The sequence below is a fragment of the Pseudonocardia ailaonensis genome (assembly GCF_039531635.1).
GTDB lineage: Bacteria > Actinomycetota > Actinomycetes > Mycobacteriales > Pseudonocardiaceae > Pseudonocardia > Pseudonocardia ailaonensis.
Genome location: NZ_BAAAQK010000027.1, coordinates 56,362 through 112,066 on the forward strand (window position 1 = coordinate 56,362; position 55,705 = coordinate 112,066).

The window sequence follows — 55,705 nt, forward strand, 5'->3', positions numbered from 1 at the left end:
AACTCCACGCTGGTGGCGCAGCGGCAGAACGACGAGATGACCCGGCTGACCGAGGCCGGCTTCGTGCAGAACGAGCAGATGAAGAAGGTGTCGTCCTGGGCGGCGATCGCCTTCGCCCCCACGCTCGTCGCCGGCATCTACGGCATGAACTTCACGCACATGCCCGAGCTGGACTGGGTGGGCGGCTATCCGTTCGCGATCGGCCTGATGCTCGCCGCGGCCCTGCTGCTCTACGTGATCTTCAAACGGCGCGGCTGGCTCTGACCCGGGGTCGTGGCTGGCAGCGCGGGCACCAGTACGAGCTGCGGTTCATGAACGGCGTGCGGGCGATCGGCGTGCCGCAGCGGCGGCAGGGCCGGTCCTGCTGCCCGTAGACGTTCAGCGCGCGGTCGAAGTAGCCCGAGTTGCCGTTGACGTTGACGTAGAGCGCGTCGAAGCTCGTCCCGCCCTGGGCGAGGGCCTCGTTCATCACCTCGGACGCGGCCTCCAGGACCGTGACGCCCTGTTTCCGGGTGAGCGTCTCGGTGGGCCGCAGGCCGTGCAGCCGGGCCCGCCACAGCGCCTCGTCGGCGTAGATGTTGCCGATCCCGGACACGACGGTCTGGTCCAGCAGCGCGCGCTTGAGCTCGGTCCGGCGCTTGCGCAGGCCCGCCACGGCGGCGTCGAGGGAGAACAAGGGGTCCATCGGGTCGCGGCCGATGTGCGCGACCGGCTCCGGCAGGCCGTCCACCAGGGGATGGATCGAGAGCCCGCCGAAGGTCCGCTGGTCGACGAACCGCAGCTCGGGGCCGCTGTCGAAGGTGAAGCGGATGCGCAGGTGCTTCTCGGCGGGCCGCTCCGCGTCCGCCACCAGCATCTGGCCGGACATCCCGAGGTGGGCCATCACGGCTTCGTCGGGGTGGGTGGGCGAGTCGAGCGCCAGCCACAGGTACTTGCCGCGGCGGCAGGCGGCCGCGATCTCCCGGCCGGTCAGCCGGGCCGCGAAGTCCGCCCCGCCGGCCGCGTGCCGGCGCACCGACCGGGGATGGTGCACCTCGACCGCCGTGATCCGGCGGTGCAGCACGTGCTCGGCGAGCCCCCGGCGGACGACCTCGACCTCGGGGAGCTCAGGCACTCGCGGTTTTCCCGCCCGCCGTCTCGTCCGTGATCGCACGCCAGGCCAGCGCGGCGGCCTTCTGCTCGGCTTCCTTCTTGGTGCGCCCGTCGCCGGAGCCCAGCTCCCGGCCGCTCACGACCGCGGTGGCCGTGAAGACCTTGAGATGGTCCGGGCCCTCCTCGGCGATCTTGTACTCGGGCACGCCGAGGCCCTCGGATGCCGTGAGCTCCTGGAGGCTGGTCTTCCAGTCCAGGCCGGCGCCGAGGAGCGGGGCGGTCTCCAGCAGCCCGTCGAACAGGCGATGGACCAGGTCTCGGGAGGTCTCCAGCCCGTGCTCCAGGTACACCGCGCCGATCAGGGCCTCGGTGGCGTCGGCGAGGATGCTCGCCTTCTCCCGGCCGCCGGTGAGCTCCTCACCGCGGCCGAGCGAGATGTACGCACCGAGCCCGAACTCCGAGAGGGCCGACGCGACACCGGCCAGCGCGTGCATGTTGACGACGCTGGCCCGCAGCTTCGCGAGCTGGCCCTCCGGCAGGTCCGGATGGTCCCGGTACAGCCGCTCGGTGACGATCACCCCGAGCACCGAGTCGCCCAGGAACTCGAGGCGCTCGTTCGTCGGTAGACCACCGTGCTCGTACGCGTACGAGCGGTGGGTGAGGGCGAGCGTCAGCAGCTCGGCCTCGATCCCGATTCCGAGTGCCTCGATCAGGGGCGCGCGATCCTCGCGCGGCCCCGTGACGCTCTTCTCCCCCACCCGGTCGCGGATCAGGCGGGACGGACGACCTGACGGCCGTCGTACTGCCCGCAGGTCGGGCAGGCGATGTGCTGCAGCTTGGGCTCGCGGCAGGCGCGGTTGCTGCAGGCGACGAGGGTCGGCGCGGTGGCCTTCCACTGCGCCCGGCGAGAGCGCGTGTTGGACCGCGACATCCGGCGCTTGGGTACGGCCACGGCAGATCTCCTACGGGTTGTGCTCGAGAGGTCTCACGACATCGAAACGCTGTCAGTCAGAAGGGAGGCGCTCACGCAGAGCGGCCCACCGAGGATCCAGTGTCTCATGCCCGTGATCGGGCCCGAGATCGGCCCGGCGCCCGCCGCACTCCTGGCACAGGCCCGGGCAGTCGTCCCTGCACAGGGGGGCCAGCGGCAGCTCGAGGACGATGGCGTCCCGGACCGTGGGCTCGATGTCGAACCGCTCGTCGAGCAGGCGCGGGATCTCGTCCTCGTCGGTCGTCGCCTCGGTGACCGAGTCCGGGTAGGCGAAGAGCTCCTCGACCCGCACCTCGATCTCCTCGTCGAGCTCGTCGAGGCACCGGGAGCACTCGCCGGCCAGGCGGGCGCGGGCGGTGCCGGACACGTACACGCCCTCGGTCACCGACTCCAGGCGCAGGTCCAGCTCGACCGGGCTGTCCGGCGGCACGGCGAGCACCCCGACGAGGCCGATGGCCTTCTCGGGGTCGTCCGCGCCGGGACCGGGGACGGTCCGGGCGACGGTGCGCATGATGCCCGGGCGGCGGGCGAGCTCGCGGGTCGAGAAGACCCACGGGTTGGCGGCGGCGCGGGCGTCGGCGGCGCGGGCCTCGTGACGCGAGGGGCGGGGGGTGCGGTCGGTGCTCATGACGCGGACCAGGGTACGCGCGCCGTCAGCCGCGCACGCGAGCCGGGAACGCCTCGGCCACGCCGGCCGCCAGCTCGAGGAACGCGTCCCGGGTCGCCGGGCGCAGCCGGGCCGGGTCGATCCGGCCCCCGGTCGCGAGGTGCGGATCGTGCGGGATCTCGACGACGGCGCGGCAGCGCCGCGCGAAATGCTCCCGCAGCGCGCCCGAGTCGAGCTCGCGGCTGCCGCGCCCGACCAGCACCACGACGGCCTCCTCGACCAGCCGCTCGTGGCCGTGTGCCACCAGCCAGTCCAGGGTCTTGCTGGCCCGCCCGGCCCCGTCGACGGTCGGCGCGCCCACCACGACCAGCGAGTCCGCGACGTCGAGCGTCCCGGCCATCGCCGAGTGCACCATCCCGGTCCCCGAGTCGGTGAGCATCACGCTGAAGAACCGGGCCAGCGCGCCGTCGATGCGCAGGTACTCGTCGCGGGTGAAGGCCTCGCCCGCGGCGGGATCCTGTTCGGAGGCGAGCACCTGCAGGCGGCCGGCCAGGCTCGTGTAGCGCGAGACCGCCGTCCAGGAGTCGACGGCGGCGAGGTCGTCGAGCAGGTCGCGGACGGTGTGGTCGGCCACGCCGGTCAGCCGGTCCGCGAGCGTGCCGGCGTCCGGGTTGGCGTCGAGCGCGAGGATCCGGTCGCCGCGATGGTCGGCGAGCGCGAGCCCGAGGCAGGCCGTGACCGTCGTCTTGCCGACGCCGCCCTTGAGCGACGTGACGGCCACCCGGTGCGTCCCGGCGAGATGGCTGCGGACCCGCCGCAGCCGGTCCTGCGCCGCGATCTGCGCGGGGCTCGGCCCGGGATCGACGCGCCCCAGGGTCGCGGCGTGCAGGATCCGCCGCCAGCCGGAGTCGGGCACGGGGCCACGGGAGCGGAGCAGGGCGTCGGGATCGAAGGGGCCCGTGGGACCGGGGGCGCGCAGGCCGGGGCGTTCGGGCACGCCGTCCACGGTCGGGATGCCCTTCGGATCGGTGAACCAGGCCCCCGCCTCGGCGCCGCTGCGCTGCGGGTAGTCCGCCCGCGGCGCCCGCAGCGCCTCAGGCTCCACCGTCCGGTCGTGCTCCCCCACCGTCTCCCCCGTCCGCTCGTCCGGGCCGGCCACGGGGGCAGCCGGCTCGCCGTGCAGACGGTGGCCGTAGCGGTCCCACCAGGTCGCCGGATCCGACTCGTCGTGACGGGCCATGCGCGCACAGTAGACCGTCCGCCGCATCGCCCTGGCCCGTTTGACCGAATAGTGATCGAGGTGATCGACAACCCTGCCCATGATCATCGGTTCCGTGCCCGTGCGGCCGGGAGCGCATGCGCCCGAGCACCATTCCGCCGACCACGCTCGGAGGCTCGCCCGCCGGCAGCCGCTGCCCAGGCGATGTGATCGCCGTCCGGGTGCTCCAGGACACCATCGACCTGCCTCACTGCACCGAAGTGGCGATCAACGCCGCGCGGACGGCAGCGACGACGTGCTCCGGCTCGGCCACGACCGCCCGGCCCGGGAAGCGGAGGATGCGCCAGCCCGCCCGCGCCAGCTCCGCCTCGCGCACGAGGTCGGCACGGGCCTGGGCCGGCTCGCGATGGTGGCCGCCGTCGTGCTCCACCCCGAGGAACGCCGACGGATAGGCCAGGTCGAGTCGATGTCCGCCCACCCGGTACTGGATGCACGGCGGCGGCAGGCCCGCGAGGTGCAGCGCCATCCGGATCCGAGACTCCATCGGCGACTCGGAGCGCGGGTCGACCAGCGCCAGGACCTTCGCGAGGTCCGCCGAGCCGTGCGCGCCGAGGTGGGCGAACCATGTCTCGCGGATCCGCGAGACGTCCAGCCGCCAGACGTGGGCGATCGTGTCGACGGCCGCTACCCGCTCGGTCACGCCGTCCGCCCATCGCGCGAGATCGAACGCGGTGCGGAGCGGCGACGTCACCGGCACTCCGCAGCGGTGCACGACGTCGGTGTCGCCGAGCCGGACACGGCGCAGCCGGATCCCCGCCGGTGCCCGGCTCCGCACCGCCCCGATGACGTCGACGGCCGCATCCGGAGGCCCGCACGATGCGTCGAGCAACTCCGCGGCTGCGTATCCGGCGACCACCCCGCGGTCTCCCGCCCACAGACCCGCCGCGAGCGCCTGCGTCGCGAGGTCGAGCTCGGTACCGGCGGCGACGTAGACGTCCGGGAAGACCCGTCGGAACCGCCGCCCGCCGAGCGCACCCCGCCCGACCGCCCCCGACGCCACGGCGGCCGAACCACGGAACGGCAGCGAGAGATCCATGCGTACTCGGACGGCCGCCGCCTCTCCCCGGTTCCACCCTCCGCCGTGATCACCGCTCCGGTGCGTTGACGCAGGCCAGCACTGCACGGCAGCACCCGACCGACGATCACGCGTTGCCGTCGCCACGTGATCGCCGAGTCGGTGCCCCGACGCAGGCCGGCCATGCCTCACCGCACTCAACCGCCGACCACCCGCCGCCGACAGCACACGTCGCTTTCGGTCGCTTTCGCAGGCCAGCCATGCAGGCCAGCACCCGATCGCCGATCACACGGCAGCCCGCGTCACACGATCGCCGCTCGAGTGCACCGGCACAGGCAGACCACGCACGGCCGCACACGACCGACGATCATGCCGCCGCCGTCACAGGATCGCCGATCACGCCGCCGCTCTCACACGACCGCCGATCGTGCCGCCGCCACACGACCGGCTATCACGCCGCCGTCACCCGACCGGCTATCACGCTGCCGTCACACGATCGCCGTTGCAGTGCACCCACGCACACCAGCAATGCGTGTCAGCACGCAGCTGCCGATCACGCTGCCGCCGACGTCACGAGATCGCCATTTCCGTGCGCTCACACAGGTCGAACGTGCACAGCAGCACACAGCCACTGATCACGGGCGTCGACCTCACCAGATCGGCAGTCGAGTGCTCCCCCTGCTCCGCAGGAGGGCAGCGCCGGCACGCCCTCACCGATCGGGCGCACCGCCCTCGCGAGGTCACCGGTGCGCCTACGCAGACCGCAGCTCCGCCGGCACCCGACCGCCGATCCGCGGCTGCCGCCGTCGCGTGATCGCCGTTGCGGTGCGTTCACACAAGGCGGACCTGCGTGGGCTCAGTCGATCAGGTCCATCCCCGTGCCCGTGCGGCCGTTCATCGCCGGGGAGGGTGTGCCGTTGGGCGAGCCGCCCTTCCACAGCTGGCTCCGGCCCCGGTTGACGGTGCGGAGCGCCTTGGTCAGCGTGTCCTCGAACTCCGCGAGCTTGGCGTCCACGTAGCCGTCGCACTCCCGGCGCAGCCGGTCCGCCTCGCCGTCCGCCGAGTCGACGATCCGGGCGGCCTCGGTGTGCGCGGCCCGGACCACCTCGGTGCCGGACACGAGCCGGGACTGCTCGGCCTGCCCGTCGGACACGTAGCGGTCGTGGGCGGCGCGGCCCGAGTCCGCGAGCCGGTCCGCCTCGTGGCGGGCCCGGGCGGTGAGCTCCTCGAACTCCCGGCGGCCCTCGGCGATCATCGTCTCGGACTGGTGTTGCGCCTCCGCGAGCGTGCGCTCGGCCTCCTCGCGGGCCTCCACGACCAGCCGCTCGGCCTCGGCGCGGGCGTCGGCCAGCAGCTCGTCGGACTCGGAGGTCGCGGCCGTGCGCGTCTCCTCGGCCTCCCGCTCGGCCTCGCCGACGATCTCGTCGCGCCGGTCCAGGACGTCCTGCGCGTCGTCGAGCTCGCCGGGGATCGCCTCCCGGACGTCGTCGAGCAGATCGAGCACATCGCCACGCGGCACCACGCAGTTCGACGTCATGGGGACGCCGCGTGCCTCCTCGACGACCGTCACCAGTGCGTCGAGCGACTCGAAGACCCTGTACACGGGGGCGATCCTCTCACCGGGATTGCGCCGTTCGCGGTATTGCGGCACACCCCCGCGTGTCAAGTTCCGACCGGGTGATCCGTGCATGATCCACTCGACGAGTGGGTAGGCGCTACGCCCGCTCCGCGATCCGGTCGAGCAGCTGGCGGTGCACGGAGGACGGCAGCAGGTGCGCGACGTCGCCGCCGTACGTCGCCACCTCCTTCACCAGCGAGCTGGACACGAAGCTGAACTCCGGGCTCGTCGACATGAACAGGGTGTCCACACCGGACAGCCGCTGGTTCATCTGCGCCATCTGCAGCTCGTAGTCGAAGTCCGTGACCGCGCGCAGGCCCTTCACGATCGCCTTGATGTCGTGCTCGCGGGCGTAGTCCACGAGCAGACCGTGGAAGGAGTCCGCGCGGACGTTCGGCAGGTCGGCGGTGGTCTCCTCGATCATCGCCATGCGCTCCTCGACGGAGAACATCCCCTGCTTCTTGTTGTTGAAGGCCACGAGGACGACGACCTCGTCGAACAGGGCCGCGACCCGCGAGATCACGTCGAGATGGCCGAGCGTCACCGGGTCGAAGGAACCGGGGCAGACCGCACGCCTCATCGCGTCTCACCAGGCATGGCCGGACCGTAACAGCCACCGACGTGGATCACCGTGTCCCCGTAACGGCGCTCACGGAGGCCCTCGACCCCCTCCGGCCAGCCGAACGCCCCCGTCGAGCGGGCCCGCTCGACCACCACCACCGCGTCGTCGGAGATCCACCCCGTACGACGGCCGGTGCGCAGCCAGCGCGCGATGGCCTCGTCGGGTTCGGCATACGGCGGATCGACGAGGACGAGATCGTGGGCGCGCCCCGGCGCCGTCTCCAGGACCGTCCCGGCCGGCCCGTACCGGACGTCGCCACCCAGGCCGACGGCCTCCACGTTGCGACGCAGGACGGCCACGGCGCGCCGGTCCATCTCGACGAACGTCGCGTGCGCGGCGCCCCGCGACAGCGCCTCCAGCCCCAGCGCCCCCGATCCCGCGCAGAGATCGAGCACCACGGCGCCCTCGAGCCCGGGATCGTGGGCCAGCGCGGAGAACAGCGCCTCCCGCACCCGGTCCGAGGTCGGCCGCGTCCCCTCCGAGGGCACGGCCAGCCGCCGCCCCCCGGCCTTCCCGGCGATGATCCGCGTCAAGAACCTCTCCCGATGTCGTGAGTGGCAATAGTCGCCAGGGCGACTATTGCCACTCACAGGGGGTCAGCCGAGCTCGATCAGGAGGTCGCCACCCTCGACCTGCTGCACCTTGCCGATGGCGAGACGGGACACCGTGCCGGCGCGCTGGGCCGAGATCGAGGCCTCCATCTTCATGGCCTCGATCGTCGCGACCGTCTGGCCCGCCGAGACCGAGTCGCCCTCGCCGACCTGCAGGGTCACCACGCCGCCGAACGGCGCCGCGACGTGGCGGTCGTTGCCCCGGTCCGCCTTCTCCGCGGCCTTGACCTCCGTCGTCACCGACTCGTCGCGCACCGAGACCGGCCGCAGCTGGCCGTTGAGGGTGGTGAGCACGGTGCGGTAGCCGCGCTCGTCGGGCTCGGAGATCGCCTCCAGCTCGATGAGCAGCGTGACGCCCTGCTCCAGCTCCACGGTGTGCTCGAGATCGGGCTCGAGGCCGTAGAAGAAGTCCTTGGTCGACAGCACGCTGGTGTCGCCGAACGACTCCCGGTGCGTCTCGAACTCCTTGGTCGGGCCCGCGAACAGCAGCCGGTTCAGCGTCCGGCGGCGCTCGTCGCGCAGCCCGCGGCGGTCCTCGATGGTCAGCTCCGGCGTCGCCGCCTCGGGCGAACGGCCCTCCAGGGCGCGCGTGCGGAAGGGCTCCGGCCAGCCGCCGGGCGGGTCGCCCAGCTCGCCGCGCAGGAAGCCGATCACCGAGTCCGGGACGTCGAACTTGCCCGGGTCGGACTCGAAGTCCGCCGCGGACACCCCGGCCCCGACCAGGTGCAGCGCGAGATCCCCCACGACCTTGGACGACGGCGTGACCTTCACCAGCCGGCCCAGCATCCGGTCCGCGGCGGCGTAGCAGTCCTCGATGAGCTCGAACCGGTCCCCCAGCCCGAGCGCGATCGCCTGCTGCCGCAGGTTGGAGAGCTGCCCGCCCGGGATCTCGTGGTGGTAGACGCGCCCGGTCGGCGAGGCGAGCCCGGACTCGAAGGGCGCGTAGACCTTCCGCACGGCCTCCCAGTACGGCTCCAGGTCGCTGACGGCCTGCAGCGACAGGCCGGTCTCCCGGTCCGAATGATCGGTCGCGGCCACCAGCGCCGACAGCGACGGCTGGCTCGTGGTGCCGGCCATGGACGCGACGGCCGCGTCCACCGCGTCCACCCCGGCGTCGATCGCCGCGAGCAGGGTGGCCAGCTGGCCGCCCGCGGTGTCGTGGGTGTGCAGGTGCACGGGCAGGTCGAACCGCTCCCGCAGCGCCGTGACCAGGCGACGCGCGGCGGGCGGGCGCAGCAGCCCCGCCATGTCCTTGATCGCGAGGACGTGCGCGCCCGCGGCGACGATCTGCTCCGCGAGGTGCAGGTAGTAGTCGAGCGTGTAGAGCTTCTCCGCCGGGTCGGACAGGTCGGCGGTGTAGCAGAGCGCGACCTCCGCGACGGCCGTCCCCGTGTTCCGCACGGCCTCGATCGCCGGCCGCATCTGCTCGACGTCGTTGAGCGCGTCGAAGATCCGGAAGATGTCCATCCCGGTCCGGGCCGCCTCGGCGACGAACGCGTCCGTCACCTCGACCGGGTACGGCGTGTAGCCCACGGTGTTGCGCCCGCGCAGCAGCATCTGCGTGCAGATGTTCGGTGCGGCGGCCTTGAGCGCGGCGAGCCGGTCCCAGGGGTCCTCGGCGAGGAAGCGCAGCGCGACGTCGTAGGTCGCGCCGCCCCAGCACTCCAGCGACAGCAGCTCCGGCGCGGTCCGCGCGACGTACGGCGCCACGGCGAGCAGGTCCCGGGTCCGCACCCGGGTGGCCAGCAGCGACTGGTGCGCGTCCCGGAAGGTGGTGTCGGTGACCGCGACGGAGGTCTGCGCGCGCAGCTGCCGCGCGAACTCCTCGGGGCCCAGCTCCTTGAGCCTCTGCGCCGACCCGTCCGGCGCCGCGGCCCCGAGATCCACCGACGGCAGCTTGTCGACGGGCTCGACGACCGCCGGGCGGTCCCCGTTCGGCCTGTTCACGGTGGTGTTGGCGAGGAACTGCAGGATCCGCGAACCGCGGTCCGCCGGCGGCTTGGCCCGGAGCAGCTGCGGGCGCTCCTCGATGAAGCTGGTGGTCACGCCGCCGCGCTGGAAGTCCGGGTCGTCGAGCACCGCGGCCAGGAAGGGCAGGTTGGTCGCCACACCGCGGATCCGGAACTCGGCGATCGCGCGGCGGGCCCGGCGGGCGGCGTTGTGGAAGTCGTGGCCGTTGCAGGTCAGCTTGACCAGCATCGAGTCGAAGTGGGCGCTGACCTCGGCGTTCGTGTGCACGGTGCCGCCGTCGAGCCGCACGCCCGGGCCACCCGGCGTCCGGTAGGCCGAGATGACCCCGGTGTCCGGGCGGAAGCCATTGGCGGGGTCCTCGGTGGTGATCCGGCACTGCAGCGCGGCGCCGGAGAGCACGATGTCCTCCTGCATGAGCCGCAGCTCCGGCAGCGTCATACCGCTCGCGATGCGCAGCTGGGCGATCACCAGGTCGCGGTCCGTGACCTGCTCGGTCACGGTGTGCTCGACCTGGATGCGCGGGTTCATCTCGATGAACACGTGGTTGCCGCGCTCGTCGACCAGGAACTCGACGGTCCCCGCGTTGCGGTAGCCGATCCTGCGCGCGAAGGTCACCGCGTCGGCGCAGATCCGGTCCCGCAGCTCCGGGTCCAGGTTCGGCGCCGGCGCGATCTCGACGACCTTCTGGTGCCGCCGCTGCACCGAGCAGTCCCGCTCGTAGAGGTGCACGACGTTGCCCTCGCCGTCGGCCAGGATCTGCACCTCGATGTGCCGCGGGTTCACCACGGCCTGCTCGAGGAACACGGTCCCGTCGCCGAAGGCGGACTCGGCCTCGCGGGAGGCGGCCTCGATGGCGTCGCGCAGGTCGGCGGGTTCGAGCACGCGACGCATCCCGCGCCCGCCGCCACCGGCCACGGCCTTGACGAAGATCGGGAAGCCGATGCCGTCCGCCGCCGCGACCAGCTCGTCGACGTCGTCGGACGGCTCCGACGACGCGAGCACCGGCACCCCGGCCTCGCGGGCCGCGGCCACGGCGCGGGACTTGTTCCCGGTCAGGTGCAGGACGTCCGACGGCGGTCCGACGAACGTGATGCCGGCCTCCGCGCACGCCGCGGCGAGGTCCGGGTTCTCGGACATGAACCCGTAGCCCGGGTACACGGCGTCCGCACCCGCCTTCGTCGCGGCCTTGATGACCTCGTCGACCGAGAGATAGGCGCGCACGGGGTGGCCGCGCTCGCCGATCAGGTACGACTCGTCGGCCTTCGCCCGGTGCAGCGAGTTGCGGTCCTCGTAGGGGAACACCGCCACCGTCGAGACACCGAGCTCGAACGCGGCCCGGAACGCCCGGATCGCGATCTCGCCACGGTTGGCCACCAGCACTTTCGAGAACATCCGGCTCCCTGTTCGTCGGACGTGGGCATGCCCCCGGTGAGGGACCGGGGCAGCCTAGCCAGCGGAAATGCAGGCGGTCGACCGCTGAGCCATCCTGTGGGACCCGCTGGTGCGCACTCAGCACACCCCCGTCGCCGAGCCGCCCACTGAGACATCGCTGAGGCGGAGTCCGCCGGGCGGTGCGGCCGACCGGGGCAATCCGGGCCCCGGTCGGTGCAGCGGACCACTCTCCTGGGGTACCAAGGAGTCATGACACGGCGTCCGCACCATCCGGGCGGCATCGGACGGGGACCCGGCTTCCGCTGGGAGTCCCCGGGCGAGCGGGCGGCCCGGCACGTGCGCCGGGCCTCGCGCGCGGCCGCCCGCCGGGGGCTCGGTGGCCCGGGCTGGGCGAGCGGATGGGACCGGGTGGGCGGGCTGGGCAGACCCGGCGGGCCGGACTGGACCGTGCACGGTTGGCCCGGCCGTCAGGGACTTCGGAACGAGCACGGCCGACCCGGCCGACGAGGCTCACCGGACGGGCAGGGTCGTGGTGACGGTCGGGACCTCCTGGACGGGTGGGCCCCGATGGGCGGAGTCGGCGGACCGGGCGGGATGGGCGGCATGGGCGGACCTCGAGGCAGGAGCGGCCGCGGCCGCGGTGGATCCGGGCGGGGCGGGCACGGCCGGGGCGGGCCACGGCCGATGGCGATGCCGTCGCCGTGGATCGCGTTGCCGCTGATCCTGGTGGCCGTCGGGGTGCTGGCCAGCGCCGCGGCGGCCGCGGCAGCAGGGGCGGTGTTCGTCAGCCCCGTGTTCCTCATCTTCCTGATCGTGCTGGCCGGGCACCGTGGGCGGCGCCGGATGGTGCCGCCCCCGCAGGCCGCCGCGATGCCCCGCACGCAGGCCGCGCCCGCCGCGCCCCCGTGGAAGCGGGCCCGCGCCCGCTTCGACACGCTCCGCGAGCAGTACACGGCCTACGAGTGCGACCCGATGGAGGTCCTGCGCCTGCCCGCGCTCGCCGACGTCTCGGTCCCCAGCACGGGCCGGTTCGTGGAGGCCTTCGCCGAGGCCCAGGCCCTGGACACCGACGCCCACCCGGCCCGCGAGCACGCCGCCGAGTTCGTCGCGGCGGTCGACCGCGCCGTCCGGGCCTGGGACGCCGCCCGGGACGCCGCCGAGCGGATCCGCCACTCCACCCTGACCAGCGCCGAACGCGCCTCGGTGGAACGCGCGATCAAGCTCCTCACCACGGCCAGGGACTCCGACAACGACGCCGAACGCCTCGCCGCCTACAGCATGGCCCGCTCCGAGCTGGCGAAGCTGGAGAAGGCCGGCGTGGTCCACCTCCCGAAGGCCGCCGTCGCGGCCCTGGAGAACGACGGCCGGGGCCAACTCCCGGCCTGACCCCGCGAGTCGGCACTTTCGGGAGCACGAAACACACCTCTGCGACGAGGTACCTCCGGTGGTCACCGGACCGGCCCCGTCGCGGCCGTGGACGGACGCCGACGGCTCCACGACACCGGCCTGCCCGCGCGTCGTGAACGTGTGTTTCGGCCTACCGACAGTGCCGACTCGCGGGGGTGGGGTCAGACCTTGTCGAGGTAGGCGGCGGCGTCCTCGTCGCCCACCGTCTCCGCGACGAGGGCGCGGAGGCCGGGGTGGTTCGCCAGGCCCGGATCGTCCGCGACGAGTCGGGCCGCTTCGACGCGGGCCGTGGAGATGACCTCCTCGTGGCGCAGCAGCGAGAGGAGGCGCAGGCCGGAGCGGCGGCCGGACTGGCTCGAGCCCAGGACGTCCCCCTCCCGGCGCAGCTCCAGGTCGAGGCGGGCGAGCTCGAAACCGTCCGTGGTGCCCGCGATCGCGTCCAGGCGCTCCCGAGCCGTCGTGCCCGCGGGCATGTCCGTGACCAGCAGGCACACCCCCGGCGCCGATCCCCGGCCGACGCGGCCGCGGAGCTGGTGGAGCTGGGAGAGCCCGAAGCGGTCCGCGTCGAGGATGATCATGCCGGTGGAGTTGGGCACGTCGACGCCGACCTCGATCACCGTCGTGGCGACGAGAACGTCCGTCTCGCCGCGGTCGAAGGCCCGCATCACGGCGTCCTTCTCGTCCGGCGGGAGCTTCCCGTGCAGCACGGCCAGCGACAATCCGGCGAGCGGGCCGGCCTCGAGCTGGGGCGCCACGTCGAGCACCGCGAGCGGCGGCCGGCGCTCCTCCGACGAGTCGTCGTCGAGATCGGGCTCGTCCGCGTCCTCGGGGTCGCTCTTCTTCTTCGAGGTGGCGAACTCCCCGCCCACCCGCGGGCACACGACGTAGCACTGGTGCCCGCCCGCGACCTCCTCGCGGATCCGCGCCCACACCCGCTCCAGCCACGAGGGCTTCTCGCCGGCCGGCACCACGGTCGTCCTGATCGGGGAGCGCCCCTTCGGCATGTCCGTCAGCGACGACACCGACAGGTCCCCGTACACCGTCATCGCGACCGTGCGCGGGATCGGCGTGGCCGTCATGACCAGCAGGTGCGGCGTGCGCTCCCCGCGGCCGCGCAGCGCGTCCCGCTGCTCCACACCGAAGCGGTGCTGCTCGTCGACCACCACGAGCCCGAGATCCGCGAACCCGACCGTGTCCTGGATCAGCGCGTGCGTGCCCACGACGATCCCGGCCGCCCCGGACTGCGCGTCGAGCAGCGCCTGCCGCTTCTCCGCCGTGGACATCGACCCCGTGAGCAGCGTGATCTTGGTGGCCTGGTCGGAGGAACCCAGCTCCCCCGCGTTGCCCAGCGGGCCGAGCATCGCCCGCAGCGACCGGGCGTGCTGCGCCGCGAGCACCTCGGTGGGCGCCAGCATCGCCGCCTGCCGCCCCGAGTCCACGACCTGCAGCATCGCCCGCAGCGCGACGACGGTCTTGCCCGCGCCGACATCGCCCTGCACGAGCCGGTTCATCGGCAGCGGCTTCCCGAGGTCCTCCGCGATCTCGGCGCCCACGGACTTCTGCCCGTCCGTGAGCGGGAACGGGAGGATCGCGTCGAAGGCATCGAGCAGGCCGCCGGACCGGACCGGGCTCGGCGACGCCGGGCGGGCCATGGCGCGCTCCCGCTGCAACGACAGGGCCAGCTGCACCCCGAACGCCTCGTCCCACACCAGCCGCGCCTTGGCCGCGAACTGGTCCGCCTCCGACCGCGGCACGTGGATCTTGCGCAGCGCGGACCCCAGCGAGGCCAGCGTGCGCTCCTCCCGGATCGAGGCGGGCAGCGGATCCGTCGGGTCGTCGAGCACCGCGAGCACCTGCCGCACCGCCCGCGCGATGGCCTGCGACTTCAGCCCCTTGGTCGCCGGGTAGATCGAGATGAACGGCCGGTCGCTGTCCGACTCCTCGATGTCCTCGAACTCGGGATGGGTGAGCTGCAGGGTCGCCCTGCCGCCGGCCCGGAACACCGAGACGGTGCCGGAGAACATCAGCGTGGCGCCCACCACGATGAAGCTCTTGACCTGGTGCGCGTTGAAGAACGTGGCCGCGATCGTGGCGCCCTTGGCGTCCCGGATCGTGGCGTTGAGCAGGGTGCCGCGACGGCTGCGCATCTGCCGGGTGGTGGCGCTCGCCACCGTGCCGATCACCGTGACGTGCTCGCCGACCTCCAGGCCCGCGATGTCCGTGAGCTTGCCGCGCTCGACGTACCGGCGCGGATAGTGCCGCACGAGGTCACCGACGGTCGTCAGGTCCAGCTTGGCGAGCGCCTTGGCCGTCATCGCCCCGACGGCGTCGATCAGGGAGGTGTCCAGATCCACCGCACCCCGCGCCGATGATTCGCTCATTCCACCCCCAGCACCAGCGGGAAGTCGACCTGCCCGCCCCGGTGCACCACCACGTCCGCCTCCGGGTGCGTACGCCGCAGGTCCTCGACCAGCCGCTCCCCCAGGTCGGCAGGCGCGTCGGCCCCCAGCAGCGCGGTGACCAGCTCACCCCCACCCGTCAACATGCGGTGAGCCAACCACAGGGCCCCGACAGAAAGATCGGGGGCGATCAGCACGACCTCGCCCTCGCTCATCCCGAGCACCTCCCCGGGCGCGCAGTGACCCACCCACGTCAGGGCCTCCGCCTCGGCGACCACGAGCCCGCCGGTCCGGGTCCCCGCGGCCGCCTCGGCCATGGCGACGACGTCGTCCGCGGGGTTGCGGGACGGATCATGGACGGCGAGGGCGGACAGCCCCTGCGGCACGGACACCGTGGGCACCACCACGACCTCGCGCCCCGCGTCCCGGGCCTCCGCGGCGACCCGCCCGGCCAGCCCGGCCAGGCTGACGTCGCAGGTCAGCAACGCGACGTGCGCGGCGCCCGTGGCCTCGACCGCGGCGAGGAGCTCGCGGCCGCCGATCGCGTGTCCCGGCCGCGTCTCCAGCACGTCCGCCCCGGCCTCGCGGGCCAGCTGCGCGGCATCCGGACCCGCGATCACCAGCAGCACCGCCCGCGAGCGCAGGAAGCGCGCCCGGTCCGGCTGCCGCTCGTCGAAGCGGAGCACGGAGATCCGGTGCGGCCGGCCGGTCTCGACGCCCGCCTCGATCGCGGCGCCGACGTCCGAGCAGTGCACGTGCACGTTCCAGGTGCCGCTGCCGTCGCCGACCACCACCACCGAGTCCCCGAGCCCGACGAGCGTGCGGCGCAGCTCGTCGACCTTGTCGCCCGTGGTGCCGTCGAGCAGGTACATCACCTCGGAGTCGTACTCCGGCGATCCCGACTCCCGGACGGCGGTGAGCGCCGCCTTCTCCCGCACGACCACCCGGCTGCGGGCCGGGGACTCCCCGGAACAGGCCTCCACCAGCGCGTCGAACACGATCGCGACGCCCAGCCCGCCGGCGTCGACCACCCCGGCCCTCGCCAGCTCGGGCAGCTGCGTGGGGGTGCGGGCGACCGCGGCGTGCGCGGCGTCCGCCACGGCGAGCGGGCCGTCCGGCGCGGCGTGGGCGGCCGCGTCGAGCACCGAGAGCATGGTCCCCTCGAGCGGTTCGGCGACGGCGGCCCGCGCGAGCACGGCGGCCCGGCGCAGGCCCTCCGTCAGCCCCTCGCCGGCGGCGAGCGCCTCGGCCAGGCCGCGGAGCAGCTGCGAGAGGATGGTCCCGGAGTTGCCGCGCGCGCCGCGCAACGCGCCACCGGAGAGCGCGGCGGCCAGCTCGGCGACGGGCACCGCGCCCGCCGGGAGCGCGGCGGGGAGTGCGGCGACGCCGGACTCCAGCGTGAGCAGCATGTTCGAACCGGTGTCGGAGTCCGCGACCGGGAAGACGTTGATCCCGTCGAGCTCCCCGCGGTGGCGGCGCAGGCCCGTCGCGGCGGCCTCGACCCAGCGCCGCAGGAGGTCCTCGTCCAGGGCGTCGCGCACGCCGCCGACCCTACTGGGAGGGTGGTGTGCGGGCCCACGACACGGCCGGTTACCCTGGTCGACACGTGCCCCAGGATTCCTGGGCGCATTTTCTTGTCTGTCTACCCGAGGAGTGTCCGACGTGGCTGCCGTCTGCGACGTCTGCGGCAAGGGTCCGGGCTTCGGCATGTCCGTCTCGCACTCGCACCGCCGTACCCACCGCCGCTGGAACCCGAACATCCAGACCGTGCGCACCCGGAACGAGGGCGGCAACCGCCAGCGCCTCAACGTGTGCACGTCGTGCCTGAAGGCCGGCAAGGTCGCCCGCGCCTGACGCGAGCGTATGAGCAGGGCCGGCCCCGATGGGACCGGCCCTTTCTCATGTCCGCGCACGGGACGCCGCGGTCGCGGCGGACCGCGCCGATCAGGCCCCGAACCAGTCCTTGAGCCCCTTGCGGGCATGCCGGATCGTCAGCGACCCCATGCCCGCGCTCCCGGTGACCACCAGGTGCGGCCCGGACGAGGTCGGGGTGTGCGGGACCTTGGTCGACACCGAGCCCCACGAGGTCTTGACCCCGTCGACGTCCGCCGACCCGCCCGCCGGGAGGACGATCGTGACCGACCCCATGCCGGTGGCCACGTCGACGTCGATCCGCGGCGGTGTGGGCGTGGTGCTGAGGTCCAGGTGGATCGAGCCCATGCTCGTGGTCAGCCGCAGGCGCTCGGGCACCGGCCAGTCCCCGGTCCGCTTGATCGAGCCCATCTCCGTGTTGAGATGCACCTGCTCACGGGGCGGGACGGCGGGTACGCCGCCCGCGAGGGGGACGACGACGCCGGGACCGGGCAGGTCCGCGAGCGGCGGCTCGAGCTCGGCGAAGGTCTTGGCCGCGTACACGGCGTCGAGGCGCTCCTCCAGCTCGGTGAGCGTGATCCGACCCTCCCCCATGGCCGCGTGCAGGCGCTGCGCCGCGGCCTCGCGGTCGGCGTCGGAGATGCGGAGATGACCCCGGTCGCTGTCCACGCCCCGAGTCTAGGGGGTGTCCGGCGGACCCCACCGGGCCGCGACGCTCCCTCGGACACCGCCCCCGGACCGCTCGACCAGGGGCCCCGCGCGGGTTAGCCTCGCCCTCATCGGGTCGACCATGGGAGGCGCGGTGGGGCTGCGACTGTCGCTCGGCGAGCTGACGGTGATCCTCGGACCCGCCGTGGCCCGGCGCCGGCTGATGTCCCTGCTCAACGAGACGCGCACCCGCTGCGCGCAGGAGCACGAGGCCACCACGATCCGGCTCACCGCCCGGGTCGCGGATCCCGTCGACGAGCGGCTCGCCGCCCTCGACGACGCCGCGGACTCGACCGCCGCCCTCGTCCTCGTGGACCGGCTCACCGACGGCCTCGACGCCCGCGAACGCCTGCGCGTCCTGATCGCGGCCCGCCGGCTGGTCCACCCGGAGCGCGCGGTGCTGGTGGAGGACGCCGACCCGGTCGCCGCCCTCGCCCACGCCGACGGGGCCCTGCGGACGGACCGGGACGGCGCCGTCGTCCCCGAGCCGATCGACGACGAGGGCTACCTGGCGTCCTGAGCCCGGGTCAGGGCAGGCGCCAGTCGACCGGCTCGCCGCCGATCTCCTCCAGCATCTCGTTGGCGCGGGAGAACGGCCGCGAGCCGAAGAAGCCCCGGTCGGCCGACATCGGCGAGGGATGGGCGGACTCGATGATCGGGACGTCCACCAGCAGCGGCGCCAGGTTGCGCGCGTCGCGGCCCCAGAGGATCGCCACCATCGGGTCCGCGTCCCGCTCCACGAGCGCGCGGATCGCCTGCTCGGTGACGGCCTCCCAGCCCTTGTCCCGGTGCGACCCCGGCGAGCCCGGCTCCACCGTGAGGCACCGGTTGAGCAGCAGCACCCCCTGCTTCGCCCACGGCGTCAGGTCGCCCGACGAGGGCGCGGGGAAACCGAGGTCCTCGGAGTACTCGCGGTAGATGTTCGACAGCGAGCGCGGGATCGGCCGGGTCTCGGGCGACACCGAGAACGACAGCCCCACGGCGTGCCCCGGTGTCGGATAGGGGTCCTGGCCGACGATCAGCACCCGGACCTCGTCGAACGGCTGCTGGAAGGCGCGCAGCACGTTCGCGCCGGACGGCAGGTAGCGGCGCCCCGCGGCCATCTCGGCCCGCAGGAACTCCCCCATCTCCGCGACGACCGGGGCGACGGGCTCGAGCGCGCGGGCCCAGCCCTCCTCCACGACCTCGGCGAGTGGTTTCGGCATCAGGAGATCCTCCGCAGCTCGGCCCGGAAACGCCTGCCCCGCTCCACGTACGACTCGACCGCGTACGCGAACCGGCCCTCGGGCACCTCGTACCCCTCCCGCAGCCTCGCGGGCACCCCGATCGCCATCCGGCGCTCCGGCACCACGAAGTTCGGGGACACCACCGCGCCCGCGGCGACGACCGCGCCCTCGCCGACCTCGGCCCCGTTGAGCACGACCGACCCGGACGAGACCAGCGCGTGGTCGGCGATCGTGGCCGCCTCGATGTGGACGTTGTGCCCGACGGTCACCTCGTTGCCGATCAGCGTGGGCCGGCGCGCCGTGGTGTGGATGATCGAGCCGTCCTGGATGCTGCTGCGCTCCCCGACCACGATGTAGCCGTCGTCGCCGCGCAACACCGCGGTGGGCCACACCGAGGCGTTCGCCCCGAGCGTCACGTTCCCGATCACGACGGCGTCCGGATGGACGTAGGCCTCGGGATGGATGTCGGGGACCAGATCCCCCAGCGCGTAGACGGCCACGGAGGGTGAGCCTACTTTCGGTCCTCCGGCGTCTCCCCACGCCCCATGCGTTCCGCGAGTTCGTCGACGACGAGTGCGCCGCGGTCCAGCGTCCCGGTCCGGTAGGCCGAGCGGGCCACGATCTGGGAGATCACCGGTGCCGTGACCAGCTGGAAGATGATCACCAGGATGAGCGTGGCGGCGTTCTCGAACTCCAGCCGGACCGCCGTGCCGAGCAGGATCAGCAGCAGGCCGAGGGTCTGCGGCTTGGTCGCCGCCTGCAGCCGGGCGGGCAGGTCCGGCAGGCGCAGCAGCCCGAGGGCGCCGAGCAGGCAGGAGAGGGCCCCCGTGAGCAGGAAGAACGCCGAGACGACGTCCGTGACCGTCACGACGGTGCCCCCGCGACCAGAAGGACGTCGGCGCTCATCGGTGCCGCTCCCATCGCTCCACGAGCCGCGCGGCCGTGGCCGAGCCGACGAACCCGACGAGCGCCACCGCCGCCATGAGCGGGATCGTCGAGCCGTCCCGGTAGATCGCGATGTACACGGCGGACGCGGCCACGATCAGCACCACGAACACGTCCAGCGCGGCGATCCGGTCCAGCGTGCCGGGCCCCTTCAGCAGCCGGGCCACCGTGATCAGCCCCGCGGCACACAACATGCCCAGGACCAGGGCGAACACGATCGTCATGGCTCCCCCGCCCGATCACGCGGGGCCGCGGGCCCGAGCGCCCGCACCACGCGTTCCTGCAGCTTCGTCGACTGCCGGCGCACCCGCTCGGCGTCCCCCGGCGAGCGCATCCCGAGGGCGTAGACGTAGAGCAGCCCGCCGGGCCGGTCGATCTGCAGCACGAAGCTCCCCGGGGTCAGCGCCGCGGCGGCGGCGATCAGCGTGACGACGCGCTCGGACTCCGTGAGCAGCGGGACCGCGACGATCCCGGCCCGGGCCCGCCGGCCGCGCCGCAGCACCTCCCAGCTCACCTGCCCGCCGGACACGACCAGGTCGGCCAGCAGGAACCCGCCCAGGCGCAGCAGCGGCCACGGCCGCAACGGCAGCCGCACCAGCACCGGCATCGGGAACAGCGCCGTGACGATCACCGCCACCAGCACCCCACCGAGCACGATCTTCACGGACACGGTGCCCCACAACAGGACCCACGCGATCGTCAACCACACCAGCTGCGGCCAGCGCCTCCCCAGCCCGCTCATCCGAGCACCGCCTGCACGTACGGGGTGCGTTCCATCAGGTCCGTCCCGGCGCGGCCGGTGACCGCGGACAGCGGGCCCGCCGCGGCGGCGATCGCGACGCTCACGGCGATCAGCGCGATCGTGGCCGCGTACATGGGCCGCGACGTGCGCGCGGTGCCGACGACCAGCTCGTCCGTCGGGTCGTCGTCCGGCAGCGGCTCCTTCTCCGCGCCCCAGAACACCCGGACCCACACCCGCACCACGGCGTAGAGCGTGAGCAGGCTGGCCAGCACCACCACCCCGGCGACGGCGGCGGCGGCCGCTCCCCCGTCCGCACCGGCCTGCAGCAGCGCCAGCTTGGCCACGAAGCCAGAGGTCGGCGGGATGCCGGCGAGCGTGAGCGCGGGGACCGCGAACAGGATCGCCAGCCCCGGCGCGCGCTTGGCGAGCCCGCCCATCGCCTCGATCGACACCGTGCCCGTGCGGCGGGTGATCAGCCCGGAGACCAGGAACAGCGTGGCCTGCACCGTGATGTGGTGGACGATGTAGAGCGCCGTGCCGCCGGCGCCCCGCGCGTCGTCGACCGCCAGCCCGAACAGCATGAAGCCGATGTGGCTGACCAGCAGGAACGACAGCAACCGGTTGAGGTCGTTCTGCGCCAGCGCACCCAGCGCGCCCACGATCATGGTCAGCACGGCGAGCACCAGGAGCACAGCCGAGGGCCCGTTGCCGGGGAACACCAGCGTCTGGGTGCGCAGCAGCGCGTAGATGCCGACCTTGGTGAGCAGGCCCGCGAACAGCGCCGTGACCGGGGCGGGCGCGTTGGGATAGCTGTCCGGCAGCCAGAAGTGCAGCGGCACCATCGCCGCCTTGATGCCGAAGGTGACGATGGTCATCATCGACAGCAGGGTCCGCAGCCCCGGCGGCAGCTCGGCCACCCTCGCCGCGAGATCGGCCAGGTTGACCGTGCCCGTGGACGCGTAGACCAGCGCGATCGTGGTGAGGAACAGCAGCGACGACGCCAGGCTGATGATCACGTACGTCATCCCGGAGCGGATCCGCGCGGCGTTCACCCGTCTCGTGATCAGCACGTAGGACGCGGCCAGCATGATCTCGAACGCCACGAACAGGCTGAACAGGTCCCCGGTGAGGTAGGCGAGCGAGACACCCGTCGACAGCAGCAGGAAGATCGGGTGGAACGTGGTGCTGGCGGTCCCCCGGCCGTAGTCCGTGATGCGCTGGTCGATGGCGTAGACGAGCACGGCCAGCGTGACCACGGTGGAGACGAGCAGCAGCAGCGCCGACAGCCGGTCGGCCACCAGCACGATCCCGACGGGCGCCGGCCAGCCGCCCAGCTCGACCACCACGGGGCCGGCCCGGTCCGCCGCGACGAGCAGGACGGCGGCCACCGCGGACACCGCGGTGAGCACGACGATCCCGATGAGCCGCTGGAGGCGCGCGGAGCGGGAGGCCAGCACGGTGAGCGCGGCGCCGAGGATCGGCAGCAGCACCGGCAGCGTGACGAGAGTGCTCATCGGCCGGCCTCCGCCGGTTCGGCGGGTTCGGCGGGTTCATCCGACGCCGCCGCGGATCCCGGGTCCACGACGTCGTCCGGGCCGGTCGAGTCCTCCTCGAGGGACCCCTCGGGACGCTCGCGGGCCGCGACGCGGCGGTCCTCCACGTCGTCCTGCACCTCGTCCTTCCCGGTGAGCACCCAGCTGCGGTAGCCGAGCGCGAGCAGGTACGTGGTGAGCGCGAAGGTGATCACGATGGCGGTGAGCGCGAGCGCCTGCGGCAGCGGATCGGCGAACGTGCCCGGATCCGCGGTGCCGAGGACCGGGGCCCGCGCGGGCGGCCCGCCGGCGAGCTGCAGCAGCAGGTTGGCGCCGTGCCCGAGCACGACGATCCCGATCAGGATCCGCATGAGCGAGCGCTGCAGCAGCAGGTAGAAGCCCACCGAGTAGAGGACGGCGAGGACCACCGCCATCGCGACGTTGATCGTGATCACGGGCTCCCCTCCTCCCCGTCGCCGGCGGCGTCCCGCTCGATCCCGCTGCCCAGCGAGCGCAGCAGGTCCAGCACCACGCCGATGATCAGCAGGTACACCCCCAGGTCGAGGACCAGGCTCGACACGAGGTCGACGTGGCCGAGCACCGGCACGTCGAACGAGACCTTCGCGCTGGACAGCACCGGGCGCCCGAACGCCACCGGGGCGAGGGCCGTCGCGACCGCGAGCAGCAGCCCGATGCCCATCAGCACCGGCGGGCGCACACGCAGCTTCGACCCGATCTCCGCGCCCTCGGACCCCCCGCCGGCGATGTAGCGCAGCACGAACGCCAGCCCGGCCACGAGCCCGCCGGGGAACCCGCCGCCGGGCGCGTAGTGGCCCACGAACAGCAGGTACACCGAGAACACCAGCACGGTCGGGAACAGGAACCGCGCCGCGCCCTCCAGCAGCAGCGTGCGGTTGGTGCGCACCGGGCAGTCGCCCGAGAGCGTCCACTCGCCCTCCGGGGAGTCCCATTGTTCGAAGGGGACCTGTTCGAAGGGGACCTGCTCGCGCTCGGTCGTCATCCGAGGACCTCCTCCTCATGCTCGGGGGTCCCGGATCCCGAGGCGTCCTTGCGGTCGAACCGGGTGGCGAGCACGAGGCTCGCGGCGCCGGCCGCGGCGATCAGCAGGACGGTGATCTCGCCGACCGTGTCGAGCGCCCGGAAGTCGACGAGGATCGCGGCGATCACGTTGTCCGCGCCGGTCCGCGGGGCCAGCTCGACGTACTGGGCGCTCGCGGCCGGCGGCTGCTGGCGGGCGCCGCTGAGCACCACGCCCGCGACCGCCACGAACACCCCGGCGACGGTGGCCAGCACGGCCTTGCGGACCTGCACCGCGCGCCGCGGCCGGGTCTCCCGTTCCTCGAAGTGGGCGGGCAGCCGGCGCAGCACGAAGACGAAGGCGACCACGGTGAGCGTCTCGACGAGGAACTGCGCCAGCGCGAGGTCCGGCGCCCCGTCGACCACGAACAGCCCGCCGATCGCGTACCCGATGGCCCCGACCAGCATCACCGCGGTGAACCGCCGCCGCACCCGGGTGAGCGCGAGCGCGCACACCACGACCACGAGCCCCAGCGGCAGCTGCAGCAGCGACTGCACCGGCGCCTGGTTCTGCGGCCAGACCCCACCGGTGACCAGCGCGACGCCCGGCACCGCCAGCACCGTGAGCAGCAGGACCGCGAGGTAGACGGGCAGCGAGCCGGCCTGCAGCCGACCGGTGACGAAGGTCGCGGCCCGCTCCAGCCCGCTGACGACCAGCTCGTAGCCGCGCTGCGCGGACAGCGGATGGTGCAGCGCGCCGTGCAGGGCGGTGACGCGGGTGCGCTGGAGGTGCAGCGAGACGCCGACGACCAGGGCGACCAGCGAGAACAGCAGCGGCAGCGACAGCCCGTGCCACAGCGCGAGGTGGTACTCCTCCTCCACCGCGTCCGCCGCCGGGTAGGCGGCGGCGTAGGTGCCCGCGATGCCCCCCACCAGCGGCGGGACGCTGCCGAGTACCAGCCCGGCCGCCGCGGCGAGCCAGGTCGGCACGAGCAGACCGACCGCGGGGGTCCTGCACACCGTGGTCTCGACACCCGGCTTGGTCGCGAACGCCCCCCACAGGAAGCGCGCCGAGTAGGCGACGGTGAGGACCGAGCCCACGAGCAGGCCGATGCCGACGACCCAGTTGCCGTCGTGCACGAAGGCCTCGAACGCGGCCTCCTTGCCGAGGAAGCCGAGCAGGAACGGGATGCCGGCCATGCTCGCCGCGGCCAGCGTCGCGGCGACGGCCAGCCCCGGGAGGGTCCGCCCCAGACCGGACAGCGACCCGACCTCGCGGGTCCCGGTGACCTTGTCGACGATCCCGACGACCATGAACAGCGGCGCCTTGAACAGGCCGTGGGCCAGCAGCATCGTGAGCGCGGCGATCTCGCCGATCCGGTCCCCGGAGCCGAACAGCACCATCAGGAACCCGAGCTGGCTCACCGTGCCGAAGGCCAGCAGCCGCTTCAGGTCGGTCTCGTGCAGCGCGCGCCAGCCGCCGACCAGCATGGTGACCAGGCCGAGCACGGCGATCGGCAGCCACCACTCGACGCGGTCGGCGAACGCCGGCGACAGCCGCCCGACCAGCACGACCCCGGCCTTCACCATCGACGCGGCGTGCAGGTACGCGCTGACGGGCGTGGGCGCGGCCATCGCGGCCGGGAGCCAGGGGTGGAACGGGAACTGCGCGGACTTGGTGAGCGCCCCGACCAGGATCAGGACGATCCCGGTCGCGGCGAGGCCACCCGTGGGCGGGCTCGCGACGAGCTCGGAGATCCGGTAGGTGCCCGCGGACTCCCCGACGAACACGATGCCGAGCAGCATCGACAGCCCGCCGAACACCGTGACCAGCAGCGCCTGGACGGCCGCGCGGCGGTTGGCCCGGTGCAGCCCGCTCTGCCCCACCAGCAGGAACGACGCGATCGACGTCAGCTCCCAGAAGACGTAGAGGGTGAGCAGGTCGTCGGCCAGGACCAGGCCCAGCATCGCCCCGGCGAACGCGAGCAGCAGGGCCGCGTTGCGCGGGGCGTCCCGGCTGTCCTTGCCGAAGTACCAGGCGCTGTAGGCCAGGATCAGCGCGCCGAGCCCGCCGACCAGCACGATCATCACCAGGCCGAGCGCGTCGAGCCGGAAGGCGAACTCGAGGTGCAGCGTGGACGACCACGTGAGCGTCTCGCCCAGGCCCGGGCCCAGCGCCGGCCCCAGGTTCGCCAGCGCCCACACCAGCGTCGCGGCGGGCAGCACCGCGGCCACGCCGAACGCGGCGCGGCGGCTGCGCCGCGACACGAGCGGCAGCAGCGCGGCGACCACCAGGTGGGCGACCACGAGCGCGAGCACGACACCTCCGTCCCGACACCGGGACGGGGCGCACGCGGGGAGGCGGCCCGGCTCACGGTCGGGTCGAGAACTTCGGACAGATCGGATGCCGCGTGGGGACGGCGGCGAGGTCGATACTACCGTCGGGGGCCGACAGAAATCCCTCGCCGCGCGAGGGACCCGGCAACGCACGGTGTCCGCACGCCCCCGCCGGCCCTCGAACCGGGCCCACCGCACATCTCGCGGAGCTGCGATGTCGCCCCGCGACGACGACGGCCCGCCGCTCGAGCGCGATGCCCCACTCCAGCAGCGGGCCGAGGACCGTCGTCACGATCGTCCGCGAGTCGGCCCGCCGGGCCCAGCCCGACGTGCCGACCCGCGAACGGACTACTTCTGCTTGGCCTTCCGCCGCCAGGAGGTCAGGACCCGCTCCGTGTAGCCGTTGGGCTCGGTGCGGCCGGTGAAGACCAGTTCCAGGGCGGCCTGGAAGCTCTCGCTGCCCTCGAGGTCCTTCGCCATCGGCGGGTAGCCGGGCTCGCCCGCGTTCTGCTCGTCGACCAGGACGGCCATGCGGGCGAACGTGTCCCGCACCGTCTGCTCGTCGACCAGGCCGTGGTGCAGCCAGTTCGCGATCAGCTGCGACGAGATCCGCAGCGTCGCGCGGTCCTCCATCAGCCCGACGCCCTCGAGGTCCGGCACCGTGGAGCAGCCGATTCCCAGGCCCACCCAGCGCACGACGTAGCCGAGGATCGACTGCGCGCTCGTCTCGAGCTCGTGGGTCCGCTCCTCGGCGGAGAGCTCCCGGTCGAGCAGCGGCAGCGCGAGCAGCTTCGCGCGGTCCGTCTCGCGGCCGGCGAGCCGGTCCTGGACCGCGTGGACGTCCGTGCGCAGGTAGTGCAGCGCGTGCAGGGTGGCCGCCGTGGGTGAGGGCACCCAGGCGCAGTTCGCCCCCTGCTCGGGCTGGGATCCCTTCTGCGCCAGCATGTCCGCCATCGCGGCGGGCTTGGCCCACATGCCCTTGCCGATCTGGGCGGTGTGCGCGAACCCGGAGGCGAGCGCCACGTCGACGTTGCGGTCCTCGTAGGTGGTGAGCCAGGTCGAGGACTTCATGTCCCCCTTGGGGATCACCGGCCCGGCGGCGAAGCAGGTGTGGATCTCGTCGCCCGTCCGGTCGAGGAAGCCGGTGTTGACGAAGATGACCCGCTCGCCGGCGGCCGCGACGGCGTTGGCGAGGTTGACGCTGGTGCGCTTCTCCTCGTCCATGATGCCGATCTTGAGGGTCTTCGCCGGGAGGCCGAGCTTCTCCTCGACCGCGGCGAACAGCTCGACGGTCAGCGCCACCTCGTCCGGCCCGTGCTGCTTGGGCTTCACGATGTACACCGAGCCGGTGCGCGAGTTGGAGTACCGGCCCTTGCCCGCCAGGTCGTACTGCGCCGCGGCGGCCGTGACCAGCGCGTCGAGCACGCCCTCGGCGATCTCCGCGCCCTCGGCGGTCCGCACCGCGTCGGTGGTCATGTGGTGGCCGACGTTGCGCACCAGCAGCACCGAGCGCCCGGGCAGGGTCAGCGGCGCGCCGTCCGGGCCGGTGTACTCACGGTCCCCGTTGACGGTGCGGGTGAGCGTCTCGCCGCCCTTGTCGAAGCTCGCGGAGAGCTCGCCGGTCATCAGCCCGAGCCAGGTGCGGTAGGCCGACACCTTGTCCTCGCCGTCGACCGTGGCGACCGAGTCCTCGAGGTCGACGATCGTGGTGACGGCGGACTCCAGCACGACGTCCGCGACGCCGGCGTGGTGCTGCCGGCCCACCCGGTGCTCCGGGTCGATGGTCAGCTCGACGTGGAGCCCGTTGCGGCGCAGCAGGACCGATCGCTCGGTGAAGCCGGCGAACTGCGCCGCGTCGGCCAGGCCGGACTCGCCGGTGCCGGTGAACGCGACGAACCCGTCGGCCGACGCGACGTACCGCGTGACCTCCGCGTGCGAGCCCCGGGCCAGCGGGAACAGCTCGTCGAGCAGCTCGTCCGCGGCCTCGATGACCTGCGCGCCGCGCTTCTCGTCGTAGCCCTTGGCGAGCTCGTGGTCCTGCGGCAGCGCGTCCGTGCCGTAGAAGGCGTCGTACAGCGAGCCCCAGCGGGCGTTCGCGGCGTTGAGCGCGTAGCGCGGCACGGTCGCCGGGACGACGAGCTGCGGGCCCGGGATCTCGGCGATCTCCGGGTCCACCGCGCCGACCGAGATCGGGGCGGGTCCGTCGGCCGGGAGGAGATAGCCGATCTCGGTGAGGAACGCGGCGTAGGCGGCGGGGTCGCCGGGGCCCCCGGCGGCGTGCCACGCGTCGATCTGCGCCTGGAGCTCGTCCCGGCGCGCCAGCAGCTCGGAGATCCGCGGCGCGAAGCGCACCTGCAGGTCCGCGAGCGCGGCCCAGAAGTCCTCGGGGGCGAGGTCCAGGCCCGGAAGCAGCTCGCCTTCGACGAACTCCTTCAGCGCGGGGTCGACCTGCAGTCCGGCGGTCATCGGACATCCTCTCCTCGGGTTTCGGGGTCTTTTCTACCAGACGGAGTGACTTTTCCGCATCATGGAATGTAGAGTCCCCGCCATGGGTACCGAGAGACCTCGACGGGAGAACGCCGATCCGGTCGTCGACGCGGTCGTACCCAGCATCGCCGTCGACTTCGTCCCCGAGCCGGCCCACGGTCGCGGAGTGCAGTCTCTCGCGCGCGCCTTCGGCGTGCTGGAGACGCTCGCGGAGGCCGGCGGCGAGGCCGGGCTCTCCGAGCTCGCCGAGCGCACGGGGCTGGCCGTCGCCACGATCCACCGCCTCGTCCGCACGCTCGTCGACCTGGGTTACCTGCGGCAGCTGCCCTCGCGGCGCTACACGCTCGGGCCGAAGCTCGTCGGGCTCGGGGAGACGGCGGCACGGCAGTTCGGCCAGTGGGCGCAGCCGGTCCTCGCGGAGCTGGTCGCGCAGATCGGCGAGACCGCGAACCTCGCGGTGCGAGACGGGGACCAGGCCGTCTACGTCGCGCAGGTGCCCTCGCCGCACGCCATGCGGATGTTCACCGAGATCGGCCGCCGGGTGCCCGTGCACTGCACCGGGGTCGGGAAGGCGCTGCTCGCGGCGCTGCCGGCCGAGGAGTCCGCCGCGATCGTCGCCCGGACCGGGCTCCCCGCCGTCACGTCGACCACGATCACGGATCCGGGCCTCTTCGCCGCCGAGCTGGCCGCGGGCCGGGAGCGCGGGTACGTGCTCGACGAGGGCGAGCAGGAGCCCGGCGTGCGATGCGTCGCCGCCCCCGTCACCGGGCCGCACGGCTCCGCCGCCGTCTCGGTCTCGGGCCCCCGGTCCCGGATGGACGACGCCACGGTCGCCCGGGTCGCGCCGTTGGTCGTGGCCGCCGGCAAGCGTCTGGGGGCGTTGCTGGCGAGCGCCTGAACCCTCCCCGAACGGCCGGTTCCGAGCCGCTCCGCCCGCTGTCCCGTCCTAGGCTGCACGTCCCACCACGAGGAGGTACCCATGCCTCTCGATCCCGTCGCCCGCGCCGCGATCGTCGCGGCGCTGGCGCCCGACGAGGTCGTCGACGACCCGGTCCGCACCCGCGCCTACGAGTGCGACGGGCTGACCGGCTACCGGGTCCGGCCCGAGATCGTGCTGATCCCCCGCAGCGCGGAGGGCGTCGCCCGCGCGGTCGCGGCCTGCCACCGCAACGGGGTCCCGTTCGTGGCCCGCGGCGCCGGGACCGGCCTGTCCGGCGGGGCGCTGCCGGTCGCCGACGGGGTGGTGATCTCGCTGTCCCGGCTCACCCGGGTGCTGGAGGTCGACGTCGAGAACCGGCGCGCGGTCGTCGAACCCGGGGTGACGAACCTCGACATCACCACGACGGTCGCGCGGCACGGCCTCTACTACGCGCCCGATCCGTCGAGCCAGCAGGTGTGCACGATCGGCGGGAACGTCGCGGAGAACTCCGGCGGAGCGCACTGCCTCAAGTACGGCTTCACCACCAACCACGTGTATTCGATGGAGGTCGTGCTCCCGGACGGGTCGCTGGTCACCCTGGGCGGCGACACCTCCGAGCAGCAGGGCCCGGACCTGCGCGGGGTGTTCCTCGGGTCGGAGGGCACGCTCGGGATCACCGTGGCGGTCACTGTGAAGCTGCTGCGCACCCCGGAGACCGTGCGGACGCTGCTGGCGGACTTCCCGTCCGTCGCCGAGGCCGGCGAGGTGGTCAGCGACATCGTGGCCGCCGGGATCGTCCCGGCCGCCGTCGAGATGATGGACACCCTCGCCATCGAGGCCGCCGAGGAGGCCGTCCACGCCGGCTACACGGTCGGGACGCCGGCGGCGCTGGTCGTGGAGCTCGACGGCCCGATCGAGCAGTGCGACAGCGAGTTCGCGCAGGTCAAGGCGATCTGCGACGCCCACGGCTGCACCCGGCTGCACATCGCGGGCTCGCCCGAGGAGCGCGCCGCGATCTGGCGGGGGCGCAAGGCGGCCTTCGCGGCGGTCGGGCGGATCTCGCCGGACTACTTCGTGCAGGACGGGGTGGTCCCCCGCACCCGGCTGGCCGAGGTGCTGCAGCGGATCGCCGACATGGGCTCCGAGGCGGGCCTCCGCGTCGCCAACGTCTTCCACGCCGGCGACGGCAACCTCCATCCGCTGGTCCTCTACAGCGCGGCCGCCGGCGAGACCGAACGGGCCGAGCACCTCTCGTCGAAGATCGCGGAACTGTGCGTGGAGCTGGGCGGATCGCTCTCCGGCGAACACGGGATCGGCACGGACAAGGCCTGCTCGATGCCGACGATGTTCGGCGAGGAGGACCTGGCCGTGATGCAGCGGGTCCGGGAGGCCTTCGATCCGGCGGGGATCTGCAACCCGGGCAAGGTGCTGCCCACACCGCGGTTGTGCGGGGAGCGGCCGGGCAGGTACCGGGCGCATCCGCTGGAGGAGGCGGGAGTGATCGAGCGGCTATGAGGACCCTCGTGAAGCCGGAGTCCGTCGCGGACGCGCGCACAGCGCTCCTCGACACGTCCGGCACCGTCGCGATCGCCGGCGCGGGCACCGCCGCGGACTGGGCCGGGCGGCTCGGTGCCGTCGACACGGTGCTCGACGCGACCGGGCTCACCGGGATCGTCACGCACAACCCGGGCGACATGACCGTCTCCGTGCGGGCCGGGACGCCGCTGCGCGCGCTGCAGTCGGAGCTCGCACCGCACCGTCAGCACCTCTCCTTCGACGCCGCCAGGATCGATGCGGGCGCCACCGTCGGCGGGCTCGTCGCGACCGGGGACGCGGGGCCGTCCGCGCTGGTCCACGGCACCCTGCGGGACCTCGTGATCGGCACCACCGTCCTGCTGTCGGACGGGTCGGTGGCCCGCTCGGGCGGACATGTGATCAAGAACGTGGCCGGGTTCGACCTGGCCAAGCTCCTGCACGGCTCCTACGGCACGCTCGGCATGCTCACCGAGGTGGTCCTGCGGCTGCACCCGGTGCCGTCGGCCGTCGGCACGGTCGTGGTGGAGTGCCCGCTCGCGGAGGGGGCCCGGCTGGCGGGCGAGGTGCTCGCGTCGCAGCTGGAACCGACCGCGGTCGAGTGGCTCTCCAGCGGGCGGCTGCTGGTCCGGATCGACTCCACGGAGGAGGCCCTGGCGGCCCGCCTGGACCGGTTGCGGGCCCTGATCGGCGGCACGGTCGCCGATGACCGGCGCCCGCGACCGGAGAGCGACGGCTCCGGCGCCGCCGCGGTCACGAGCGGCGATCATGTCGCGGGTGGGCCGGATCCGGGAGCACCGGCCGGCGGCACCGCGCCGTGGGCCGAGCACGCGGCGCTGACCCGGGGCACGGCCGGCGAGGCGGTCCTGCGGATCGGGGTGAGGCCCACGCTGCTGCCCGGCCTGCTGGAGACACTGCCGGTGGGCGCGGTCGCGGCGGGGCTGGGGACCGGGGTGGCCACCGTGTCCGTTCCCGTCGGCGCGGTCGTGGCCGCGCACGCCGCGGTCCACGCGGCCGGCGGCACGAGCGTGCTCCGCACCCGTCCGGTGTCCGGGCTCGACGTCCCCGCCTGGGGACCGCCGCCGAGCGCGCTGGCCGTGCTCAGGGCCGTCAAGAAGCAGTTCGATCCCGGATCGCGGTTCGGTCCGGGCCGATTCGACCCGTGGGAGATGTGAGTTGTCCACGACACCGGCCGGCTCCGCCGAGACCAACCTCCCGCAGACGGGGCCGAGTGCCTTCGACCCGCATCGTCCGCCCGCCCGCGAGCTGCTCGACGACTGCGTGCACTGCGGCTTCTGCCTGCCCACCTGCCCCACGTACCAGCTGTGGGGCGAGGAGATGGACTCCCCGCGCGGTCGTATCTACCTGATGGACCTCGCCGAGAAGGGCGAGATCGGGCTCGACGGGCCGCTGCACGAGCACATCGACGCGTGCCTGGGCTGCATGGCCTGCGTGACCGCCTGCCCCTCGGGCGTCCAGTACGACAAGCTGCTGGAGTCGGTGCGGCCGCAGCTGGAGCGCAACGTCGAGCGGTCCCGCGCGGACCGGCTCTTCCGCGAGGCGATCTTCGCTCTGTTCCCGTACAAGCGGCGGCTGCGGCTGGCCGCGCTCCCCGGGGCGCTCTACCAGAAGCTCCCTGTGCTGCGGACGCTCGCCGCGAAGCTGCCGGAGCGGTTCGCCGCGCTCGAGTCGCTGCTCCCGCCGGTCACGGTGAAGGAGGCGTTCGCACGGCTGCCCGAGCGCACCGCCGCCGTCGGGGAGAGGCGCGGGACGGTCGCGCTGCTGTCCGGCTGTGTGCAGGACGTGTTCTTCCACCGGGTCAACGAGGCCACCGTCCGGGTCCTCTCCGCCGAGGGGCTCGACGTGCTCGTGCCCCGTGACCAGCAGTGTTGCGGCGCGCTCGAGCTCCACGCGGGGCGCGAGGAGCCCGCGCTGGCCCGCGCGAAGAGGACGATCGCGCGGTTCGAGGTGCTGGGTGTCGATCACGTGGTGGCCAACGTGGCGGGCTGCGGCTCGTCGATGAAGGACTACGGGCACCTGCTCTCCGACGATCTGGAGTGGGCCGAGCGCGCGGCCGCGTTCAGCGCGTCGGTGCGGGACGTGCACGAGGTCCTGGCCGACCTGTACGCCGCGGCCGGGCCGCGGGCGCCGCGCTCCCCCGTACCCGCACGGGTCGCGTACCACGACGCGTGTCACCTCGGACACGCCCAGGGGGTCCGCGACCAGCCCCGGGCGGTGCTGCGGAGCATCCCCGGGCTGGAGCTCGTCGACATCCCGGAGGCAGCGCTGTGCTGCGGCTCGGCGGGGATCTACAACATGATCAACCCGGAGCCCGCGAACGAGCTCGGGGCCCGCAAGGCGGCCAACGTGCGGTCGGTGGAGCCGGAGATCGTGGTGACGGCGAACCCGGGCTGTCTGCTGCAGATCGGGAAGCACCTGCGGGACGGCACGGGCGAGGAGCTGCCGCTGCTGCACCCGGTCCAGCTGCTCGACGCCAGCATCCGCAACGTCCCGGTGCCGCGAACCTGAGAACTGTCGGGGGTGCCCGTTAGCGTCGCGGACATGACGCGCACCGCCACCCCACTGTCCGAGCAGCTCACCTGGCACTGGCAGGCGCTGGTCCGGCCGAAGCTCGAGGGCCTCACGGACGAGGAGTACTTCTGGGAGCCCGCGCCGGGCTGGAACGTCCGGCCGGCCGGGTCGGGCGTGCCCGGCGCCCAGCAGGTCGGCGCGGGACCCTTCCGGATCGACTTCGCCTTCCCCGAGCCCGATCCCCCGCCGTTGACGACGATCGCGTGGCGGCTCGGGCACGTGATCGTCGGGGTGTTCGGGCAGCGGGCCGCCTCGCACTTCAGCGGGCCGCGGATGGACTACGACAGCGTCGAGTACGCCGGGACGGCCGCGGAGGCCCTCGCGCAGCTCGACCGGGCGTACGCGTCCTGGATCGAGGGGGTCGAGGCGCTCGACGCGGTGGGGCTGGCGCGCCCGTGCGGCCCGGCGGAGGGGCCGTTCGCCGAGTATCCGATGGCCGACCTGGTGCAGCACATCAACCGCGAGGCGATCCACCACGGCGCCGAGATCCTGCTGCTGCGCGACCTGTACCGGAACCGGCCGCTCGGCTGACCCGGGAACCCCTGCGCTATCCACCGCGTTATGTGAGAGTCGACTATCGGAAGACGCTCGCGGGGAGGCGGCATGGCAGGCACGACGGGGACGGTGACACCGGAGCTCCCGCTGCACATGAAGAGGCGGCGGTTCGATCCGGCACCCGAGCTCGGGACGATGCGGGACGAGGGCCGGATCACCAGGATCCGCACGCCGCTCGGGGCCGAGCCCTGGGTGGTCACGCGCTGGTCGGACGTCCGTGAGGTCCTCGGGGACGCACAGCGGTTCAGCAACGCCTGGATGCGCAGCCGGCCGATGCCCGGCATGGCGGAGCGCAGCCCGGAGGAGATCGCGACGCTCCGGGCGGGCAACCTGCTCACCTACGACCCGCCGGAGCACACCCGGCTGCGCCGCATGCTCACCGGCGAGTTCACCGGCCGCCGGATGCGCCGGCTCGAGCCCCGCGTGCACGAGATCGTGGAGTCCCACCTCGACGCGATGGAGCAGGCCGGGTCGCCGGCGGACCTGGTCGCGGACTTCGCGCTGCCGGTCCCGTCGCTGGTGATCTGCGAGCTGCTGGGCGTGCCGTACGAGGACCGGGCGGAGTTCCAGGAGCGGTCGGGGCGGCTGCTGAACCTGTCGGTCCCGATGGCCGAACGGGAGGCCGCCGGGGCGGAGCAGCGCGCGTACATGGCCGATCTCGTGGCCCGCGAGCAGGCCGGGCCGGGCGACGCGCTGCTCGGGACGCTCATCCGGGAGCACGGCGACGACATCACCACGGACGAGCTGATCGGCATCGCCGGGCTGCTGCTCATCGCCGGGCACGAGACCACGTCGAACATGCTGGGCCTGGGCACCCTCGCCCTGCTGGAGCACCCCGACCAGCTCGCCCTGGTGCGGGACGATCCGGAGGCGATCGGGCCGGCCGTCGAGGAGCTGTTGCGCTGGCTGTCCATCGTCCACTCGGGCACGTTCAAGGTCGCCACCGAGGACACGGAGATCTCCGGCACCCGGATCCCCGCGGGCGACCTGCTCCTGCTGTCGCTGCCGGCGGCCAACCGTGATCCGGAGCTGCTGGCGGACCCGGAGACGCTCGACGTGCGGCGGGGCACGCTGGGCCACGTCGCCTTCGGGCACGGCATCCACCACTGCCTCGGCGCGCCGCTCGCCCGGATGGAGATGCGGATCGCGTTCCCGGCGTTGCTGAAGCGCTTCCCGGACCTGCGGGTGGTCTCGGCAGACCCTGCGGAGGAGCGCTTCCGGTCGTTCACCGTCGTGTACGGCATGGAGAGCCTGCCGGTGACCTGGGGAGGGGCGCCATGAGCACGCTGAAGGCGAATCGGGATGTCTGCATCGGCGCGGGCGTGTGCGTGATGACCGACCACGCGGTCTTCGACCAGGACGAGGACGGGATCGTCACCCTGAGCTCGGCCGATCCCACGGTGGACGACGCGGTGCGCGGCGCCGTGGCCTCCTGCCCCTCGGGAGCGCTCTCCATCGAGGAGTGATCGTCCGGTTCGCCCGGTAGGTTGCGGCTGTGTCGGGCGAGGACAGGTCGAGCGGGGCGGTGCGCGGGGTCGCACCGGCCGCCGACCCCGGTGGGGGCCGGGCGGCTCCCGGGCAGCCGGCGAGACGGGTCCGCGCGGATGCCCGCCGCAACGCCGAGCGGATCGTCCGGGTCGCGCTCGCCGGGCTCGAGGAGGGCCCCGGCGACGGCAGCGGGAGCGGCGCGGGAAACGGCACCGGCCGGTTGCGCCTCCACGAGGTCGCGACCCGCGCCGGGGTCGGCGTGGCCACGCTGTACCGGCTCTTCGAGAGCCGGGAGGGCCTGGTCCGCGCCGCCTGGGCCACCTTCGTCGACGAGGAGCTGACGCCGCTGGCCGAGGCCGCGGTGGTGGAGATCGGCGGCGACCCGGGCGAGGTCCGGCCGTTCGCCCTCCCCTCCGACGCCGCCGGGCCCCGCACGACGGGGCCGGCGGGGGGAGCCGAGCGAGCCGGCGGGACCGACCGGGCCCCGGGCCAGGACGGCGATCCCGGCGGGCGGGGTCCCGACGGGATCGCCGCCGCCGCGCTCCGGCGCGCCCTGGGTCGTTCCCTCGACGCCCTGGCCGCCCACCAGGGTCTCCTCGCCGCCGCCCGCGAGACGAGCGCGATCCGGGTCGAGAGCGTCTTCGGCTACCTGGCCGCGCTGCGCGAGGTGCTCGGCGCCGCCCAACGCGAGGGCGGCGTCCGCGCCGATCTCACGGTCCGCGACCTCGGCGCCGTCCTGATCATGGCGCTGGCGACCGTGCACCCGGCCGATCCCGCCGGCGACGACCGCCGCCGCGCCCTGCGCCTGCTCCTCGACGGCATGCGTCCCGGCACGGGCCCGCTCCCCCCGCCCTCCCCGGGGGCGCTGCTCAAACCGGATGCCGATCATCCGGACGCCTGACACCCTGGCCGGGTGCGACGCGAGATCGACGAGTTCCAGATCGACGACGACCCGGCCCGGCTGGACCGGGACGCCGTCTGGGCCTGGTTGTCCACGCAGGCCTACTGGGGCCGGTGGCGCCGGCGCGAGCACCTCGAGACCCAGCTCGACACGGCCTGGCGGGTCGTCGGCCTGTACCGCGGCGACGAGACCCTCGGCTCGGCCCGCGCCGTGTCCGACGGGGTCTCGTTCGCCTACCTCGCCGATGTCTGGGTGGATCCGTCGGTCCGCGGCCGCGGCCTGGGCGTCGCCCTGGTGGGGGCGATGCTCGACGGCGGGCCCGGCCTGCGCTGGACCCTCCACACCGCGGACGCCCACACCCTCTACGAGCGCTTCGGCTTCCGCCCCCCGGACACCACGGCCCTCGAACGCCCCGCCGACCCCACCCTCCTCACCTGAACCCACCGACCCGCGAGTCGGCACTTTCGGGAGCCTGAAACACACGTTCACGACGTCCCCCGGTCTCATGGACCACCGTGTGATCACCCGCCCGGTCGACGCGGACGCGTGCCCGAACAGCTCACCACCCTTCCCACCATGAACCGCACCGGAGAGGAGAACGCCGTGTCCCGCACCGAGGTGCTCCGCGAGGACGACGGGGAGCTGATCGGGTTCGTCGAGCCCGACCCCGCGACCGGCGCCTGGCGCGCCCTCTCCGTCTTCGGCGGGCTGGTCGCCACCACCCCCGACGAGGAGTCGGCAGCGAACGAGCTGCGGTCCCGCGGCCTGTCCGTCCTCGCCGAGACCTGGTGGCTCCGGGGCGAGCCGGTCGTGATCCTCGAGGCCAGGCCCGGGAAGGTCGTGGCGCGGGTCGGTGGGATCCCCTCCCTCGCCGTGTCGGCCGGGGACGTCCCGGACGGCCACATCCGCGTCACGCTGGCGGACCCGGAGATCGGCGAGCTGACGCTGCTCCGGCCCTGACCCCGCGAACGACACCGGGGTCCGAGGCGACACCGCAGGTCAGCGGGGGTCGTGAGTGGTCGTGCCCCCTCCAGGTGGCGTCATCCTCACAGGGATTAGCGTCGTACGGCGTGAGCACGTCCCCGACTTATCCCGCCGCCGAGCGGCTCGACCTGGTCGAGCACCTGCACGGTCGCGCGGTGCCCGATCCGTACCGGTGGCTCGAGGATCCCGAGGACCCGCGGACCCGGGAGTGGTCGGCCGCGCAGGACGAGCTGGCCCGGGGCCGGCTCGACGCGCTGCCGGGTCGGGACCTGCTCGAGGCGCGGCTGCGGGAGTACCTGTCGGCCGGGTCGCTCTCGGTGCCGCTGTGGCGGGCCGGGCGGCGGTTCTTCTCGCGGCGTGAGCCCGGGCAGGAGCACGCGATCGTGCTGCTCCGGGAGCCCGACGGCACCGAGCGGCCCCTGCTCGACCCGGTCGCGCTCGACCCGACGGGACTCACGACCGTCGACACCTGGGTGCCGGACCTGGAGGGCCGCCGCCTCGCCTACCAGGTCTCGCGGGGTGGCGACGAGCAGTCGGTCCTGTACGTGCTCGACATCGGCTCCGGCGAGATCGTCGAGGGGCCGATCGACCGCTGCCGGTACTCCGCGGTGGCGTGGCTGCCGGGTGGCGAGGAGTTCTTCTACGTCCGCAAGGTGGCACCCGGGGAGGTCCCGGAGGGCGAGGAGGACTTCCACCGCCGGATCTGGCGGCACCGCGTGGGCAGCCCTGCGGACAGCACCGACGTGCTCGTCGAGGCCCCGGGGCTCTACGAGGGCCACACCTACTACGGCGTGCGGGTGTCCCGCGACGGGCGCTGGCTCGTGGTCAGCGCAAACGTGGGTACCGCGCGGCGCGACTCCGTCTGGGTCGGCCCGGTCGGCGGCGAGCTGACGACCGTGCTCACCCAGGCCGACGACGTCCAGGCCGCCTGCTGGGTCGAGCGCGACGGCCGCCTCTACGTCCACACCACCGACGGCGCCCCGCGCGGCAAGCTCGCCGTCGCCGATCCCGAGCATCCGCAGCGGGAGAACTGGCGCGATCTCGTGCCCGAGGACCCCGGCTCGGTGCTCGAAGGGGTCCGCTGGCTCGAGCAGCAGACCCCGCAGCTGATCCTGGCCCGCGCCCGGCACGCCGTCGCCGAGCTCGACCTCCACGGGTTCGACGGCGAGAAGCAGGGCACGATCCCGCTGCCCGGCACCGGCTCGCTGACCGGCCTGACGGTCCCGGACCGCGACACCCCCGACCAGCAGGGGAAGGCCTGGATCGGCTGGACGGACCTGGTCACCCCACCCCAGGTGCACCGCTACGAGGCCGGGACCACGGTCCTGGAGTCCACCGCGCCCGGGAAGGTCACGCCGCCGAAGGTCCGCTCCGAGCAGCGCGAGTTCACCTCGAAGGACGGCACGACCGTCCGGATGTTCGTCGTCACCCCGGATCTCCCCGACGCGGGCGGCCCCTTCCCCACCCTCATGACCGGCTACGGCGGCTTCGCGATCACCCGCGAGCCCGCGTACACGTCGTCCGCCCTCGCCTGGGTCGCGGCCGGCGGCGCCTACGCCCTGGTCGGGCTGCGCGGCGGCAGCGAGGAGGGCGAGGCCTGGCACCTCGCCGGCAACCGGGCGAACAAGCAGAACGTCTTCGACGACTTCCACGCCGCGGCCGAGGACCTGCTGCGCAGCGGCACCGCGAGCCGGGTCGGCATCCAGGGCGGCTCCAACGGCGGCCTGCTGGTCGGCGCCGCCCTCACCCAGCGCCCCGAGCTGTACGCCGCGGTCGTCTGCTCCGCACCGCTGCTCGACATGGTCCGGTACGAGGAGTTCTCGTTGGGCCGCACCTGGAACGACGAGTACGGCACCGCCGCCGACCCGACCGAGCTCGGCTGGCTGCTGGCCTACTCGCCGTACCACCACGTCCGCGAGGGCACGGCGTACCCGCCCACCCTGTTCACGGTGTTCGACTCCGACACCCGCGTCGACCCGCTGCACGCCCGCAAGATGTGCGCGGCACTGCAGCACGCGAGCACCGGCGGGGAGGTTCTGATCCGCCGGGAGACCGACGTCGGCCACGGCGCCCGCTCGATCTCGCGCACCGTCGCGCTGTCCGTCGACACCCTCGCCTTCCTGGCCCTCCACACCGGTCTGGAGCTGACATGAGCGTTCTGGGCGACGCCCCCGCCTGCGCCGCCGAGACCGGGAGCTGGTGTGCCCGCTTCTGGTCCTGGACGCACAGCGACTTCCTCTCCACCTCCGCCGACAGCCTGGTCGACGGCACCTTCCGGGTCGTGCTGATCATCGTCATCGGCCTCGTGGTGCGCTCGCTGCTGCACCGCGCGATCCGCCGGGTGGTCGACGGCGCGGCCGGCGGGCGGCTGTCGAGGCTGCTGGGCCGGGCCCCGAGACGGATCCGGCCGAGCACCGTCGTGACGGCACGTCGCGCCCAGCGGGCCCAGACGATCGGCTCGGTGCTGCGCTCGATCACCTCGGCCGTGGTGCTGCTCATCGCCGCCGTGATGATCCTGGCCGAGTTCGGCGTGGCCCTGGGCCCGATCCTGGCCAGCGCCGGGATCGTCGGCGTCGCGGTGGGGTTCGGCGCGCAGAACCTGGTGCGGGACTTCCTGTCCGGCATGTTCATGCTGCTCGAGGACCAGTACGGCGTGGGCGACATCGTCGACCTCGGCTCGGCGACCGGCACCGTCGAGGCCGTGGGCCTGCGGATCACCACGATCCGGGACCTCAACGGGACCGTCTGGTACGTCCGCAACGGCGAGATCCTGCGCGTGGGCAACAAGAGCCAGGGGTACGCCGTGGCCGTGGTCGATCTCCCGCTGGCCCACCAGGCGGACATGGCGGACGCGTCCGAGCTCGCCGGGCGGGTGGCCACCGAGCGCGTCAAACAGGACGACCTCGCCGCCGAGGTGCTGGAGGACCCGCAGGTCCTGGGAGTGGAGAAGGTGACGGCCGAGGGCGCGACCCTGCGCCTGACCGTCAAGGTCAATCCCGGCAAGCAGTGGCTCGTGCAGCGCGCGCTCAACGCCGCGATCACGGACGCGTTCGACGACGAGCACGTCCCCCGCCCCAACCCGATCGGCCTCGGCGGGAGAGGATGACGTCGTGAGCTCGCCGCAGAACTTCTACGCCGAGGTCGGTGGGGCGGAGACGTTCCACCGGATCGTCCACCGCTTCTACGAGGAGGTGGCCGCGGACGAGGTGCTGCGCCCGCTCTACCCCGAGGAGGACCTCGGCCCCGCCGAGGACCGGCTGCGGATGTTCCTCGAGCAGTACTGGGGCGGCCCGCGGACCTACTCCGACCAGCGCGGCCACCCGCGCCTGCGGATGCGGCACCTCCCGTTCAAGGTCGGGCCCATCGAGCGGGACGCGTGGCTGCGGGCGATGCGGGTGGCCGTCGACGACGCGGGGCTCGACGAGCCGCACCGGGCGCAGCTCTGGCAGTACCTCGAGTACGCGGCGGCGAGCATGCAGAACTCGGAGTTCTGAGCGTGGCTCCGAACCACCCCTGAGTACGGAGCGTCACCATGTCAGGGGCAGAGATCGGCCGCGCCGTTTGGCATGATGGCGTCTTGTGCGAGGTGACGGGCGGTGGTGGGAATCGGCCGTCGTCTACCAGATCTACGTGCGTAGTTTCGCGGATGCGGACGGTGACGGGATCGGGGACCTCGCCGGGGTCCGCAGCCGGTTGGGCTATCTGGAGCTCCTGGGCGTCGACGCGCTCTGGCTGAGCCCCGTCTACCCCTCCCCCCAGGTCGACCACGGATACGACGTGAGCGACCCCCGGGACGTCGATCCGGTCTTCGGCGACCTCGGGGATCTCGACGGCCTGATCGCCGACGCCCACGGCCACGGCATCCGGGTCCTCCTGGACATCGTCCCCAACCACACGTCCGATCAGCACGAGTGGTTCCGGGCGGCCGTCTCCGCCGCGCCCGGGAGCCCCGAGCGGGCCCGCTACCACTTCCACCCGGGCCGCGGCCCGAGGGGCGACGAGCCGCCCAACAACTGGCGCAGCGTGTTCGGCGGCCCGGCCTGGACCCGGCTGACCCGCACCGACCCGGACGATCCGGAGGCCGGCGAGATCCCGGACGAGTGGTACCTGCACCTGTTCACGCCCGGCCAGCCGGACCTGGACTGGAGCAATCCGGAGGTGTGGGCGGACCTGGAGAAGACGCTGCGGTTCTGGTCGGACCGCGGCGTCGACGGCTTCCGCATCGACGTGGCCCACGGCCTGGCGAAGGCCGCCGGTCTGCCGGACGACCGGCGCCAGCCCGGCTGGACGCCCGTCGCGGACGGCCTCCCCGATCCGCGGTTCGACTCCGACGAGGTGCACCAGGTGCACCGCGGCATCCGGGCCCTGCTCGACCGCTACCCGGAGCGGATGGCGATCGGCGAGGTGATGGTCGGCGACGACGAGCGCTGGGCCCGGTACGTCCGCCGCGACGAGCTGCACCTCGCCTTCCACTTCGCGCTGCTCGGGGCCGGTTTCGACGCCGCCGCGATCCGGGACGCGATCGACCGCACCCTGGAGGCGGTGGAGGCGTCGGGGGTGCCGGCGGTGTGGACCGTGGCCAACCACGACGTCTCCCGCCCAGCGACCCGTTACGGCGATCCCGCGCGGGCCCGGGCGATGGCGCTGGTGGTACTCGCCCTGCCCGGTACCGCCTACCTCTACAACGGCGAGGAGCTCGGCCTGCCGGACGTCGACCTCCCCACCGACCTCGTCCAGGACCCGGGCCGCGACCAGGGGCGGATGCGCGACACCGCCCGCGTCCCGATCCCGTGGGAGGGCGAGGGCCCCGGCTACGGCTTCACCACCGGCACCCCGTGGCTGCCGATGCCCGAGGAGTACGGCGCCCTGACGGCCGCGTCCCAGCTCGAGGACCCGGACTCGACGCTCTCGCTCTACCGCCGCGCGATCGAGCTCCGGGCGACGCATCCGGCCTTCGCGGGGGACGACGTGGAGTGGTTCGGCGCCCCCGAGGGCTGCCTCGCCTTCCGCCGCGCCGGCACCACCCTGGTCTGCGCCCTCAACGCGGGCACCCATCCCGTCCCCCTCCCCCCGGGAGACGTCCTCCTCACCAGCGCCCCCCTCACCGAGCAGGGCGAGCTCCCCCCGAACAGCGCCGCCTGGCTCGCCTGACCCGGGCTGCGGTCGGGGGAAGCCGCGGTCGGGTGAGGCTGGGGTCAGGTGAACAGCGGCAGGGCGGTGACCCGGCGGCGGACGACGGCGCCGAAGCGGGCGTCGAGGCGCATCCAGCTGCCGGTCGCCGAGACCCGGACCTTGCCCGGCACCGCGCCCGTGTCCGCGCCGCCGAGGAAACCCATGCCGGACAGCGCGAACAGGGCCCGCATCGGGACGGCGACCTTGCCCTTCACCGAGTCACCCGAGACCGTGAGGACGGTCTGGTCGAGCAGGGAGGCGGGCGGGCCGAGCGGGCCACCGTGCTCCCGGGCCAGCGCGAGGCCCCGCTCGGTGAGGGTCTCCAGCTCCGCGGCCGGGATGTCCTCGACGAGCGCCCAGCCGTCGTCGGGCGGGAGGGTGCCGGCGAAGAGCCCGCCCGGGGTCAGGGTGAGCTCGTCGGCCCGTTCGATCTCCAGCGCCGTCAGCAGGACGGCGCCGGGCAGGGTGAGGTCGTCGGGCTCCATGGTCCCGGCGACCGAGCGGGTGGCCAGCACGTCGAACGGGGTCGGCGCCCAGGCCGTCACCCGGTTGCCCAGTACCGTCCTCGAGGCCCGGAGCCGGACCGCGGCGCTCTGGTCGAGGCGGACGAGACGGGCGGTGAACGCGCCGAGGTCGGCCCGCTCGGCGGGCTCGGCGAACCGGAGCGTCACGACGTCGTCCAGCGCTGCAGCCAGGTGCGTTCGTCGACCGTGAGCCGGCGCGGCCGCTGGCTCTCCAGGTCGAAGACGGCCATCCGCGTCTGGGCCGCGACGGCGATCGTATCGCTCTCGTCCGGGCCGGAGTGCATCGCGTAGTCGATCATGAACGACGCCGCCCGCACCCCGCGCACCTCCATCGCGACGCGCAACGGCTCCGGCCGGTACCGCACCTGCCCCCGGTACTCGACGGACAGCCCCGCCACCAGCAGCCCGCCGGCGAAGGAGCGCACGTCCGCCTCCGCCGCCGCGGTGAAGACCATCGCGACCCGGGCCTCCTCCAGCAGGGTCACCGCCATGGCGTGGTTCAGGTGCCGGTAGGCGTCCTGATCCGTCCAGCGCATCGGGACGTGAGCGACGAAGGGGGGCACACCGCACAGCCTCTCAAACGGCTGTGATCAGGGCGGCGGCCACCTCCTCGGGATACGACAGCGCGTTGAGGTGCCCACCCGGCAGCGCGACGACCTCCCCGCCGTCGATGCCCAGCCGCTCGCGGGCCACCCGGCGCTGGAAGGCGAGCGGGAAGAGCCGGTCGTCGCGGGCGGCGAGCACGGTCGTCGGGACCGTGGGCCAGGCCGTCAGCGGGTACGGGTCGGCGAACGAGTGGTCGGACTGCGGCCGCCCGCCCTTGCGCACCTCGGCGGCGAGCTCGGGCGACATGTCGTGCAGGAAGTCGCGGTCCAGGTCGAAGTCGGTGAACCCGGCCTCGGCCCGCGCCTCCTCCTGCCGGGTCGCCTTCCACCACTCCCCCGCCGTCTCGCCGGGCGCCGGGATCATGGGGTTGACCAGCACGATCGCGCTCGCGCCTGGCACCAGTGGGGCGAGGAACGCCCCCATCGACTGGCCGACGACCACGGCGCCGGGCCGCGTGGCCGCCCGCGCGATCTCGGTGTACTCGGCCCAGCCGGCCGTCTCGTCGTCCGCGGGCAGGTCCACGGGGATCGCCTCGTGGCCGCGCGCCTCGAGCAGCGGCACGACCCTGTGCCAGAACCACGGTTCGCCGCCCGCGCCGGGCAGCAGCAGGAACGTCGTCATGCCCCTTATGACGGCTGCGGTGTCAGGAACTCATCGGGCGAGCCCGCGCAGCTGCCGCGACACCACGGACAGCGTGGCCAGGTCGAGCTGGCCCGCGCTCGCGATCTCCTGCAGCCCCGTGCGCGCCCGCGCCAGCCGGGAGGCGTTGGCGTGCTCCCAGGCGGCGATCGCCTCGTCGACCGACGTGCCGGGCGCGGACTCGCGCAGGGTGTCCAGCGTGATCGCGCGCAGCGAGCCGTAGAGGTCGTCGCGCAGGGCGAGGCGGGCGAGCTGGTGCCAGCGGTCGCCGCGCGGCAGCGCCGTCACGGAGTTCTGCGCGACGTCGATGCCCAGGTGGTCCGACAGCGCGAAGTACAGCCGCGCCACCTCCTCGGGCTCGCGCGTCTCCCCGTCCCGCTCGGACAGCTCCACCAGGTCCACGACGTCGAGCAGGCCGTAGGCGTGCAGCGAGGTCGCCGCGCGCGCGGCCAGCTCCTCCGGCACGCCGTCGGCCAGCATCGCCTCGATCTGCAGCGAGACGGCCTCCCGCTCGCGCCCGATCAGCAGCTCCGGGATGTGCCGGCGCAGCGTGCGGACGTGCCCGGCGAACCGCGCCGCCTCCGCCCCCACCGCGAGCGGCTGCGGGCGGTTGGACAGGAACCAGCGCGACGCCCGGTCGAGCAGCCGCCGCGACGCCAGGACCAGACGGTCCTCCACCTCGACGGGCAGGTTCTCCTCGCGGATACGGTGCCACAGGGCCCGCAGCGCGTACACGCCCGTGACGACCGCGTAGGCCCGGACGGCGTCGGACGGCCCGGCCCCGGTCTCCTCGGCCAGCCGGAAGGCGTAGGTGATGCCGGCGCCGTCGACCATCTCGTTGACCAGCCGGGTGCCGAGGATCTCGCGGCGCAGCGGGTGCTCGGCGATCGCGTCGGCGAACCGGGTGCGCAGCGGGTGCGGGAAGTACTCGGGCAGCCGCGGGGCGAACGCGGCGGCCTCGGGCAGGTCCGTCTCCAGCACCCGGTCGGTGAGGTCCAGCTTGACGTGCGCGATCAGCGTGGACAGCTCGGGCCCGGTCAGCCCGGCGCCGGCCTCCTCGAGCGCCGCGAACCCCTTCTTGTCCGGCAGGACCTCCAGGGCCCGGTTCAGCCCGGTGCGCTCGACGAGGTCCGTGACGACGCGGGCGTGCACGTTGGCCATCTCGCGGGCGTGGCTGCGGGAGACCCCGAGCACCGCGTTCTGGTCCGTGTTGTCGTGCAGGACCAGCGCGGAGACCTCGTCCGTCATCTCGGCGAGCAGCGCGTTGCGGTCGGCGTGCCCGAGCTCGCCGTCGGCCACCAGGCCGTCGAGCAGGATCTTGATGTTGACCTCGTGGTCGCTGCAGTCCACGCCCGCGGAGTTGTCGATCGCGTCCGTGTTGATCCGGCCGCCGGCGCGGGCGAACTCGATCCGGCCCTTCTGGGTGAGCCCGAGGTTGCCGCCCTCGCCCACGACCCTGACGCGCAGCTCGCCGCCGTCGACACGGATGCCGTCGTTGGCCTTGTCGCCGGCGTCGGGGTGGGTCTCGGTGGCGGCCTTGACGTAGGTGCCGATGCCGCCGTTCCACAGCAGGTCCGCGGGCGCGAGCAGGATCGCGCGGATCAGCTCGGGCGGGCTGAGCCTGCTCACGTGCGCCTCGAGGCCGAGCGCCCGGCGCATCTCCGGCCCGATCGGCACCGACTTCGCGGTCCGCGGCCACACCCCGCCGCCGGCGCTGATCAGGGACCGGTCGTAGTCGTCCCAGCTCGACCGCGGCAGCGCGAACATCCGGGTGCGCTCGGCGAACCCGCGGGCGGCGTCCGGGTCCGGGTCGACGAACACGTGCCGGTGGTCGAACGCCGCGACCAGCCGGATGTGCTCGGACAGCAGCATCCCGTTGCCGAACACGTCGCCGGACATGTCCCCGATGCCGACGACCGTGAACTCCTGGGCCTGGGTGTTCACGCCCAGCTCCGCGAAGTGCCGCTTGACGCTCTCCCACGCGCCCTTCGCGGTGATCCCCATGGCCTTGTGGTCGTAGCCGACGGAGCCGCCCGAGGCGAACGCGTCGCCGAGCCAGAAGCCGTAGCCGGCGGCGACGTCGTTGGCCACGTCGGAGAACTTCGCGGTGCCCTTGTCCGCGGCGACGACCAGGTAGGAGTCGTCGCCGTCGTGGCGCACGACGTCCGGGGGCGGCACGGTCGCCCCGCCCACCAGGTTGTCCGTGACGTCGAGGAGCCCGCTGATGAACGTCCGGTAGCAGGCCTCGACCTCGGCCGGGTCCGGCTGCGCGGCCCGCACCACGAACCCGCCCTTGGCCCCCACCGGCACGATCACGGCGTTCTTCACGGCCTGCGCCTTGACCAGCCCGAGGATCTCGGTGCGGAAGTCCTGCGGGCGGTCCGACCAGCGCAGCCCGCCGCGCGCCACCGGCCCGAACCGCAGGTGCACGCCCTCGACCCGCGGCGAGTACACGAAGATCTCGAACCTCGGCCGCGGCGCCGGCATGTCCGGCACCTGCGACGGGTCGATCTTGAACGAGAAGAACGCCCGGTCGCGGAACCAGTTGGTGCGCAGCGTCGCGGTGATCATCGCCAGGAAGGCGCGCAGGATCCGGTCCGCGTCCAGCCCCGTGACCTCGTCGATCAGGCTGGTGACGACGGCGTGGGCGGCCTCCGTCTGCTTCTCCCGTTCCTCGGTGGCCGGGTCGAACCGGGCGCGGAACAGGTCGACGAGCCCGCGCGCGACCTCGGGCTGCGCGAACAGCACGTCCGCCATGTAGGCGATGCCGAAGGTCGACCCGACCTGGCGGAAGTAGCGGGCGTAGGCGCGCAGCACGGCGATCTCGCGCCAGTGCAGGCCGGCGCGCAGCACCAGCGCGGAGAAGCGGTCGGCCTCGGCGTCGCCGGCCCAGGTGGCGCGGAAGGCCGAGCAGAAGTCGAGCTCGAGGGCGGCCTCGTCGCGGCCGGGGGCGGTCTCCGAGGTGATCCGCAGGCCGAAGTCGTAGAGCCAGCACCGCCGCCCGTCGGGGCGGGTGAACTCCGACGGATGCTCGTCGACGACCTCGACGCCGAGGTGCTGCAGGACGGGCAGCACCCGGCTCAGGGTGACCGGGGCGTCCAGGTAGAGCGTGAGCCGGCGGCCGGTCTCGTCCCGGTACAGGCGGACGTCGAAACCGGTCCCGCCGTCGTCCCTGCCACCCAGCGCCAGGATCCGGCGCAGGTCCTCCACGGCGCGCTCCGGCGTGACGCCCGCCTTGTACGACTCGGGGATCCCGGCGAGCAGGCCCGGCACCGTCGTGGCCGTGGGCCCGAGCCGGTCCACGAGCTTGTCGTCCCAGGTCCGGACGGCCTCGGTGAGCTCGTCCTGGAGCTGCTGCGGGTCCGGCGTGGCCGGCCGGGCGGCCGGGTCCGTGTGCACGGTGAAGTGCACGAGGGCGTAGCTCGCCTCGCTGACCCGGGCGGTGTAGTCGACCCCGGTGCCGCGCAGGTTCTGCCGCAGCACGTCGGCCATCCGCAGCCGGCTCGTCGTCGTGTAGCGGTCGCGGGGCAGGTAGACCAGCGCCGAGACGAACCGGCCGTGCGGGTCCGGGCGCAGGAACACCCGCACGGCGCGGCGGCCGGCCAGGTTGAGCACGCCCAGCGCGGTGTCGTGCAGGAACTGCTCGCTCGCGCTGAACAGCTCCTCGCGCGGCATCTGCGAGAGGACCTCGAGCATCTGCTGGCCCGAGTACGACCCGAGCGGGAAGCCGGCCCGGCGGATCGCGCGGCGCACCCGCCCGGCGACGACGGGGATGTCGAGCACGCTCTCGTTCATCGCCGCGACGGTGAGCATGCCGAGGAAGCGGTGCTCGCCGATCTGGGATCCCTCTGCATCGAACTCGCGGACGCCGACGAAGTACGGGTGCACGGCGCGCAGCACCCGGCTCGGCAGCCCGGCCCTGGTGAGGATCAGCAGGCGGTGGTCGTCGCCGCTCTCGGGGGCGAAGGCGCGCGAGTCCAGCACGTCGCGCCGGAGCACACCCAGGCCGGAGGCGAGCTCGGGTCGCAGGCGGCCGCCGTCGACGGCGTAGTGGCGGTAGCCGAGGAAGATGAAGTGCCCGTCGGCGAGCCAGCGGAGGAACTGCGCGGCCTCCTGCGACTCGTCGCCCGGCTGCTCGGCCACGAGCTCGTCGGCCAGGGTGCGGACGCGCAGGTCGGTGCGCTCACGGTCCTCCACGACCTCGCGGACGTCGTGCAGGGTCTCGCGCAGCCGGTTCTGCAGGTCGGCGGGCTCGGTGACGCTGCCGGGCTCCAGGTCGAGCCGGATCCAGGACTCCGCGAGCGCGTCCCGCGGCGGGGAGGCCGGATCGGCGTCCGCGAGGATCTCCCGCAGCTCGCCGGCGGCGCTGCGCCGCACCACGACGATCGGGTGCAGCAGCCGCCGCACCTGCGCCCCGGTCTCGGCGAGCCCCGCGAGCGTCGACCCGACGAGATAGGGCATGTCGTCGGTCACGATCTCGACGACGTCCGCCCTCACCCGGACCAGCGGCTCCCCCGCGAGACGGCGCCCCGCGAGCTCCCGGTGTGCCTCGGCGACCTCCCGCAGCCCCGGCAGCTCGGCGCCCTCGCCGTGGGCCGTACCACCGTCCGCGGGGGCGTGCCGGGCGTAGAGCGCGGTCAAGGGCTCCGGTCCGGCCGTCCCGTTCGGGACTTCCGCGGCGGTGGTCTGCTCACGGGTCCGGCTCATGCTCGTGCGACTCCGATATGTCCGCTCGGTCACTGACCGCGCCCACACTAGCCCCCGCCCGCACCACCCGGTCCGTTTCCGAACCGCCCCCCTGCCTGCGGGGACGGGCCGGACGTCCGGCGTGTCGGCGACGAGCGGCAGCACATCCGATCGGGGGAAGGTCGGCCAGTGGTCGGGTGGCGAGATCAACGGTCGGTGACTCCCACCGGCGGGCCGGGCCGGCCGTGCCCGGGCTCACGCCCTGCCTCCCCGGCCGAGAGGGCCGTCAGGCACCTCGCGACCATGGGCCGCAGTGCCTCACTGTCATGTCGACCCGGGGTTGCGGGGCGCGCCCTCCAGGCGTCCTCGCCACCGAGACCGACCGTGCGACGACGGCCGGTCGGCCCGACCGTCAGAGTCCCCGGTACGCGGCGAGCGCTCCGGCGAGCAGGTCGCCGAGCCCGAGGTTCTCGGTCTCCGCGTCGGTCAGCGGGCCGGTCAGCGGGCCGGTGCCCGCCGCCGGCCCGGATCCGGCAGCCTTCCCGGTCTCCCGGGTGTCTCCTCCGACGCTCCCGGGGGCGCTGTCCCCGACCCTCGCGTCGGCACTGCCTCCGACCTCTCCGTCGACGCGGCCTGCTCGTGGCGACGAGGTCGGCGCCGGGTGATCCGATCCGCCGGTACCGGCCGACCAGCTCGCCCCGCCGTACGCGCTGTCGGAGGCGCCCGACGGGCCGGTGGCGACGGCGTCTCGGTGGGGGTGGTCGGCCTCGTCGTCCGCCTCCGCCGCGCGGCGGCGATGACGGCGGCCACCGCTTCTCGGCCGGACCTCGAGATCGCCGAGCCGGTAGCTCTCGACCCCGATCGTCGCCTTCGGAGGGATGTCCTCGATCCACTGCGAGGCTGCGGCGCCGTCCGTGTCGTCGGTCCCGTGCACGGTGGCGCGCAGGCGGACGTCCCGGCCCGAGTCGCTGATCCCGAGCGTCGAGCTGATGCTCGCCGCGAGATCGCGCAGGACCGGCCCCACCCACTCCGCGGTGGCGGCCCGGTCCCGCCCCGGGAGGTCGACAGTCACCGTCGCCGGGCTCTCGTCCCGGATCCGGCCCCGGCTCGGCAGGTGCACCCGCATGCGGTCGCGCACGCCCCGCAGGACCGCCTCGGCCGCGGACGTCCCGACCCGGCGGTTCCCGTCGACCGGGTCCGCCTCGATCAGGTCCAGGACCACGGACGTGCCGACCGCGGCGTCCGGCGAGACGCCACCGGTGAGCCCCGTTCCGCCCGGAGCTGCGCCGGCCGCGGTGGTTCCGTTCGAGGAGGATCCGTGGGACGACGTCCGGAGGGACGGGTCCTGGCCCGCGGACGAGCGAGACCCGGCCCGCGTCGTCCCCCGCACCGCCGGCCCCGATCCCGTCGACGACACCGCCGACCGGTCCGGGCCCGCCGGCCGGTCCGGGGCCGGGGCGACGGCACGGGGCGCAACGCCCCAGGCCTGGTCCAACTCGGCCATGGCGGCCCGCAACCACTCGTCCGCGGACGGGCCGTGGTCGACGGCCGTCCGGTGCTCGGCCGACCGGTGATCGCCGACCCCCGCGGCCGGCTCCGTGTCGCCACCGTGACCGCGCCGGTCACCACCCGCACCGACCGAGCCGCCGGCCACCCCGGCCGACCGGTGATCGCCGACGCCGGCGGCCGCCGTGGTCCCGCGACCGCGGCGGCGCGAGCCGTCACCGGCCGCACCGTCGACGTCCGCCGACGTCGTGCGATCGGTCCGCCGGGAGTCCAGATGGTCCGCGACACCGGCGGACGAACCGTGTCCCTGCTGGCCGGATCTCGTTGTCGCCGTGGCCTTCTCGTCGGTCCCGCGAGGGGCGCCGAGGTGATCCTCGGGCCCGCGCCGTCCGGCTGCCTCCTCCGCCCGGCGGCGGCGCGCCCGGCGCCCGGTGCCCTCTGTGCCAGGAGAACCCTCGGTCGGCTCCGAGTCCACTGTGGAGCCGGCGGCCTCGCGCCCGGACGCACCGTCCGGCGCCGTCCGGCCCCTCGCACCGTCCGTGCCCCCGTCGAGTGCGTTCCAGCGCTGCGTGGGGCGGACGGCGCCCTGTCGCGGCCCGGACCCGGCGTGGCCGGCTCCGTTCGGGGCAGGGTCGTCGGTCGAGCTCTGCGGCCATGCACCCGACCGGCCGGAGTCGTCGCTCCACCGCCCGGACGCCCGCAGCTCCGCGATCAGCGCGTCCCCGAGCAGCGCACCGTAGCTGGAGATGCGCCGGTCCTCGACCGGATCGATCGGCACGGCGGTCGCCTTCGCGCGTCGCCGCGGACGCGCCGGCGGCGCCGGGGCCTCGGACCGTGCCGCCTCCGCCGGAGACGTCGGCCGGTCCGGCCACCCCGTGGCCGTCCGGTGTCCGGTGTCCGTCGACCGCACCTCGGGCAGCGGGGTCTCCCCCGCCGGCGTCGTCGGCTCGTCGGTGTCCGGTCGATCCTCCGCACGGCGACGGCGACCGGTCCGGGTGGGCTCCCCGGCAGCCCCCGTCCCGAAGTCGCCGAACCCCGAGCCGTTCACCGAGCTGTCGCCCGCCGCGGGCCCGGTGCCGTTGCGAGCCACCGGGCGGGTGGCCGCGCCGCTGCTCCGCAGGTCGTCGGCGGTGGTCTGCTGGGCCGAACCCGTCTCCGGAAGGACAGCACCTGGATCAGCACCGGCCTCACGCGCACGGCGCGCCGCGCGGGACTCCCGGGCCACCCCACGCGCGTCGGGCAGCCCGGTCATCCCCTGGTCGATCAAGCGGGCGAGCGTCTCGGCCGCGCCCGCGCCGTTCGTTCCGCCCTGCGCGCCTGCGCTCCCGGCTGCCACGGCCTCCGCACCGAGCAGACCGGACACGGTCTCCCCGTCCTGCCAGGAGCTCACCGCACCGATCCCGGAGCCGAGGGCACTCTCGTCCGGCTGCCCTTCGGGCTGCGGGACGACGAGGCCCGGCACCCCTCGCCACGAGTCGACGGGCCCCTCGTCCACCCGGGCACGAACCGTTCCGGTGCTCGAGGCGACCATGCCCTCTCCCGGCTCGGAGCCGGCCGCACCCCCGCCGACCGCCGCAGCGCCCGACGACGCAGCGGTGTGGTCGGTCGTCGCCAGGAAGGCGTCGATCGCGCTGGAGCCGAACCGTGGGCGTTGGGCTCCCGCCTCGGCCAGGATCGCCTCGAACCGCCCGACGATCTCCCGATGGCGCTGGCCGCGGCGCCTGTCCTCGTCGGCTGCCGCCGCACCGGCCCGCATCGCCGCCAGCGCGGAGTCGAGCCGGCCCAGCCGCTCCGCCAGCTCGGACGCCGCGACCCGGCAGGCGGACTCGAGACCCGGCACATCCGCCGCCGCCGCGGTCGCCGCCGCGTCCTCCAGTGCCCGGAACGCGACGTCGCCGTCCCCGGCGGTCGCCTGAGCGATCACGAGCTGCAGCTGCGCCGCCTGCCGTGTCGGGGTCGTGCCCCACGGCCGTCCACCGATCGCGCCGGCGATCCCGGCGGCGTCCGCCTTCCGGCCGGCCTCGAGCGCCGCGCCGATCCACTGTGCGACCAGCCCGTCGGCGAGGTGCGGCGCCGTCGGCACCGCCTCGCCGGGCCCGCTCGGGTCGAGGTCCACGCCGAGCCTGCCCAGACCCTTGCGGGCCAGCGCAATGCTTCGTTCGAGCTCGCCACGGTGCCGGGCGACCACGGCGTCGGCGAGGGCGACGGCCGCCGCCGGGCCGGCCCCACCGAGCATCTCGGCGTCGCGCCCGGCCGCCGCGACCATCGTGGTGGGGTCCTCGCCGGCCACGAGGGCACAGCGGATCAGGACCAGCCGGGCGTCGAGGCAGAGCTCCGCCTGCTCCGCGGACTCGTCCGCGGCCGCGAGCACCCCGGCAGCCAGCCGTAGGGCGACGCTGGTGTCCCCGTTGTCCTGGCTCGCCGCGGCGACCTCGATCCGAAGCCGGAGACCGTCGGGGCCCGCGAGCAGGGACCCACCGGCGTCCGGGTGAGCGGCGAGGACCTCGTCCACCGCTCGCCGGCTGTCGCCGACCGCCGCGGCACCGTGCACCTGCCAGCCCGCGGCGAGCAGCCACCCGGCGGACCCACGGGCGACGTCCGCGACGTGGGCGGCGAGCCCGGCCGTGAGATCCGGCCTGCTCCACCGCAACGACGTCGCCACGGACAGCGTCGCCACGCCCGGCTCACCGCCCGGTAGGACCGCCTCGGACATGCACCCTCCCGCGCCACCCGTACCGGGGCTCGATCCTGCTCCGGGCCCCGGGCTCAGCAGCCCGGAGCTTGATCGCTCTCAGTCACGAGTGAGCTTACGGTGCGTGACGCGGTGCGGTCGCGCCGCATCCGCCCCGAGGCGCTCGACCTTGTTCTTCTCGTAGGCGTCGAAGTTGCCCTCGAACCAGAACCACGCGGCCGGGTTCTCGTCCGTGCCCTCCCACGCGAGGATGTGCGTGACGACGCGGTCGAGGAACCACCGGTCGTGGGAGATCACGACCGCGCAGCCCGGGAACTGCTCCAGCGCGTTCTCCAGCGACCCCAGGGTCTCGACGTCCAGGTCGTTCGTCGGCTCGTCGAGCAGGATCAGGTTGCCGCCGAGCTTGAGCGTCAGAGCCAGGTTCAGCCGGTTCCGCTCGCCTCCGGACAGCACGCCCGCGGGCTTCTGCTGGTCCGGACCCTTGAACCCGAACGCCGCGATGTACGCGCGCGAGGGCATCTCGGTCTGGCCGACGTGGATGTAGTCCAGCCCGTCCGACACGACCTCCCAGACGTTCTTCTTGGGGTCGATGCCGCCGCGGTTCTGGTCGACGTACGACAGCTTGACCGTCTCGCCGACCTTCACCTCGCCGGAGTCCGCATGCTCGAGCCCGACGATCGTCTTGAACAGCGTGGTCTTGCCGACGCCGTTCGGGCCGATGACCCCGACGATGCCGTTGCGCGGCAAGGAGAAGGACAGGTCCTTGATGAGCTGGCGCCCGTCGAAGCCCTTGTCCAGGTGTGAGACCTCGACCACGGTGCTGCCCAGCCGGGGGCCCGGCGGGATCTGGATCTCCTCGAAGTCCAGCTTGCGGTTGCGGTCCGCCTCCGCCGCCATCTCCTCGTAGCGGTCGAGCCGCGAGCGGCTCTTCGCCTGGCGCGCCTTGGGGTTCGAGCGCACCCAGGCGAGCTCGTCCTTCAGCCGCTTCTGCAGCTTCTGGTCCTTCTTGCCCTGGACCGCGAGCCGCTCGGCCTTCTTCTCCAGGTAGGTGGAGTAGTTGCCCTCGTACGGGAACGTCCGGCCACGGTCGAGCTCGAGGATCCACTGCGCGACGTTGTCGAGGAAGTACCGGTCGTGCGTGACGGCCAGGACGGCCCCCGGGTACGACGAGAGGAACTGCTCGAGCCACAGCACGCTCTCCGCGTCCAGGTGGTTCGTCGGCTCGTCGAGCAGCAGCAGGTCGGGCTTGGACAGCAGCAGCTTGCAGAGGGCCACCCGGCGGCGCTCACCACCGGAGAGGTGCGCGACCTCCGAGTCCGGCGGCGGGCACCGCAGCGCGTCCATCGCCTGCTCGAGCTGGGAGTCCAGCTCCCAGGCGTCGGCGTGGTCCAGCTCTTCCTGGAGGGTTCCCATCTCCTCCATCAGCGCGTCCGAGTAGTCGGTCGCCATCAGCTCGGCGATCTCGTTGTACCGGTCGAGCTTCTGCTTGATCTCGCCGACGCCCTCCTCCACGTTGCCGAGGACGGTTTTCTCCTCGTTGAGCGGGGGCTCCTGCTGCAGGATGCCGACGGTCGCACCGGGGGCGAGGAACGCCTCGCCGTTGTTCGCCTGGTCCAGCCCCGCCATGATCCGCAGAACGCTCGACTTACCGGCGCCGTTCGGCCCCACGACGCCGATCTTGGCTCCTGGGAAGAAGCTGATCGAGGCGTTGTCGAGGATGACCTTGTCACCGTGCGCCTTGCGCACGTTCTTCATGGTGTAGATGAACTCCGCCACGCCCCGATGGTAGTTGCGCCCGGGTTCGGCCCGTCGGCCGGTCGCCCTACCGAACTTCGCGGTCGTCCGGTTCACCGTCCGTCCCGTCGTCCTCACCGCTCGCCGCACCCACCAGTGCGAGCCCACCCCGCGGCGCCGAGTCGAGGCCGTCCTCCAGGAGGGCGGGAACATCGATCACCGGGCTACCACCCTCGGCGTCGGAACCGAACCCGGCCGCGGCCCCGGCATCGTCCGCGCGGGCCCCATCACCCGCTGCCCCGGCCGCGGGCCGCGTGATCCGCGTCAGGGCGGCCATCGCGTGGTTCAGGTCCGGGCCGACGGCCTCTGCGACGAGTGTGACGGCGGAGCGCATCCGCCCCTCCTGCTCGTACTCACGGACGAGCATCCTGCCGTGTGCCACAACGGGATCGCCCTTCGCCAGCGAGCCCATGACGCACCGCCCCAGCTGCTGGCGCCACACGTCGACGGACACGTACGAGGTCGAGCTCTCCTTCCAGACGCCGGCGGCCCGGTCGAAGTACCGGTGGTTGCACGCCATCCGGAAGGTCACGACCTCCCGCCTGCCGTCGAGCGCGCGACGCTGCGGCGCGTGGGTGATCCGGCCGACCACGGTGGTGACGATGTCGTTCACGAGAGCTCCTCGATTCGGTCCTGCTGACGAATCGAGCATCCCGTCACCACCCGCCGTTCCACCACGAAATCATCATCCTGTGGACAGAGCGACAAGGGTGTGGAGCGGCAGCCCCTCCGAAAGCGGGACCCGCCGAGTTCTGTCGGTACCCCATGAGACCGTGGATCGGGGGGCGCGCACGAAGAGCCGCCGGCCGACCCGCCGCGCGACCACCACACCCCACACCTGAGCGAACGGCACTGTCGCTCATACCTAGTGAGCGAGAGTGCCGTTCGCTCACACAAACGCCAAAGGTGCCGGGAACACGCACCCTAACCCGGAAATGCAGAAAGGCCCCGCAGCAATGCTGCGGGGCCTTCCCGGAATGTTTGATGTCGGCGGCGACCTACTCTCCCACACCCTGGCGAGTGCAGTACCATCGGCGCTGGAGGGCTTAGCTTCCGGGTTCGGGATGGGACCGGGCGTTCCCCCTCCGCCATAACCACCGACAACACTATTCACCTATCCCCCAACCTCCCCCCACACAACAAAAAAGGGGGGGAGACCCGGGGGTCGAACACCAACCACACATCCCCAACCAGGGACAGCAGTCGTGTGCTCAGGGTCACAC

General features: G+C 73.6%; 48 protein-coding genes and 1 rRNA gene (1 of these 49 cut by a window edge). 18 read left to right on the top strand and 31 right to left on the bottom strand.

Annotated features, from left to right (window positions below):
- Positions 1 to 264, top strand: the 3' end of a protein-coding gene (locus ABD324_RS32140) for a magnesium and cobalt transport protein CorA (RefSeq protein ID WP_344425865.1). 771 nt of this gene lie to the left of the window's left edge; only the last 264 of its 1,035 coding nucleotides appear in the window; the start codon falls outside the window, past its left edge; it ends in the stop codon at positions 262 to 264.
- Here ABD324_RS32140 and mutM read toward each other — a convergent pair.
- The 10 genes from mutM to ABD324_RS32190 all read right to left on the bottom strand — a co-directional run bounded on the left by mutM (position 242) and on the right by ABD324_RS32190 (position 11,198).
- Complete coding sequence (mutM, locus tag ABD324_RS32145) at positions 242 to 1,114, bottom strand: bifunctional DNA-formamidopyrimidine glycosylase/DNA-(apurinic or apyrimidinic site) lyase (protein WP_344425868.1); 873 nt, start codon at positions 1,112 to 1,114, stop codon at positions 242 to 244. The two genes, ABD324_RS32140 and mutM, sit on opposite strands and share 23 nt — an antisense overlap.
- Positions 1,107 to 1,850 carry a ribonuclease III gene (gene rnc, locus ABD324_RS32150; protein ID WP_344425871.1) on the bottom strand — a complete coding sequence of 248 codons (744 nt, stop codon included), beginning with the start codon at positions 1,848 to 1,850 and terminating at the stop codon, positions 1,107 to 1,109. Before rnc ends, mutM begins: the two co-directional genes overlap by 8 nt.
- Before the next feature lie 11 nt (positions 1,851 to 1,861).
- Positions 1,862 to 2,044 (bottom strand): 50S ribosomal protein L32, encoded by a 183-nt coding sequence (gene rpmF, locus ABD324_RS32155; RefSeq protein WP_344425873.1) that lies wholly within the window; start codon positions 2,042 to 2,044, stop codon positions 1,862 to 1,864.
- A gap of 52 nt (positions 2,045 to 2,096) precedes the next feature.
- Positions 2,097 to 2,711, bottom strand: coding sequence for a YceD family protein (locus tag ABD324_RS32160; RefSeq protein WP_344425875.1), 615 nt, complete (start codon positions 2,709 to 2,711; stop codon positions 2,097 to 2,099).
- Between the two features lie 25 nt (positions 2,712 to 2,736).
- Positions 2,737 to 3,930 (bottom strand): MinD/ParA family ATP-binding protein, encoded by a 1,194-nt coding sequence (locus ABD324_RS32165; RefSeq protein WP_344425878.1) that lies wholly within the window; start codon positions 3,928 to 3,930, stop codon positions 2,737 to 2,739.
- Positions 3,931 to 4,156: 226 nt separating this feature from the next.
- The gene (locus ABD324_RS32170) at positions 4,157 to 5,005 is read right to left on the bottom strand and encodes an endonuclease domain-containing protein (protein ID WP_344425880.1); all 849 of its coding nucleotides are present in this window, start codon (positions 5,003 to 5,005) and stop codon (positions 4,157 to 4,159) included.
- 835 nt (positions 5,006 to 5,840) lie between these two features.
- Entirely contained in the window at positions 5,841 to 6,587 is a 747-nt protein-coding gene (locus ABD324_RS32175; protein WP_344425883.1) for a DivIVA domain-containing protein, read from the bottom strand.
- A 112-nt stretch (positions 6,588 to 6,699) separates the two neighbouring features.
- Complete coding sequence (coaD, locus tag ABD324_RS32180; RefSeq protein WP_344425886.1) at positions 6,700 to 7,182, bottom strand: pantetheine-phosphate adenylyltransferase; 483 nt, start codon at positions 7,180 to 7,182, stop codon at positions 6,700 to 6,702.
- Positions 7,179 to 7,814 (bottom strand): 16S rRNA (guanine(966)-N(2))-methyltransferase RsmD, encoded by a 636-nt coding sequence (gene rsmD, locus ABD324_RS32185; RefSeq protein ID WP_344425889.1) that lies wholly within the window; start codon positions 7,812 to 7,814, stop codon positions 7,179 to 7,181. The genes coaD and rsmD overlap by 4 nt, the downstream gene beginning before the upstream one ends.
- 6 nt (positions 7,815 to 7,820) lie before the next feature.
- Positions 7,821 to 11,198, bottom strand: a complete 3,378-nt coding sequence (locus tag ABD324_RS32190; protein ID WP_344425892.1) for a pyruvate carboxylase — start codon at positions 11,196 to 11,198, stop codon at positions 7,821 to 7,823.
- 690 nt (positions 11,199 to 11,888) lie between these two features.
- Between ABD324_RS32190 and ABD324_RS32195 the strand changes: the two genes are divergently transcribed.
- On the top strand, positions 11,889 to 12,584 hold the full coding sequence (locus ABD324_RS32195) for a hypothetical protein (RefSeq protein WP_344425895.1): 696 nt from the start codon (positions 11,889 to 11,891) through the stop codon (positions 12,582 to 12,584).
- A gap of 182 nt (positions 12,585 to 12,766) precedes the next feature.
- Here ABD324_RS32195 and ABD324_RS32200 read toward each other — a convergent pair whose 3' ends face one another.
- Both ABD324_RS32200 and ABD324_RS32205 read right to left on the bottom strand, forming a co-directional pair.
- Positions 12,767 to 14,986 (bottom strand): ATP-dependent DNA helicase RecG, encoded by a 2,220-nt coding sequence (locus tag ABD324_RS32200; RefSeq protein WP_344425898.1) that lies wholly within the window; start codon positions 14,984 to 14,986, stop codon positions 12,767 to 12,769.
- Positions 14,983 to 16,545, bottom strand: a complete 1,563-nt coding sequence (locus tag ABD324_RS32205) for a DAK2 domain-containing protein (protein ID WP_344425900.1) — start codon at positions 16,543 to 16,545, stop codon at positions 14,983 to 14,985. Before ABD324_RS32205 ends, ABD324_RS32200 begins: the two co-directional genes overlap by 4 nt.
- Positions 16,546 to 16,666: 121 nt before the next feature.
- On the opposite strand from ABD324_RS32205, the gene rpmB reads away from it, so the two are divergent.
- Positions 16,667 to 16,858: a 50S ribosomal protein L28 gene (gene rpmB, locus ABD324_RS32210; protein ID WP_344425903.1), complete on the top strand. Its 192-nt coding sequence runs from the start codon at positions 16,667 to 16,669 to the stop codon at positions 16,856 to 16,858.
- A gap of 90 nt (positions 16,859 to 16,948) precedes the next feature.
- Here the strand turns inward: rpmB and ABD324_RS32215 are convergent, their stop codons facing one another.
- On the bottom strand, positions 16,949 to 17,545 hold the full coding sequence (locus tag ABD324_RS32215) for a DUF1707 domain-containing protein (protein ID WP_344425906.1): 597 nt from the start codon (positions 17,543 to 17,545) through the stop codon (positions 16,949 to 16,951).
- Positions 17,546 to 17,678: 133 nt separating this feature from the next.
- Between ABD324_RS32215 and ABD324_RS32220 the strand changes: the two genes are divergently transcribed.
- Positions 17,679 to 18,104, top strand: a complete 426-nt coding sequence (locus ABD324_RS32220; protein ID WP_344425909.1) for a hypothetical protein — start codon at positions 17,679 to 17,681, stop codon at positions 18,102 to 18,104.
- A 7-nt stretch (positions 18,105 to 18,111) separates the two neighbouring features.
- Here the strand turns inward: ABD324_RS32220 and ABD324_RS32225 are convergent, their stop codons facing one another.
- From ABD324_RS32225 to ABD324_RS32270, 10 genes are all read right to left on the bottom strand, one after another.
- On the bottom strand, positions 18,112 to 18,789 hold the full coding sequence (locus tag ABD324_RS32225; RefSeq protein ID WP_425565951.1) for a uracil-DNA glycosylase: 678 nt from the start codon (positions 18,787 to 18,789) through the stop codon (positions 18,112 to 18,114).
- Positions 18,789 to 19,310 (bottom strand): gamma carbonic anhydrase family protein, encoded by a 522-nt coding sequence (locus ABD324_RS32230; RefSeq protein ID WP_344425912.1) that lies wholly within the window; start codon positions 19,308 to 19,310, stop codon positions 18,789 to 18,791. The genes ABD324_RS32225 and ABD324_RS32230 overlap by 1 nt, the downstream gene beginning before the upstream one ends.
- A gap of 11 nt (positions 19,311 to 19,321) precedes the next feature.
- Positions 19,322 to 19,678: a monovalent cation/H(+) antiporter subunit G gene (gene mnhG, locus ABD324_RS32235; RefSeq protein WP_344425914.1), complete on the bottom strand. Its 357-nt coding sequence runs from the start codon at positions 19,676 to 19,678 to the stop codon at positions 19,322 to 19,324.
- A gap of 34 nt (positions 19,679 to 19,712) precedes the next feature.
- Positions 19,713 to 19,979, bottom strand: a complete 267-nt coding sequence (locus ABD324_RS32240; RefSeq protein WP_344425917.1) for a monovalent cation/H+ antiporter complex subunit F — start codon at positions 19,977 to 19,979, stop codon at positions 19,713 to 19,715.
- Complete coding sequence (locus ABD324_RS32245) at positions 19,976 to 20,497, bottom strand: Na+/H+ antiporter subunit E (RefSeq protein WP_344425920.1); 522 nt, start codon at positions 20,495 to 20,497, stop codon at positions 19,976 to 19,978. Before ABD324_RS32245 ends, ABD324_RS32240 begins: the two co-directional genes overlap by 4 nt.
- A complete protein-coding gene (locus ABD324_RS32250) occupies positions 20,494 to 22,011 on the bottom strand; it encodes a Na+/H+ antiporter subunit D (protein ID WP_344425923.1) in 1,518 nt (505 codons plus the stop codon). Before ABD324_RS32250 ends, ABD324_RS32245 begins: the two co-directional genes overlap by 4 nt.
- Complete coding sequence (locus ABD324_RS32255) at positions 22,008 to 22,481, bottom strand: Na(+)/H(+) antiporter subunit C (protein WP_344426013.1); 474 nt, start codon at positions 22,479 to 22,481, stop codon at positions 22,008 to 22,010. The genes ABD324_RS32250 and ABD324_RS32255 overlap by 4 nt, the downstream gene beginning before the upstream one ends.
- Entirely contained in the window at positions 22,481 to 23,050 is a 570-nt protein-coding gene (locus ABD324_RS32260; RefSeq protein ID WP_344425926.1) for an MnhB domain-containing protein, read from the bottom strand. Before ABD324_RS32260 ends, ABD324_RS32255 begins: the two co-directional genes overlap by 1 nt.
- The gene (mbhE, locus tag ABD324_RS32265; RefSeq protein ID WP_344425929.1) at positions 23,047 to 25,386 is read right to left on the bottom strand and encodes a hydrogen gas-evolving membrane-bound hydrogenase subunit E; all 2,340 of its coding nucleotides are present in this window, start codon (positions 25,384 to 25,386) and stop codon (positions 23,047 to 23,049) included. Before mbhE ends, ABD324_RS32260 begins: the two co-directional genes overlap by 4 nt.
- Positions 25,387 to 25,752: 366 nt before the next feature.
- A complete protein-coding gene (locus ABD324_RS32270) occupies positions 25,753 to 27,870 on the bottom strand; it encodes a malate synthase G (RefSeq protein ID WP_344425932.1) in 2,118 nt (705 codons plus the stop codon).
- A gap of 82 nt (positions 27,871 to 27,952) precedes the next feature.
- Between ABD324_RS32270 and ABD324_RS32275 the strand changes: the two genes are divergently transcribed.
- The 14 genes from ABD324_RS32275 (at position 27,953) to ABD324_RS32340 (ending at position 42,014) form a co-directional block, all read left to right on the top strand.
- The gene (locus tag ABD324_RS32275) at positions 27,953 to 28,789 is read left to right on the top strand and encodes an IclR family transcriptional regulator (protein ID WP_344425935.1); all 837 of its coding nucleotides are present in this window, start codon (positions 27,953 to 27,955) and stop codon (positions 28,787 to 28,789) included.
- Between the two features lie 81 nt (positions 28,790 to 28,870).
- Positions 28,871 to 30,325 carry an FAD-linked oxidase C-terminal domain-containing protein gene (locus ABD324_RS32280; RefSeq protein ID WP_344425938.1) on the top strand — a complete coding sequence of 485 codons (1,455 nt, stop codon included), beginning with the start codon at positions 28,871 to 28,873 and terminating at the stop codon, positions 30,323 to 30,325.
- Positions 30,322 to 31,518, top strand: a complete 1,197-nt coding sequence (locus ABD324_RS32285; protein WP_344425941.1) for an FAD-binding oxidoreductase — start codon at positions 30,322 to 30,324, stop codon at positions 31,516 to 31,518. Before ABD324_RS32280 ends, ABD324_RS32285 begins: the two co-directional genes overlap by 4 nt.
- 1 nt (position 31,519) lies before the next feature.
- Entirely contained in the window at positions 31,520 to 32,872 is a 1,353-nt protein-coding gene (locus ABD324_RS32290; RefSeq protein WP_344425944.1) for a (Fe-S)-binding protein, read from the top strand.
- Between the two features lie 33 nt (positions 32,873 to 32,905).
- Complete coding sequence (locus ABD324_RS32295; protein WP_344425946.1) at positions 32,906 to 33,466, top strand: DinB family protein; 561 nt, start codon at positions 32,906 to 32,908, stop codon at positions 33,464 to 33,466.
- Between the two features lie 72 nt (positions 33,467 to 33,538).
- Complete coding sequence (locus ABD324_RS32300) at positions 33,539 to 34,771, top strand: cytochrome P450 (RefSeq protein ID WP_344425949.1); 1,233 nt, start codon at positions 33,539 to 33,541, stop codon at positions 34,769 to 34,771.
- On the top strand, positions 34,768 to 34,956 hold the full coding sequence (locus ABD324_RS32305) for a ferredoxin (protein ID WP_344425951.1): 189 nt from the start codon (positions 34,768 to 34,770) through the stop codon (positions 34,954 to 34,956). Before ABD324_RS32300 ends, ABD324_RS32305 begins: the two co-directional genes overlap by 4 nt.
- A gap of 29 nt (positions 34,957 to 34,985) precedes the next feature.
- Positions 34,986 to 35,879, top strand: a complete 894-nt coding sequence (locus ABD324_RS32310) for a TetR/AcrR family transcriptional regulator (RefSeq protein ID WP_344425954.1) — start codon at positions 34,986 to 34,988, stop codon at positions 35,877 to 35,879.
- A gap of 12 nt (positions 35,880 to 35,891) precedes the next feature.
- A complete protein-coding gene (locus tag ABD324_RS32315; protein WP_344425956.1) occupies positions 35,892 to 36,317 on the top strand; it encodes a GNAT family N-acetyltransferase in 426 nt (141 codons plus the stop codon).
- Between the two features lie 138 nt (positions 36,318 to 36,455).
- Positions 36,456 to 36,839, top strand: a complete 384-nt coding sequence (locus ABD324_RS32320; RefSeq protein ID WP_344425959.1) for a hypothetical protein — start codon at positions 36,456 to 36,458, stop codon at positions 36,837 to 36,839.
- Between the two features lie 110 nt (positions 36,840 to 36,949).
- On the top strand, positions 36,950 to 39,016 hold the full coding sequence (locus ABD324_RS32325; RefSeq protein WP_344425964.1) for a prolyl oligopeptidase family serine peptidase: 2,067 nt from the start codon (positions 36,950 to 36,952) through the stop codon (positions 39,014 to 39,016).
- The gene (locus tag ABD324_RS32330) at positions 39,013 to 39,969 is read left to right on the top strand and encodes a mechanosensitive ion channel family protein (protein ID WP_344425967.1); all 957 of its coding nucleotides are present in this window, start codon (positions 39,013 to 39,015) and stop codon (positions 39,967 to 39,969) included. Before ABD324_RS32325 ends, ABD324_RS32330 begins: the two co-directional genes overlap by 4 nt.
- Before the next feature lie 4 nt (positions 39,970 to 39,973).
- A complete protein-coding gene (locus ABD324_RS32335; RefSeq protein ID WP_344425970.1) occupies positions 39,974 to 40,357 on the top strand; it encodes a globin in 384 nt (127 codons plus the stop codon).
- Between the two features lie 136 nt (positions 40,358 to 40,493).
- On the top strand, positions 40,494 to 42,014 hold the full coding sequence (locus ABD324_RS32340) for an alpha-amylase family glycosyl hydrolase (protein ID WP_344425974.1): 1,521 nt from the start codon (positions 40,494 to 40,496) through the stop codon (positions 42,012 to 42,014).
- Positions 42,015 to 42,058: 44 nt separating this feature from the next.
- Here ABD324_RS32340 and ABD324_RS32345 read toward each other — a convergent pair whose 3' ends face one another.
- The 8 genes from ABD324_RS32345 to rrf form a co-directional block, all read right to left on the bottom strand.
- Positions 42,059 to 42,706, bottom strand: a complete 648-nt coding sequence (locus ABD324_RS32345) for a DUF8185 domain-containing protein (protein ID WP_344425975.1) — start codon at positions 42,704 to 42,706, stop codon at positions 42,059 to 42,061.
- On the bottom strand, positions 42,703 to 43,122 hold the full coding sequence (locus ABD324_RS32350; RefSeq protein ID WP_344425977.1) for an acyl-CoA thioesterase: 420 nt from the start codon (positions 43,120 to 43,122) through the stop codon (positions 42,703 to 42,705). Before ABD324_RS32350 ends, ABD324_RS32345 begins: the two co-directional genes overlap by 4 nt.
- A gap of 13 nt (positions 43,123 to 43,135) precedes the next feature.
- Positions 43,136 to 43,786: an alpha/beta fold hydrolase gene (locus tag ABD324_RS32355; RefSeq protein WP_344425981.1), complete on the bottom strand. Its 651-nt coding sequence runs from the start codon at positions 43,784 to 43,786 to the stop codon at positions 43,136 to 43,138.
- 30 nt (positions 43,787 to 43,816) lie between these two features.
- Positions 43,817 to 48,511, bottom strand: coding sequence for an NAD-glutamate dehydrogenase (locus ABD324_RS32360; protein WP_344425983.1), 4,695 nt, complete (start codon positions 48,509 to 48,511; stop codon positions 43,817 to 43,819).
- Positions 48,512 to 48,902: 391 nt separating this feature from the next.
- Complete coding sequence (locus ABD324_RS32365; protein WP_344425986.1) at positions 48,903 to 52,709, bottom strand: hypothetical protein; 3,807 nt, start codon at positions 52,707 to 52,709, stop codon at positions 48,903 to 48,905.
- Between the two features lie 78 nt (positions 52,710 to 52,787).
- The gene (gene ettA / locus ABD324_RS32370; protein ID WP_344425989.1) at positions 52,788 to 54,464 is read right to left on the bottom strand and encodes an energy-dependent translational throttle protein EttA; all 1,677 of its coding nucleotides are present in this window, start codon (positions 54,462 to 54,464) and stop codon (positions 52,788 to 52,790) included.
- 46 nt (positions 54,465 to 54,510) lie between these two features.
- Positions 54,511 to 55,095: a single-stranded DNA-binding protein gene (locus tag ABD324_RS32375; protein WP_344425991.1), complete on the bottom strand. Its 585-nt coding sequence runs from the start codon at positions 55,093 to 55,095 to the stop codon at positions 54,511 to 54,513.
- 372 nt (positions 55,096 to 55,467) lie between these two features.
- Positions 55,468 to 55,584 (bottom strand): 5S ribosomal RNA (gene rrf, locus ABD324_RS32380).
- Positions 55,585 to 55,705: the final 121 nt, after the last annotated feature.

Coding starts and splice junctions, on each gene's coding strand:
- ABD324_RS32160 (WP_344425875.1), bottom strand. CDS start 2,711: ATGAGCACCGACCGCACCCCCCGCCCCTCGCGTCACGAGGCCCGCGCC.
- ABD324_RS32165 (WP_344425878.1), bottom strand. CDS start 3,930: ATGGCCCGTCACGACGAGTCGGATCCGGCGACCTGGTGGGACCGCTAC.
- ABD324_RS32170 (WP_344425880.1), bottom strand. CDS start 5,005: ATGGATCTCTCGCTGCCGTTCCGTGGTTCGGCCGCCGTGGCGTCGGGG.
- coaD (WP_344425886.1), bottom strand. CDS start 7,182: ATGAGGCGTGCGGTCTGCCCCGGTTCCTTCGACCCGGTGACGCTCGGC.
- ABD324_RS32190 (WP_344425892.1), bottom strand. CDS start 11,198: ATGTTCTCGAAAGTGCTGGTGGCCAACCGTGGCGAGATCGCGATCCGG.
- ABD324_RS32195 (WP_344425895.1), top strand. CDS start 11,889: ATGCCGTCGCCGTGGATCGCGTTGCCGCTGATCCTGGTGGCCGTCGGG.
- ABD324_RS32200 (WP_344425898.1), bottom strand. CDS start 14,986: ATGAGCGAATCATCGGCGCGGGGTGCGGTGGATCTGGACACCTCCCTG.
- ABD324_RS32225 (WP_425565951.1), bottom strand. CDS start 18,789: ATGCCGAAACCACTCGCCGAGGTCGTGGAGGAGGGCTGGGCCCGCGCG.
- ABD324_RS32240 (WP_344425917.1), bottom strand. CDS start 19,979: ATGACGATCGTGTTCGCCCTGGTCCTGGGCATGTTGTGTGCCGCGGGG.
- ABD324_RS32245 (WP_344425920.1), bottom strand. CDS start 20,497: ATGAGCGGGCTGGGGAGGCGCTGGCCGCAGCTGGTGTGGTTGACGATC.
- ABD324_RS32250 (WP_344425923.1), bottom strand. CDS start 22,011: ATGAGCACTCTCGTCACGCTGCCGGTGCTGCTGCCGATCCTCGGCGCC.
- ABD324_RS32260 (WP_344425926.1), bottom strand. CDS start 23,050: ATGACGACCGAGCGCGAGCAGGTCCCCTTCGAACAGGTCCCCTTCGAA.
- ABD324_RS32270 (WP_344425932.1), bottom strand. CDS start 27,870: ATGACCGCCGGACTGCAGGTCGACCCCGCGCTGAAGGAGTTCGTCGAA.
- ABD324_RS32275 (WP_344425935.1), top strand. CDS start 27,953: ATGGGTACCGAGAGACCTCGACGGGAGAACGCCGATCCGGTCGTCGAC.
- ABD324_RS32280 (WP_344425938.1), top strand. CDS start 28,871: ATGCCTCTCGATCCCGTCGCCCGCGCCGCGATCGTCGCGGCGCTGGCG.
- ABD324_RS32285 (WP_344425941.1), top strand. CDS start 30,322: ATGAGGACCCTCGTGAAGCCGGAGTCCGTCGCGGACGCGCGCACAGCG.
- ABD324_RS32295 (WP_344425946.1), top strand. CDS start 32,906: ATGACGCGCACCGCCACCCCACTGTCCGAGCAGCTCACCTGGCACTGG.
- ABD324_RS32300 (WP_344425949.1), top strand. CDS start 33,539: ATGGCAGGCACGACGGGGACGGTGACACCGGAGCTCCCGCTGCACATG.
- ABD324_RS32305 (WP_344425951.1), top strand. CDS start 34,768: ATGAGCACGCTGAAGGCGAATCGGGATGTCTGCATCGGCGCGGGCGTG.
- ABD324_RS32320 (WP_344425959.1), top strand. CDS start 36,456: ATGAACCGCACCGGAGAGGAGAACGCCGTGTCCCGCACCGAGGTGCTC.
- ABD324_RS32330 (WP_344425967.1), top strand. CDS start 39,013: ATGAGCGTTCTGGGCGACGCCCCCGCCTGCGCCGCCGAGACCGGGAGC.
- ABD324_RS32355 (WP_344425981.1), bottom strand. CDS start 43,786: ATGACGACGTTCCTGCTGCTGCCCGGCGCGGGCGGCGAACCGTGGTTC.
- ABD324_RS32360 (WP_344425983.1), bottom strand. CDS start 48,511: ATGAGCCGGACCCGTGAGCAGACCACCGCCGCGGAAGTCCCGAACGGG.
- ABD324_RS32365 (WP_344425986.1), bottom strand. CDS start 52,709: ATGTCCGAGGCGGTCCTACCGGGCGGTGAGCCGGGCGTGGCGACGCTG.